Below are 57,671 nucleotides of genomic sequence, written 5' to 3' on the forward strand. Positions count from 1 at the left end.
TCCGCATGATCGTGGCCATGACCCGAATGGTCGTGCGCGCCGTGGTCATGCGTGCACGCCGCGCCGTGCCGATGCGCGTCGCCGTGATCGCCGTGATCGCCGTGATCATGGTCGTGGCCGTGCGCGCGCTCGCCGGCCGCAGGCACCGCGTCGACGACGGTCGCCGTCTGCGTGTCGCGCGAATCGGCGCAGCACGCATCGGCGCCGCCGGCATGACGGTGTCGTGGGTCGTGGGTACGCTGGGCATCGGTCATGACAACCTCCTCAATGGCTTTCAATGGCTTGACGGAGTAGAGTTAACACCCTGAAGCCACTACAAGGTCAACCCTTGCACGGGAGAAAGACATGAAGATCGGCGAACTGGCCAAGGCGGCCCGCTGCACACCCGAGACGATCCGTTTCTACGAGAAAGAGGGGCTGATGCCGGATGCGGAGCGCACCGACTCGAACTACCGCAACTACACCGACGTGCATGTCGAACGGCTGCGCTTCATCCGCAACTGCCGCGCACTCGACATGGCCCACGACGAAATCCGCGCGCTGCTGCAGCTCACCGACACGCCGGCCGATCCCTGCGATTCGATCAATGCGCTGCTCGACGAGCACATCGGCCACGTCGATGCGCGCCTCGCGGAACTCACGCATCTGCGCGACCAGCTCACCGAATTGCGCCGGCAATGCGTCGGCGAGCATTCGGTCGAGGACTGCGGCATCGTGCACGGTCTCGCGACGATGGAAACCGTCGCACCGGCCGCGAAGCGCTCGCACCTCGGCTGAAACCCTTGTCGAATATGATAGTTTCGCCGAGAATAGTTATATTCTTACTAGATATACGATAACTATTCATGTCCGCTAGTCGCCCGTCCCCGCTCGCGCTGGCCGTCCTCGCGACGCTCACCGAAACGCCGATGCATCCGTACGGGATGCTGCAGCAACTGAAGGCCCGCGGGTACGACGAAGTCGTCAACGTTCGGCAGCGCACGAGCCTCTACCAGACGATCGACCGGCTGCTGCGCGACGGCCTGATCGCCGTTCACGACACCGAGCGCGATGGCGCGTTTCCCGAGCGCACGCTGTATGCGCTGACCGAGGCCGGGCATACGGCCGGGCAGGCGTGGCTGCATGCGCTGCTCGCGGAGCCCGCGCGCGAATTCCCGGCGTTCGGCGCCGGCCTCGCATTCCTGCCGCTGCTCGACGCCGAAGATGCCCGCCACCAGCTCGAGCTTCGGATCGCCCGGCTCGACGCCGAGCGCGAGCGCCTCGAAACGCTGCGCAACGCCGCGCAGGCCGACCAGGTGCCGCGCCTGTTCCTGCTGCAGAACGAACATGCGCTCGTGCTGCTCAATGCCGAGCTCGGATGGGCGCGCAGCGTCGTCGAACACCTGAAGATCGGCGCGCTGCGCTGGGTGGACGGCTGACGAATCACGCAGGCGTGCGCCTGGCAGCGGCAGGCAACGCCGCCGTCAAAGCACCTTGCCGGGATTCAGGATGCCGCCCGGATCGAGCGCGGCCTTCAGGCGTCGCATCAGCCCGATTTCCGCGTCGCTGCGCGTGTGCGCGAGATAGGGCCGCTTGAGCACGCCGATCCCGTGCTCGGCCGACACCGAGCCGCCCATGTCCCGCACCACCGCGTACACGCAGTGATCGAGCGCATCGGCGTCCGCATCGCTCATCCCGGCCAGCGACACGCCGATATGCACGTTGCCGTCGCCGACGTGCCCGAAGAACAGGCACACGGCATCCGGCCATTGCATGCGCAGCGCCGCTTCGCAGCGTTCGGCGAACACGCCGAGTTCGCCGGTCGGCAAACTCACGTCGAAATTGACCAGATGCGGCAGCGCGTCGATCGCGAGGCCTTCGCGCAGCGTCCACAAGTCCCGCGCCTGCCGCTCCGACGTCGCGAGCACCGCATCCTCCACGAGCCCGGCCTCGATTCCCGCCGCGAGGCCGGTTTCCAGCGCCTGGTGCGCATCGCCGCCCGGTGCGCTCGTCGCGCATTCGATCAGCACCGCGAAGCCGTCGTCGCCGACAAACGGCGCCGAGACGCCCGGCGTGTGGCGCGCAACGTAATCGTAGAACGCCGGCCACATCGCCTCGAAACTGACGACCTCCGGCAGCGTGCGCACGCGATGCCACAGCGCGATGACCGCGTCGTAGTCGCGCACGCGGCAGAGCGCCGTGGCCGGCGCGGCGAGCAACGGATGCAGCCGCAGCACCGCACGCGTGACGACGCCGAGCGTCCCCTCGCTGCCGATGAACAGCTGCTTCAGGTCGTAGCCCGCGTTGTTCTTCAGCATCCGGTTCATCGACGACACGACCGTGCCGTCCGCGAGCACGGCCTCGAGCCCGAGCACCTGCTCGCGCATCATCCCGTAACGGATCGCGCGCGTGCCGCCCGCGTTGGTCGCGAGCATCCCGCCGATCTGGCACGAGCCGCGTGCGCCGAGATCGACACCGAACGTGAAACCCGCCGCTTCCGCGGCTTCCTGCACCGTCTGCAGCGGCGTCCCGGCGCGCACGGTCATCGTGCCGGCCGCCGCGTCGAGCGCGTCGACGCCCGTGAAGCGTTCCATCGACAGCACGACCTCGCCGCCGAGCGCGACCGCGCCGCGCGCGAGCCCCGTCAGGCCCCCCTGCGGCACGACCGCCTGGCCGAGCCGCGCGCACAGCGCGAGCGTGCGCGACACGTCGTCGACACAGCGCGGGCGCACCAGCGCGCGCGGCCGCGCGCCGGCCGGCTCGTTGTAGGCGGTGAAATAACGCGGATCGATGTCGGCCGCGCGCGTGACGAGCGCATCGCCCAGTTCGGCGACGAGCACGGCTTCGAGCGCGTCACCCGACAGCGGCGTGCCCGCCGGTTCGCCGCCCGCGGCGGTCGTGTTCCGGTTCTGCATCGCGCAGCCCCGCTTACTTCGCCGAAATGTCGATATCGCCGAAATACTTCAGGCCGAGCGACTTCACCGTGCCGTCCGCCTTCAGCTTGTCGATCGCCGCATCGAGTTTCGCCTTCAGCGCGCTGTCGCCCTTGCGCAGCCCGAAGGCGATGCCGCTGCCGAGGATCCGGTCGTCGTGCACGGGCTGGCCGACGAACGAAAAACCGTTGCCGTCCGGACGCGACAGGAAGCCGCGCTGGCCGGACGGCGCGAGCACGAGCGTCGCGTCGAGACGGCCCGCGACCAGATCCGCATACGCCTGGTTCTGGTCCTGGTACGCGACGACCGCGACGCCGGCCGGCTCCCAGTGCGCCTTCGCGAAGGTTTCCTGGATCGACGCCTGCAGCACGCCGACCCGCTTGCCCTTCAGCGATTCCGGCGTCGGCAGCAGGCCGCTGCCGGTGCGCGCGATCAGCTGGGTCGGCACGCGATAGATGATCGTCGTGAAGTCGATCGCCTGGCGCCGCTGCTCGGTCGCATTCATCGCCGAGTTGATCGCGTCGAACTTGCGGCCCTTCAGCGCGGGAATCAGGCCGTCGAACGACGTCTCGACCCATTTGCACGACAGCTTCGCCGTCTGGCAGACGGCGTTGCCGACGTCGATGTCGAAGCCCTGCAGGTCGCCGTTCGGCGCTTTCGATTCGAACGGCGGGTATTGCGCCTCGAGGCCGAAGCGCAGCGTCTGCGCATCGGCGAGCGCCGCGCCGGAACCGATGGCGCACGCGAGTGCGAACGCGAGTTTCAGGGTGGCCGTGTGCTTCATCGTGATCTCCTGTGTCTGGTCGATGCGACGTACCCGTCGCCGGATGCCCGTGGCCGGATGCCGTACGGGGGGTTACAGCGAACGCAGCCGCCGCGCGCCTTCGACCAGCGTCGCGTCGTCCTTCGAAAAGCTGAGCCGGATCACGCCGGCGTCGGTGCCGTCGGTGTAGAACGCCGACAGCGGAATCGTCGCGACGCGCGCGTCGCGGATCAGGCGCAGCACGAAATCGCTGTCGCTTTCGTCCGAGAAGTGCCGGAAACGCGCGAGCATGAAGAACGAGCCCTCGCTCGGCAGCAGCTCGAAACGCGAATCGGCCAGCTCGCGCGCGAGCAGGTCGCGCTTGGCCTCGTAGAACGCCGACAGGCCGAGATAGCTGTCCGGCCGCGCGAGGATCTCCGCGAACGCGAACTGCATCGGCGTATCGGCCGAGAACACCATGAACTGGTGCACCTTGCGGATCTCGTCCATCAGTTCGGCCGGCGCGAGGCAATGGCCGACCCGCCAGCCCGTTACGTGGAACGACTTGCCGAACGACGACACGATCACGCTGCGCTCGGCCAGCTCGCGGTGGCGCGCGACGCTCTGGTGCTGCGCGCCGTCGAACACGACGTGCTCGTAGACCTCGTCGGACAGCACGACGATGCCCGTGTCGCGCGTGAGCTGCGCGAGCCGCTCGAGATCGTCGGCCGAGAACACGGTCGCGGTCGGGTTGTGCGGCGTGTTGACGATGATCATCCGCGTGCGCGGCGTGATCGCGGCCGCCACTTCATCCCAGTTCACGCGGAAGTGCTCCGGCGACAGCTTGATCGCGACAGGCGTCGCGCCCTGCAGCCGCACGATCGGCGCATAGCTGTCGAACGACGGCTCGAAGTAGATCACCTCGTCGCCCGGGTGCACGAGCGCGCTGATCGCCGCGTACAGCCCCTCGCTCGCACTCGCGATCACCGTGATCTCGGTGGCCGGGTCGTAGCGCGCGCCGTACAGCGCCTCGGTCTTTTCCGCGAGCCGCTCGCGCAGCGCCATCACGCCGGCCATCGGTGCGTACTGGTTGTGCCCGTCGCGCATCGCGCGCGCGACGCCTTCGACGAGCGCCGGATCGGGCGCGAAATTCGGCGCCCCCTGCGACAGGTTCAGCGCATCGTGCCGGGCGGCCAGCTGGCCGATCACCGTGAAGATCGTCGTCCCGACGTCGGGCAGTTTCGAACGGGGCGCGGTGGCGCTTCGCATGACTCCTCCTTCTGATGTCCTTCGGGCGGCCCCGCGCGACGCGCGCGGCCTGCATCTGCCGCATGATTTAGCCCGAGCCAATATCGGCGGACAAACGAAAGTTCGTCATGGCGGCCATGCATTTTTCTCATGGCCCATGGAGAGAAGCGCACGGCGGCAAGGCTCGCCTGCCCGGCCGACATGCGAATCAGGCATTTCCCTGAAGGGATGCTACCGGCCGGCCGCCGCCAGATAGGCGAGCAGCACGGCCCGCAGTTCATCGCGCAGCGCGGCGATGTCGAACGCGGGCCCGAGCGTCAGCAGCGCCTGCGAGAGCCCGCCGTAGCAGAGCGTGTGCGCCATCCGCGCGATCCCGTCGAGCCGCGCGGCCGGCGGCGGATCGGCCGCGTGCGAGAGCGCGTCGCGCCACAGCGCGACGTACGCGTCGTAATGCCGGCGGTAGGCGGCGAGCGGCGACACCTGCCGCTCCAGCGCGAAGAGCGCGCCCCACAGCGCCGCATCGGCGCCGATCGCGTCGACCTGCAGGTCGACCAGCGCGGCGGCGAGTTCGGCCCGCGGCGCACCGCGCAGCCGCGCCACCGCGTCGCGCAGCCGGTCGGCCAGCGCCTGCACGTGCCGATGGATGCAGAGCGCCGCGAGGCTCTGCTTGTCGCCGAAATACTCGTAGAAGGTGCCGATGCTGACGCCCGCGACGGCCGCAATCTCGCGGATCGTCGCTTTCGCGTAGCCGCGTTCGAGCAAAAGCTGAACGAACGCCTGCTGCAGCGCGTCGGAACTCGCCTGCGCGCGCGACTGGCGCGGCCGGCGGCGCAACGCGGGCGCGGGTTGCGCCGCCGGCTGGCCGGGCGGCGCCGGAACCTGAACATGTCGCGGCGGCATATTTGCTACTCTGGAAATCAGCAGGGCATGCGTTTTACCGGGGGCCGGAACCGGCGCCGATGCGTCATCCGTGCGGCATGACGCCGGCCGCCCGCGAAGCATGAGACCGGAGACAACTTCGATGACCGAATCGACTCACGCCGTCACGAACCAGTTCGACGAACTGGTCGACTATAACCTCTTCACGACGGACATCGCGCTGCACGACGCGCTCACCCGCGCGGGCGCCGACTGGGCCGTGCCGCAACTCGACACATACGGCGCGTGGCTCGGCAGCGCCGACACCGCGCGGCTTGCCGACGAAGCGAACCGTCACACGCCGGAACTGAACACGTTCGACCGGCGCGGCCGGCGCATCGACCGCGTCGACTTTCACCCGGCGTGGCACGCGCTGCTCGGCCGTTACCGCCAGGAAGGATTCGTGTCGCTCGCGTTCCGCGAGTCGCGCCGCGGCCGCTGGGCCGCGACCGCGGCCGGCTTCTACCTGCATGGCCAGATCGAGGCCGGCACGCTGTGCCCGGCGACGATGACGCAGGCCGCGATCCCGGTGCTGCAGAAGGAGCCCGCGCTGTGGGCGCTGCTGCGCGACACGCTCTACAGCGACGACTACGATCCGCGCGACGTGCCGGTCGCCGACAAGCGCTCGATCTGGTTCGGCATGGGCATGACCGAGAAACAGGGCGGCTCCGACGTGCGCGCGAACACGACGCTCGCGACCGCCGTCGGCGCGGGCGGGCGCGGTGGCGAATACCGGCTGCGCGGCCACAAGTGGTTCTTCTCCGCGCCGATGTGCGACGCGCACCTCGTCGTCGCGCAGACCGAAGGCGGCGGTCCGTCGTGCTTCTACGTGCCGCGCTGGCGGCCGGACGGCACGAAGAACGCGGTCGAGATCCAGCGGCTGAAGGACAAGGTCGGCAACCGCAGCAACTCGAGCAGCGAGATCGAGCTGAACGACGCGTGGGGCATCATGCTCGGCGACGAAGGCCGCGGCATTCCGACCATCATCGAGATGGCCACCTACACGCGGCTGAACTGCGTGCTCGGCAGTGCGGCGATGCTGCGCCAGGGCGTCGTGCAGGCGATCGCGTACACGCGCCAGCGCCATGCATTCGGCCGCGCGCTCGCCGAACAGCCGCTGATGCGCACCGTGCTGGCCGATCTCGCGCTCGAAAGCGAAGCCGCGCTCGTGCTGGCGATGCGTCTGGCCGACGCGTTCGAGCGCGACGACTCGCCGCGCGAACGCGCCTGGAAGCGCATCGTCACGCCCGCCGCGAAATTCTGGGTGTGCAAGCGCGCGGTCGAGCTGACCGGCGAGGTGATGGAAGTGTTCGGCGGCAACGGCTATGTCGACGACGGCCCGATCGCGCGGCTGTTCCGCGAGGCGCCCGTCAACTCGATCTGGGAAGGTTCGGGCAACGTGATGTGCCTCGACGTGCTGCGCGCGGTGTCGCGTGAACCCGACGCGGCTGCCGCGCTGTTCACCGAACTCGCCGATCTCGGCGCGGGCGAACCGCGCATCCGCGCGGCGCTCGACGCGCTGCGCGCGATGCTCGCCGCACCGGCCGACACGCTCGAGGCGTCGGGCCGCGTGTTCGCGCAGCGCCTCGCGCTCGTCGCGCAGGCGTGCCTGCTGCGCCGCGACGCGCCGGCGGCCGTCGCCGACGCGTTCGTCGCGACACGGCTTGCCGCGCCCGACTGGGGCCGCGTCGCGGGCGGCTTCGCCCCGCACGCGATCGACGTCGCCGCGCTGCTGCAGCGCGCGTACCCGGCCTGACGCCCGTTCGCCCAGCCCGGTTTCCCCGTTCGCCTTCGTTCGCCCGCCCGGAGCCCCGATGAACCTCGTCGCCGCCCTCGACCGCGCCGCCCGCGCGACGCCCGACAAACCGTTCCTCGTCAGCGAATCCGCGACGATCACCTATGCCGCCGCGCGCGAGCGCTCGCACCGCGCGGCGGCCGTGCTGAGCGCGCTCGGCGTCGCGGCCGGCGACCGTGTCGCCGCGATGTGTTTCAACACGCCGGCCTTCGTCGACCTGATGTTCGGCGCGTGGCGGCTCGGCGCGACGTTCGTGCCGATCAACCACAAGCTGCAGGCGCCGGAAGTCGACTACGTGCTCGAACACAGCCGCAGCAAGGCGCTGCTGTTCGACGTGACGCTCGCGCCGGTGGTCGAGCGCATCGTGCATCCCGCGCGACGGCTCGTGACCGAAGGCGAGCTCGACGGCGTGCCGTGCTTCGACACGCTGTGCGCGACGATGGACGGCCTCGCGGGCATCGAGCCGGCCGACGGCGACATTGCGCAGATCCTCTATACGTCCGGCACGACCGGCCACCCGAAAGGCTGCGTGCACAGCCACCGCACCGTGACGCTCGCCGCGATGCAGGCGGCCCTTGCGACCGGCATCGGCCGCAACGAGCGCACGCTGATGGCGATGCCGATCTGGCATTCGTCGCCGCTCAACAACTGGTTCGGCGGCACGCTGTATGCGGGCGGCACCGTCGTGCTGCTGCGCGAATACCATCCGCTGCGGTTCCTGCAGACCGTCGAGCGCGAGCGCGTGACGCTGTATTTCGGCGCACCGGTGTCGTACCTGCTGCCGCTCGACACGATCGACGGTTTCGCGGCGTTCGACCTGTCGAGCGTGCGCGCATGGCTGTACGGCGGCGGCCCGATCGGCGCCGCGCAGGCCGAACGGCTCGCGCGCGCGTATCGCAGCGACGCGTTCTTCCAGGTGTACGGCATGACGGAAGCGGGCCCGGCCGGCACGACGCTGTATCCGGACGAGCAGATCGCGAAGGCCGGTTCGATCGGCCGCCACGGCGGCCCGGGCGTCGACCTGCGCGTCGTGCGGATGGACGGCATCGATGCACAGCCGGGCGAAACCGGCGAGATCTGGCTGAAAACCGACAGCATGATGCTCGGCTATCTCGACGATGCGGCCGCGACCCGCGCCGCGTTCGCGCCGCAAGGCTGGTATCGCACCGGCGACATCGCGCGGATCGATCAGGATGGCTACCTGTTCATCGTCGACCGGCTGAAGGACATGATCGTGACGGGCGGCGAGAACGTCTATTCGAAGGAAGTGGAGGACGTGCTCGGCGCGCACCCGGACATCGCCGAGGCGGCCGTCGTCGGTGTCCCGCATCCCGACTGGGGCGAGACGGTCGTCGCGCACGTCGTGCCGCGCGCGGGCACGGCGCCCGACGCGGACGCGCTGCGCGCGTTCTGCGGCGAGCGGCTCGCCGCGTACAAGATTCCGCGTGAGTTCACGTTCGTGCAGGCGCTGCCGCGCACGCCTACGGGCAAGCTGCAGAAGTTCCTGCTGCGTATGCGTCGCGAAGACTAAGTATCCACGATTGCACCAGCGCACTCACGTACTCATATTCCCCTTGCGAACCGCAAAGCGAGATACGACATCACTCCTTATACACGTCACCTGACCAACGCACTCGCGCACGTGCGGTCAATGCAAAAGGCAGAACGGAACAAGTAATAGAAATTAGCAACCCTGAATCATATTCGTCCGATTGTTCGACGTTTCCCATCTGGAATAGCGTCTCTAGGCAGCCATTCCATTTACTGAGACAGGGAAGCCGGATGAAAGACGAACTCAAAGCACCGACCTATCTTTTCGCCACTGTTGGTGCGCTCACGGAACGCGGCGGACGCGTCACCGCCGCAACCAGCGGCCTGACCCTGGCTGGACTAGAAGTCGCCTGCGTCGGCGACGTAGTGACCTATGACGACGGCAGCGAGGCCGCGATTATCGACGGCGCGGGAAACAACCACAGCGGAGGCAAGCCGTTCGCGTTGGTCGGCAGCCGATTGAGCAACGGTGACCGCATTACCGAAACGCTGCGCACCTCATGGGGCATGCACGTGCGGGATGGGCAAAGCGCTGCGGGCCTGTTCGATCCGACCTATGTGCCGCCGCCCGCGCCGCCCGCCTACAGATTAGCGGTACGTGGCGCAACAACCGCGCGCGGCGGCGCATTGCGCGAGCCGTCCGGCACATGGGAAGTAGCGCCGCACTTGGGCAGGGCTGCCACGGTGGGCGACCTGATCCACTATCCGGACGGTTAAACCGCGCGCGTGACGAGCGGTCTGGGTTTGGTCGACAGGCCCGACTTCGCACCGCTCGCATTCGTTGGCAGCGAACTCGATAACGGCGACATGATCACCGATAGTCCCGAGCGACAAGGCGTAGCTTCATCCGTTGTATTTCGCGTCGTCACCCGCTCGTCCATGCCCCGCTGAGGTAGCGTCCATGATCCGCTACTTTCTTGCCAAAGGCGACCGCGCCGGGGAAGCGGTGATTGTCGAAGGCCTCGACACCGTGACCTGCTCCAATCCGCCGCCGAGGGTTCATATCGCCACGCTGGATAATGAAGACCTACTGTTCTGCCTGCAAGCGTGAAGGGTACATCGCACCGCAAGGTCCGCGCTGGCCAGGTACCGGTCCGAACGGCAAACAGTGGGCATTGAGCGGGGATATCAATGTCTGCGGATGCAACCCACCGCCGATCTTCCACGCTGAGCGCGGCATGCGGATGATTTTTACTGCGGGAGAGACTGCAACGCTGAATGGGCGCCAACCTGATGCAGCCGAGCGGTCGTTTGCTCGATCGGCTGTCGTACACGACGAGCAATTCACCTTGCTCGATGACTCCCGCCGCCCACTCGCGAACATTCGCTACCGAATCGTTACCGACAGCGGGCAGATTTTCACGGGCACCACGGACACGGCCGGGCAAACACGTCGAATCGCCACCGACGCCTCGGCAACTCTGAAAATCTATACGACGGAACATTGAAGCAATGAAAAATTTTGATGCGAATGACGGCGGAGAATGGTTCCTCGTACACTCAGGCGCCGTCACCAATACCAATCCTGGGTCGACGGTGGAAGTAACGATCAATACCGAAAGAATATGTCACAACATGACAAACAAGGAATTCCGGGAAATGGTATTGAGCAAACGCGATCGAGCCGTTTTTCTCGTCGACAAAAGAATCAAGGATCTGCAGCGCTGGTCCAACACTGATAAGGCACGCGTATTACAGTGGTTCGGCAGAAATGATGAAGGCACTCGCATAACGCTATTAACAGGTCTGACTGCAATCGTCCGCGTACTAAAGGCACTCACCGGATACAATTTCACGCGATGGGATAGCGATCGATTCAAACATATTGGATGCGTTCCAAATCCGAACAAATCGGGAGTCGCGGCATCAGTGTGTTCGCCGGATACCGCAACTCATACGATCGCAATACATCCCGATTTTTGTACAATGCGAGACTTCTCATGGGAAAAAGATTCCGTAGTTTCCACCCTGATTCATGAGGCGAGTCATTTCGACGACACAATGGGAACCCGGGATCACAGATATTTCATGGAGGAGTGTTTGACGTTTGGAGCCAAAAACCCGAATCAAGCAATCAACAACGCCGACAGCATTGCAGGATACGTCATTTACAATGCTTAAATTTATTCTTGCCCTAAGCCTTCTTGTCTCCAATCCGGTATTCGCATGCATCGCCAGCGAGAACTTCGACATCTACTTTTCGAGAGACAGCTCGCACCTATCAAATGCAGAGATCGTCCGCATTGCAAAATGGACAGCCGACCAAAGGCTCAATTACGCAAATCACCTGACCAAAGAGACAACACTGATCAGCGGCCATGCCGAGGAAAGTGAGCCGGGAGCACTGGCCCTTGCGCAATCAAGATTGCAAGTCGCGTATGCGCTGTTGGAGCAACTCGGCTTTTTGCGCGGAACCATCAAGAAGAGCGCCCGCGTCTATTCGCATGGCGACGTGGAAAATGGGCGACGTGTGGAAATTTCCTTCCTGCCCGATTGCCCTAACAAGTGCTGCGACGGCTAGTAACGTCATGCTGCCGCCGATCACGGAGATGCGGTATCTACGTACACATGCGGCGACCCTGCCGCACCACTGCCTGCAACATCCCTATGCCCTGTCGGGTGTGTCCCACCAAAGAAAAAGCCACCCGGCCCGACGGCCAGGTGGCTTTCTCGCATGAGGAGCGGGACGACGCATTGCAACGCCGCCCGCGCGTCACATCAGGCTGCTTACTTGCCGCCGATGCTCTTCAGCGGCTTCCACTCGCCCTTCTCGACCTTGTACATCGTGATGCCGCCGTTCTTCAGGTCGCCCTTCGCGTCATACGCGACGTGCGTCGACGTCACGCCGGCCATGTCGGTCTTCGCGAGCACCGGCAGGTACTTCGCCGGATCGGTCGAATCGGCCTTCTTCATCGCGTTGAACAGCGCCATCGCGCCGTCGTATGCATACGGCGAGTAGGTCTGCACGTCTTCGCCGAAGCGCTTCTTGTACTTGTCGGCGTACGTCTTGCCGCCCGGCATTTCTTCGAGCGGCAGGCCTGCCAGCGAGGCGATCGTGCCGTCGGCCGCGCTGCCCGCGATCTTCAGGAACGTCGGCGTCTTCACCATTTCGCCGCTCATCAGCGGGGCGGTGATGCCGAGCGTCTTCATCTGCTTGACCATCGGTGCAGCCTGCGAATCCGCGCCGCCGTAGTAGACGAGATCCGGCTTCGCCGCCTTCAGCTTGGTCAGGATCGCCTTGAAGTCCACCGCCTTGTCGTTCGTGAATTCACGGTCGACGATCGTCGCGCCGCCGGCCTTCGCGGCCTTCTCGAACTGGTCGGCGAGACCCTGGCCGTAGGCCGTGCGGTCGTCGACGATCGCGATCTTCTTCATGCCGAGATCCTTCGACGCGAACGTGCCGGCCACCGAGCCCTGCTGCGTGTCGGACGTCATCATGCGGAAGGTCGTCTTGTAACCCTGCTGCGTGTATTCCGGTGCGGTCGCCATCGCGATCTGCGGAATGCCCGCGTTCGCGTAGATGCGCGAGGCCGGAATCGTCGTGCCCGAGTTGAAGTGGCCGAGCATGCCCTTGATGCCGTCGTCGACGAGCTTCTGCGCGACCGTCGTGCCGGTGCGCGGGTCAGCCTGGTCGTCCTGCGTGTCGAGTGCGAACTTCACCGGCTTGCCGCCGATCTTCGGGCTCGTCGCGTTGAAATCCTCGATCGCGAGCACGATCCCGTTCTGCATATCCTTGCCGTAGTGCGCTTGCGCGCCCGTCATCGGCCCTGCGTAACCGATCTTCACGTCATCCGCATGGGCCGTCCCCGCCAGCGACATGACCGCGACGAACGTCGCGCCTGCCACCTTTTTCATCGTGTGTTGCATAGCATCTCCTTGGTACCAGGGTAAATGGAGCGGCTTCGGGATCGCCTGGCCGCTTCCTTTGTTTGATCCGAACGGCAAGGATGATCAGCCGATCGTCATCAAATTCGCATTGCCGCCCGCCGCGGCCGTGTTCACGCTCACCGAGCGCTCCGTCAGCAGCCGTTCCAGTGCGTAATCTTCCGCATCGCCGTTCTCGAACGCACCCACCGACACGCCCTGCACCGACACGATCGGGCCCGGCCGCTGCGCGACGTCCTTCACGAGCGTCTGCAGTTCGTCGCTGTCGCCTTCGAACAGCACCGCGTCGAACGGCGTATCGGCCTGCTTGCGCACGGTCGCATGCACCTTCAGCGACGCCGGCAGCGCGGCAACCAGCGCCTCGCCGGCCGCGCCCGCGAACAGCGCGCGGTTGCCGGTCGCCAGCACCGCCGCGAACTGCGCGCGCGCGCCGCCCGGCGTCGCCGCGACACATAGCACCGTGCCGCGCGGGCCGAGTGTATACGTGTTTCGCTCGCCCGTCGGGCCGGTCAGCACGGCAGTCGCACCGGCCGGCACCTGCGCCAGGTAACCGTCGCAACGCGCGGCCAGTGCCGGCTCGCGCTGCTCGATCAGCCAGTCGCGCAGCGTCGTGAGCGCTGCCGCCGGGTTGCCGCGCGCATCGCCTTCGACCGCGCCGTCCGCGATCAGCGTCTGCGCGAGCGAACGCGGCAGGCCCGACGGACGCGTCGCGAGCAGGCGCTGCAGGTACAGCGCGCCGCCGGCCTTCGGGCCCGTGCCCGACAGCCCTTCGCCGCCGAACGGCTGCACGCCGACCACCGCGCCGATCACGTTGCGGTTCACGTAGATGTTGCCGACGTGCGCATTCGAGATCACGTGCGCGATCGTCTCGTCGATCCGCGTGTGGATGCCGAGCGTCAGGCCGTAGCCGGTCGCGCGGATCTGCTCCAGCAGCTTGTCGAGCTGGCTGCGGCGGTAGCGCACCACGTGCAGCACGGGGCCGAACACTTCGCGCTTCAGCTCGTCGATGCTGCCGATCTCGATCAGCGTCGGCGGCACGAACGTGCCGTGCGCGCAGGCTTCCGGCGCCGGCAGCTGCGTGACCGCGTGGCCCTTCTCCTTCATCGCCGCGACGTGCGTGTCGATCGTCTGCTTCGCTTCACCGTCGATCACCGGGCCGACGTCCGTCGACAGCCGGTCGGGGTTGCCGAGCGCCAGCTCGTGCATCGCGCCCTTCAGCATCGTCAGTGTGCGGTCCGCGACATCGTCCTGCAGACACAGAACGCGCAGCGCCGAACACCGTTGACCGGCCGAGTCGAACGACGACTGCATCACGTCCGCGACAACCTGCTCCGCGAGCGCCGACGAGTCGACGATCATCGCGTTCTGGCCGCCCGTTTCCGCGATCAGCGGGATCGGCTTGCCGTCCGGGTCGAGGCGCGCCGACAGCGTCTTGTTGATCAGGCGCGCGACTTCGGTCGAACCGGTGAACATCACCGCACGCGTGCGCGGATCGGCGACCAGCGCCGCACCGACGGTCTCGCCGTCGCCCGGCAGCAGCTGCACCGCGCCGGCCGGCACGCCGGCCTCGCGCAGCAGGCGCACGGCCTGGGCGGCGATCAGTGGCGTCTGTTCGGCCGGCTTCGCGAGCACCGTGTTGCCGGCCGCGAGCGCGGCGGCCACCTGGCCCATGAAGATCGCGAGCGGGAAGTTCCACGGGCTGATGCAGACCACGGGACCGAGCGGACGGTGCGTGTCGTTCGAGAATTCGTCGCGGATCTGCGCGGCGTAGTAGCGCAGGAAGTCGACCGCTTCGCGGATCTCGGCGATCGCGTTCGGCAGCGACTTGCCGGCTTCGCGCACGATCAGGCCCATCAGCGTGTGCATCTGCGCTTCGAGCAGGTCGGCCGCGCGCACCAGGCAATCGGCGCGTGCGTCGACCGGCGTCGCCTGCCAGATCGGCGCGGCGGCCACCGCATGCGCGAGTGCCGCGCTCACGTGTTCGGCCGTCGCTTCGCTGACGGTGCCGACGGTGTCGCGCTGGTCGGCCGGGTTGCGCACGTCGCGGGCCGGCGCGTCGGCGAGCGTGTCGTCGGCGAGCATCGGCGCCGCGCGCCACGGGAAGTGCGCGCTCGCGAGCAGCGCGGACGACAGCGACGCGAGGCGGTGTTCGTTCGACAGGTCGAGGCCCATCGAGTTGGGACGCTCGTCGCCGTACAGGTTGCGCGGCAGCGGGATCTTCGCGTGCGGCGCGCCGAGCGGCACGACCTTCGACGCTTCGTCGACCGGATCGGCGACCAGTTCCTTCACCGACACGGTCTTGTCCGCGATGCGGTTCACGAACGACGTGTTCGCGCCGTTTTCCAGCAGGCGACGCACCAGGTACGCGAGCAGCGTCTCGTGCGTGCCGACCGGTGCGTACACGCGGCACGGCCGGTTCAGCTTGTCGCGGCCGGTGACTTCCTCGTACAGCGGCTCGCCCATCCCGTGCAGGCACTGGAATTCATACTGGCCCGGGTAGTAGTTCTGGCCCGCGAGCTGGTAGATCGCGGCGAGCGTGTACGCGTTGTGCGTCGCGAACTGCGGATAGACGGCGTCGGGTGCGGCGAGCAGCTTCTTCGCGCACGCGAGGTACGACACGTCCGTGTAGATCTTGCGCGTATAGACCGGATAACCTTCGAGGCCGTCGACCTGCGCACGCTTGATCTCGGTGTCCCAGTACGCGCCCTTGACCAGACGGATCATCAGGCGGTGACGGCTGCGGCGCGCGAGATCGATCAGGTAGTCGATCACGAACGGGCAGCGCTTCTGGTAGCCCTGCACCACGAAGCCGATGCCGTTCCAGCCCGCGAGATCCGGATCGAAGCACAGCGCCTCGAGCAGGTCGAGCGACAGTTCGAGGCGGTCGGCTTCTTCCGCGTCGATGTTCAGGCCGATGTCGTAGCGGCGCGCGAGCAGCGCGAGCGCGCGCACGCGCGGCAGCAGCTCGCTCATCGTGCGGTCCTGCTGCGAGCGCGAGTAGCGCGCGTGCAGCGCCGACAGCTTGATCGAGATGCCCGGGCCTTCGTAGATGCCGCGGCCGCCGGCCGCCTTGCCGATCGCGTGGATCGCCTGTTCGTACGACGCGTAGTAGCGCTGCGCGTCCTCTTCGGTCGTCGCCGCTTCGCCGAGCATGTCGTACGAGTAGCGGAAGCCGCGCGCTTCGTACTTGCGGCTGTTCGCGAGCGCTTCGGAAATCGTCTCGCCGGTGACGAACTGCTCGCCCATCAGGCGCATCGCCATGTCGACGCCCTTGCGGATCAGCGGCTCGCCGCCGCGGCCGATCAGGCGCGTGAGCGCCGACGACAGCCCCGCTTCGCTGTTGGTCGTCACGAGCTTGCCGGTGATCATCAGCCCCCAGGTCGCCGCGTTCACGAACAGCGACGGCGCGTGGCCGACGTGCGAGCGCCAGTCGCCCTTGCTGATCTTGTCGCGGATCAGCGCATCGCGCGTCGCGCGATCGGGAATGCGCAGCAGCGCCTCGGCGAGGCACATCAGCGCGACGCCTTCCTGGCTCGACAGCGAGAATTCGTGGATCAGCCCTTCGACGCCGCCGCCCGAGCTCTTCTCGCGCAGCGCCTCGACGAGCTTCGTCGCGAGCGCCTGCACGTCCGCCTGCAGGTTCGCGGGCAGGCGCGCCTGGCCGAGCAGGAACGGCACGCATTCCGGCTCGGGGCGGCGGTACGCGGCCGTGATCGCCGCGCGCAGCACCGATTGCGGCTGCACGTTCTGCGCGAATTCGAGGAACGGATGCGGCGAGTTGTCGTCGTCGCCGTCCGCAGCCTGGCCGTCGGCGAGCTCGGTGACGCCGCTGTGGCCCGACAGCTCGGGCGGCAACTGGCCGTGCTCGATCCGCTCGAGATACGCGAAGATCGCCTGCTTGATCAGCCAGTGGGGAGTGCGCTCGAGACGCGCGGCTGCGTCCTTGAGGCGCGAGCGGAGAAGGTCGTCGACCTTGACGCCGAGAGTCGTGCTTGCCATGGTGGGTTCGTGCGCCGGTGCGAGCCCGGCAATGTGGTGTGAGAGGATGCGCGAAATCCTACGGCACGCAATAAAAAGGTGCAACCAAATTGCGAGATGGGTTGCACCCTTGGGTTAGTCAATATAATCAGCCACTTATGCGGTTGCAACCTAGGAGTTGCCCGTGGTCGGGGGATCGGTGTTTTCCCTGAGCAGGCCGAATTGACATGCGTGCGCAATCTTCCCCGCGCGCGGCGGCGGACGAAAACGGGTTGCACTGGGGTGGTGGCGGGTGGCGCGCCCGGGGATGACCGTGCGGCAAGAGACGGTTCGGGGCTGCCCGACGGCCCGGGTGTCGACGCAGCGGCACGTGGTGTGCGGTGTGCGGTGTGCGGTGTGCGGTGTGCGGCACTCGGGACGACGGCCGCATGGCGCGCCGCTCAGATATCCAGCGGATCGACCTCGACGCTCCACCGCAGCACGCCCTTCAGCGCGCGCAGTTCCGGCTGCCACGCGCGCAGCGCATGCTGGAGCGCCGCCCGCGACGCGCTTTCGAGCAGCAATTGCGCGCGGTGGACGTTCGCGACCTTGACGATCGTCATCGGCACCGCGTCGTACACGGTCACGCGATCGGCGCCCGGCAACCCCGGCAATGCGGCCGCGGCTTGCAGCAGGAATGCGAGCGCCGCGTCGAGCGTGCGCCCCTCGGCGCGCAGCAGCGCCTGGTAGACGAACGGCGGCAGGTGCGCGTCGCGGCGCTCGCCGAGCGTCGAATTCGCGAAGCCGACGTAGTCCTGCCGCCCGAGCGCGTGATACAGCGCGTGACGCGGGTAGCGCGTCTGCACGAGCACCTCGCCCGGCAGCCCGGCGCGCCCCGCGCGGCCGCTCACCTGCATCAGTTGCGCGAACAGCCGTTCGCTCGCGCGGAAGTCATGCGAGAACAGCGCCGTGTCGGCATTGAGCACACCGACGAGCGACACGCGCTGGAAGTCGTGCCCCTTCGCGATCATCTGCGTGCCGACGAGGATGTCGACCTCGCCCGCATGCACATCGGAGAAAAGCGCCTGCGCACTACCCTTGCGGCGCGTGCTGTCCGCGTCGATCCGCAGCACGCGCGCGCCCGGCACGGCCTCGGCGAGCGCCTCCTCGATGCGTTGCGTGCCGCGCCCGAGCGGCGCGATGTCGACGTTCCCGCACTCGGGGCACGATCGCGGAATGCGGGCTTCCCAGCCGCAGTGATGGCAGCGCAGCGCATGCTCGGGCTTGTGCAGCACGACGTACGCGCTGCAGCGCGGGCAGCCCGCGACCCAGCCGCATGCGTCGCACGCGAGCTGCGGCGCGTAACCGCGCCGGTTCAGGAACACGAGACTCTGCTCGCCGCGTTCGAGCCGCGCCTTCAGCGCCGCGACGAGCGGCCCCGACAGCCCGCCCATCGACGCGCGGCCGCGCCGCCGCTCCTCTTCGAGGTCGATCAGCCGCACGGTCGGCAGCGTCGCGTCGGCCACCGCGCGGCGCGACAGCGTGAGCCGCGTGTAGCGGCCCTGCTCCGCCTGCCACCAGCTTTCGAGCGACGGCGTGGCCGAGCCGAGCACGACCGTGATGCCGAGCTGCTTCGCGCGCCACACGGCGAGATCGCGTGCCGAATAGCGCAGCCCTTCCTGCTGCTTGTACGCGGGCTCGTGCTCCTCGTCGACGACGATCAGCGCGAGCGCCGGCATCGACGCGAGCACCGCGAGGCGTGTGCCGAGCACGATCCGCGCACGCCCCGTATGCGCGGCGAGCCAGTTGCGCGCCCGCTCGCCCTCGGCGAGCCCGCTGTGCAGCGTGACGATCGCGTCGTCGGCGAGCGCACCCGCGAAGCGCGCGCGAAACGCGGCCTCGAACTGCGGCGTCAGGTTGATTTCGGGGACGAGCACGAGCGCCTGCGCGTCCGGCCGGGCGTCGAGCAGCGACGCGAGCGCATGCAGATAGACCTCGGTCTTGCCGCTGCCCGTCACGCCGTGCAGCAGGAACGGCGCAAAGCCCTGCGCGGCGCGGATCGCGTCGAGCGCCTCGGCCTGCTGGTCCGTGAGCGCCGGCGGCACAGTTCGTCCACCGGCTGCCAACAGGTTATCCACAGCTTTGGGCACAGGCGCATCGGCCCAGCCGATCGCCTCGACGTCGACCCAGCCGCGCGCCGCCCAGTCGTCGAGCGTCGCGGCCGCCTTCGGATGCAGCGCGCGTGCATCGGGCAGCGCGAGCGAGCCGGTGTCGACCAGCGCCTGCGCGAGGCGCCGCAGCGCGGCCCCGCGTGCGGGCAACGCATCGGGCAGCGCCGCGCGGCCGGCCTCCGTCGGCCGGTAGCGCACCTCGGGCGCGAGCAGCCGCCCCCAGCGCCCCGCATCGCGCAGCGCCTGCGGCAGCGCCGGCAGCGCGACCTCGCCGCGCCCGCGCTGGTAGTAATCGGCGGCGAACGACACGAGCGCGAGCCAGTCCGGCGACAACGGCGGCAGGTCGGTGCAGATCGCGTCGACCGCGCGCAGCCGGGACGGCGGCACGTCGGTGTGAGTCGTCACTTCACAGACGAGCCCGACCGCCTGCCGCTTGCCGAACGGCACCTGCACGAGCGTGCCCGGCACGGGCGCCGGTTGCGCGTCGCAGCGATAGTCGAACAGGGTGGCGAGCGGATGGTCGAGCGCGACGCGCAGGTAGGTGCCGCTCATCGCGGCGCTCCGGCGGCGGCACGCACCGCATCGAGATGGGCGGCCGGCATCCGCGCCCGCATCGTGGCGGCGGACTTAAAGTAAAACTTCAGATTCGGCGCTAAGTTTTGGATTCGCATTAGGAATCGCCGTATACCCTGCCCAGCCTGTGGATAACTTTGTTGAGAACTCGCCGCTCACCGGCCGCAACGCACGCGGGGCCGCGCTTTCCGCTGATTTTCGCCGCTTGTTGCGGTGCCCCGCGGAGCCTTATTCCATAAGGCTGCTATTCAAATTACCGAACCATAGCGAGGCAATTTGACCGACACAGGGCTCTACCGCGCTGCAACGAGGAAAATGTGTATAAGTCAAGTCTTGACAAGCACTGAATCGGCAACCGGTGCGGGGTTGCGCCCTGTTTAGCGCCGAAAACGAAACGCTGTCACCCCGCAGTGCAGCATGACAGCGCTTGCGTTCAGGCGGCGGCTCCGCTACGGATCGCGCGGCTGTGGTTATGCACCTCGTCGACGAGTTCGGCGACGTGATCGGGCGACGTGAATTGCGAAATACCGTGTCCGAGGTTGAATACATGGCCCGGATGGTTGCCGTAGCTGTCGAGCACCGCGCGCGCCTGCTCGCGCACCGCGGCGGGCGGCGCAAACAGGATCGTCGGGTCGAGGTTGCCCTGCAGCGCGACTCGCCCCGCGACGCGCTCGCGCGCGGCGCCGAGGTTGACCGTCCAGTCGAGTCCGACCGCGTCGACGCCGGTCGCCGCGATCTCCTCGAGCCACAGCCCGCCGCCCTTCGTGAACGTGATGACCGGCACGCGCTCGCCGTCATGCTCGCGCTTGAGCTGCGCCACCACGCGGCGGATGTAGTCCAGCGAGAAGCGCTGGTACGCGCCGTCCGCCAGCGCGCCGCCCCACGTATCGAAGATCATCACGGCCTGCGCGCCCGCTTCGATCTGCGCGTTCAGGTAAGCCGCCACGGCCTGCGCGTTCACGTCGAGGATCCGGTGCATCAGGGCGGGGCGCGAATACGCCATCGACTTCACGGTGCGGAAATCGTCCGACCCGCCGCCTTCGACCATATAGCACGCGAGCGTCCACGGGCTGCCCGAAAAGCCGATCAGCGGCACGCGCTGGCGGCCCTGGCCGTCGGTGAGCGCGCGGCGGATCTCGCGCACCGCGCCGGTCACGTAGCCGAGCGTCTCTTCGATGTCCGGCACCGCGAGCCTCGCGACGTCGGCCTCGGTACGCACCGGATGCGCGAACTTCGGCCCTTCGCCGACCTGGAAGTCGAGGCCGAGGCCCATCGCGTCCGGAATCGTCAGGATGTCCGAGAACAGGATCGCGGCGTCGAGCGGAAAGCGCTCGAGCGGCTGCAGCGTCACTTCGGTTGCGTAGTCGGGATTCTTCGCGAGACCGAGGAAGCTGCCGGCGCGTGCGCGCGTCGCGTTGTATTCGGGCAGGTAGCGGCCGGCCTGGCGCATCAGCCAGATCGGCGTGTAGTCGGTCGGCTCGCGCAGAAGCGCACGCAGGAAGGTGTCGTTGAGCAGGGTATGGGCCACGGTAGGAGCGACGATGCGAAGGCAAAGCGGCATTTTACCGGACAGCCGCCGCAAGGCTGCGCATGCCGGCGCGATGGCGGCCATATGACGCGCGCGATGGCTCCGTTATGATCGGACGCTCATATCGAACGAAACGAAGGAGGAGACCGATGAAACCATTCGCCACGCTCGCCGCCGCCGCGTTGTTTTGCTGCGCCGCCGCGCACGCGCAGACCGCCGCGGGCGCAGCAGCCACCGCACCGGGCGCCGGCTCGCGGCTCGACGACGTGCTCGCGCGCGGCACGCTGCGCGTTTGCACGACGGGCGACTACAAGCCGTATTCGTACTACCGTGCGGACGGCCGCTTCGAGGGCATCGACATCGACATGGCCGAATCGCTCGCGAAGTCGCTCGGCGTGAAGACCGACTACGTGAAGACGAGCTGGCCGAACCTCACCGGTGACTTCGTCGCGAAATGCGACATCGCGGTGGGCGGCGTCTCGACGACGCTCGAGCGCCAGAAGCGCGTGTTCTTCACGCAGCCGTACGTCGTGGACGGCAAGACGCCGATCGTGCGCTGCGCGGACGCCGACAAATACCAGACCGTCGCGCAGATCGACCGGCCGGAAACGCGCGTGATCGTGAACCCGGGCGGCACCAACGAGCGTTTCGCGAAGCAGTATTTCACGCACGCGAACCTCACGGTCTATCCGGACAACGTAACGATCTTCAAGCAAATCCTCGCGGGCAAGGCGGACGTGATGGTGACGGATGCGTCCGAGACGCTGCTGCAGCAAAAGCTGAATCCGGGCCTGTGCTCGGTTCATCCGGACAAGCCGTTCCAGTTCGGCGAGAAGGCGTACATGGTGCCGCGCGGCGACGTCACGTTCCAGCAGTACGTCGACCAGTGGCTGCATCTCGCGCTGTCGACCGGCGAGTACCAGGCGATTTCGGACAAATGGCTGAAGTAAGCGGGCTCGCACGCGGCGTCCCGCAGCGACTTTAGCGGGCACCGACCCCGCGGCCGCCGGCCGCGAAAATCGCTGGGCGGCGGCGGCCGAATCGCCGCCGTTACACTTCGACGCGCCGGCAAAATCGGCCCGATACCGGCGAACTGGCCGAACGGTCGACTTTCGCGCCGGCCAATCACGTTTCAAAATCTTTCTGACGAATGAATCGTCATGCGCGGCATCTGCCGAACCGCGCATTTTCTCGCGTGCAAATCGGCAATTCGTCGAGCCTGATACGCATGAAAAACGCATCGTGCGCACGCGCTGAAAACGCTGCGGAAAATATGGGTAAAAATGACCTTTTTCGGGCCCTCAAAAACAGCAAAAAATCCCGGAAAGCCTTATCTGGCGGGCGTTACAACCTGAAACACTTTGTTACCGCGAGGGGTCATTAATTCGCCCACAATGGCCTCAACGGTTTCAACACGGATGCGGTCTCGTGTGCCAAGTGTGAGCGGACGCGAAGCGCTGCGAGCCAGTCGGTCACGTACCGAAGCCCTTCCGAGGGGCATCCCTGTTGGAGTCGTTTCCGGCCCCCCGCCGGACTCGGTTTCATCTTTGGTCTCCTCGCGCTAACCCCGTAGCGTGTGGTTTTTAGCGGGCTAATAAGCCCGCTTTTTTTCGTCCATCGAAAACGCAACGGCCCGCAGGCCGCCGCGTTCTTCCAGCGCATTTTCCCTTCTTCTTGCCGCGCTAAGCGGTCTTCTGCACGTCGAGCTTCAGCTCCTCGATCATCCGGTCGCGCATCACGAACTTCTGCACCTTGCCCGTCACCGTCATCGGCAGCTCGTCGACGAAGCGGATGTAGCGCGGGATCTTGTAGTGCGCGATCTGCCCGTTGCAGAACGCACGCACGTCGTCTTCGGTCATCTGCTCGTCCGCGCGCAGCACGATCCACGCGCACAGCTCCTCGCCGTACTTCGCATCGGGTACGCCGAATACCTGCGCGCTCTGAATCTTCGGATGCCGAAACAGGAATTCCTCGATCTCGCGCGGATAGACGTTCTCGCCGCCGCGAATCACCATGTCCTTCAGGCGGCCGACGATGTTGCAGTAACCGTCCGCGTCTAGCGTCGCGAGGTCGCCCGTATGCATCCAGCCGTCCACGAGCACCTCGCGCGTCTTCGTGTCGTCGTCCCAGTAGCCGAGCATCACCGAATAGCCCTTCGTGCACAGCTCGCCCGTCGCACCGACCGGCACGATATCGCCACTCGGATCGACGATCTTCACTTCGAGATGCGGCTGGATGCGGCCGACCGTCGTCGTGCGCTTCTCGAGCGGGTCGTCGGTCGAGCTCTGGAACGACACGGGGCTCGTCTCCGTCATCCCGTATGCGATCGTGATTTCGGACAGGTGCATCTGCGACACGACGCGCTTCATCGTCTCGATCGGGCACGGCGAACCCGCCATGATCCCGGTGCGCAGCGTCGACAGGTCGAATTGCGCGAACGCCGGATGATCGAGCTCCGCGATGAACATCGTCGGCACGCCGTGCAGCGCGGTGCAGCGCTCTTCGGCCACCGCCGCGAGCGTCGCGACCGGGTCGAACGCTTCGCCCGGGAACACCATCGCCGCCCCCTTCGACACGCACGCGAGCACCGCGAGCACCATCCCGAAGCAGTGATAGAGCGGCACCGGGATGCACAGCGTGTCCTGCTCGGTGAACCGCATCGCGGTCGCGATCGAGCGCCCGTTGTTGACGACGTTGCGATGCGTGAGCGTCGCGCCCTTCGGGCTGCCCGTCGTGCCGCTCGTGAACTGGATGTTGATCGGATCATGGGCCGAGAGCGTCGCGCCGATCGCATCGAGCAGCGCGGGATCGACGGCCTGGCGGCCGCGCGCCATCACGTCCGCGAAGCGGAACATGCCGGCCGGCGCGACGTCGCCCATCGACACGACCGTGCGCAGGCTCGGCACGCGCGCCGCATGCAGGTCGCCCGGCGTCGCGGTCGCGAGTTCCGGCGCGATGGTCTGCAGCATCTCGACGTACGCGGACGTCTTGAAGCGCTCGGCGGCGATCACGGCTTTACAGCCGACCTTGTTCAGCGCGTATTCGAGCTCCGCGAGCCGGTAGGCCGGATTGATGTTGACGAGCACCGCGCCGATCCGCGCGGTCGCGAACTGCGTGAGCAGCCATTCGCTGCGGTTCGGCGACCAGATGCCGACGCGATCGCCCTTCACGATGCCGAGCGAGGCGAGCCCGGCCGCCAGCACGTCGACCTCGTTCGCGAACTCGCGCCAGGTCCAGCGCACCTGCTGCTCGCGGAACACGACGGCCGGACGATCGGGAAAGCGGCCGGCCGTGTCGAGCAGGAACCGCCCGATCGTCGCTTCGGAGAGCGGCACGTCGGTCGTGCCGCGCACGTACGACAATCCGTTTTCGGGCGCGATCAGCGCCCCCACGCCAAGGTCTGCTGCCATGAATGTCTCCGTCCGTTTTTGTCTGACCGGCCCGACATGCGGCTCACGCGTGTCTGCACCGCCGCCGTCGCGACGGATAGCCTCTGAGCGGATGATGCCGTGCGCGGCTGACGACACTCTGACATCGAATCGCGACGGACGGGTGAAATAGCACGACCGGACGGTATGATCCGACCCGTAAAAACAGATGAAAACGACGGGCGAAAAAAAAGCAGCCCGAAGGCTGCTTTCTTTCGCGGGATACGCGGCGCGGCTCAGTGCCGGCTGCGGATCTTCGCCAGACGCTGGATCGCTTCGAGCTGCGCCATCGCGGTCGCGAGCTCGGATTGCGCCTTCGCGAGGTCGAGATCCGACTTCGCGTTCTGCAGCGTTTCCTCGGCACGCTTGCGTGCTTCCTCGGCTTTCGCCGCGTCGAGGTCCTTGCCGCGGATCGCGGTGTCGGCGAGCACCGTCACGGCACCCGGCTGCACTTCGAGAATGCCGCCCGCGACGAACACGAATTCGTCGTTGCCGCCCTCGACTTCGATGCGCACCGCACCCGGACGAATCCGCGTGATCAGCGGCGTGTGACCCGGCAGAATGCCCAGCTCACCCGTTTCGCCCGGCAGCGCGACGAATTTCGCCTCGCCCGAGAAGATCTGCTCTTCCGCGCTGACGACGTCTACTTTGATGGTTGCCATATCGACTCCTGTCGATCGGAACGAGCGCTTCAGCGCCGGTTCCGATCCCATGCACGGCGGGTTGAGCGTATTACGTGAGCGCCTGTCCGCGAACGGATACCATCAAGGTATCCGTCACGGACGTAGCGGCGCCCGCTGCGTTACGCCTGACCCTTACGAGATCTTCTTGGCCTTTTCGAAGGCTTCGTCGATCGTGCCGACCATGTAGAACGCCTGTTCCGGCAGGTGGTCGCACTCGCCGTCGACGATCATCTTGAAGCCACGGATCGTTTCCTTCAGCGGCACGTACTTGCCCGGCGAGCCCGTGAACACTTCAGCGACGTGGAACGGCTGCGACAGGAAACGCTGGATCTTACGCGCACGTGCGACCGACAGCTTGTCTTCCGGCGACAGTTCGTCCATGCCCAGAATCGCGATGATGTCGCGCAGTTCCTTGTAGCGCTGCAGCGTCTGCTGAACGCGACGGGTGATCGAGTAGTGCTCTTCACCGATCACGTTCGGGTCGATCTGGCGCGACGTCGAGTCGAGCGGGTCGACCGCCGGGTAGATACCCAGCGAAGCGATGTCACGCGACAGAACGACGGTTGCGTCCAGGTGGCCGAAGGTCGTAGCCGGCGACGGGTCGGTCAAGTCGTCCGCAGGGACGTACACGGCCTGGACCGACGTAATCGAGCCCTTCTTGGTCGACGTGATGCGCTCTTGCAGCTTGCCCATTTCTTCAGCCAGCGTCGGCTGATAGCCCACTGCCGACGGCATACGGCCGAGCAGTGCCGACACTTCGGTACCGGCCAGCGTGAAACGGTAGATGTTGTCGACGAAGAACAGCACGTCGAGGCCTTCGTCACGGAAGTGCTCGGCCATCGTCAGGCCGGTCAGCGCGACGCGCAGACGGTTGCCCGGCGGCTCGTTCATCTGGCCGTACACCAGCGCGACCTTGTCGAGAACGTTCGAGTCCTTCATTTCGTGGTAGAAGTCGTTCCCTTCACGGGTACGCTCGCCCACGCCCGCGAACACGGAGTAACCGCCGTGCTCCTTCGCGATGTTGTTGATGAGCTCCATCATGTTGACGGTCTTGCCCACGCCTGCACCGCCGAACAGGCCGACCTTGCCGCCCTTTGCGAACGGGCAGATCAGGTCGATGACCTTGATACCCGTTTCGAGCAGTTCGGTCGACGGCGACAGTTCGTCGAACGCCGGAGCCTTCTGGTGGATCGAACGCGTATGTTCGCTTTCGATCGGGCCGGCTTCGTCGATCGGACGGCCGAGGACGTCCATGATACGACCGAGGGTCGGCTTGCCGACCGGCACCGAAATCGGCTTGCTCGTGTTCTTCACGGTCAGGCCGCGGCGCAGGCCGTCGGATGCACCCAGACAAATGGTACGGACCACGCCGTCGCCCAGCTGTTGCTGGACTTCGAGCGTCAGTTCCGAGCCATCGAGAATGAGCGCGTCGTAGATCTTCGGCATGCTGTCGCGCGGGAATTCCACGTCGATAACGGCGCCGATGCACTGTACGATCTTGCCTTCTACCAAAGCAGCAGTACTCATCGCTTTTCCTTTAAATACCTGATTCTTTACTCGCGCAAAGGCGCAGTTGTCGTCCGTGGCGCGCGCTTAAACAGCGGCTGCGCCGCCGACGATCTCCGACAGTTCTTTCGTGATCGCGGCCTGGCGGCTCTTGTTGTATACGAGCTGCAGTTCGCTGATCACCGTCTTCGCGTTGTCGGACGCGGCCTTCATCGCGACCATGCGCGCCGATTGCTCGGACGCCATGTTTTCCGCGACGGCCTGGTACACCAGCGCCTCGACGTAACGCACGAGCAGTTCGTCGACGACTGCCTGCGCGTCCGGCTCGTAGATGTAGTCCCACGACGTGGCCGGCGTACCGTCATCGGCTTCGAAGTGTTCCGACGACAGCGGCAGCAACTGCTCGATCACGGCTTCCTGCTTCATCGTGTTGACGAAGCGCGTGTAAGCGATATAAACCGCCGACAGCTTGCCTTCCGAGTACAGATCGAGCTGCGTCTTCACGGCGCCGATCAGCTTGTCCAGATGCGGGGTGTCGCCGAGGTGCACGACCTGCGACATCACCTTCGCGCCGAAGCGGTTCAGGAACCCGAGGCCCTTGCTACCGATCGCGGTAGCTTCGACCTTCTGGCCCTTCTCTTCCAGCTCCTTGAACTTCTGAACCGTCGCACGCAGCACGTTGGTGTTCAGACCGCCGCACAGACCCTTGTCCGTCGTAACGAGAATGATGCCGGCCGTGTTCGCACCTTCGTTCGCCACCATGAACGGGTGACGGTACTCCGGGTTCGCACGGCTCATGTGCGCGGCGATGGCACGGACCTTGTCCGCATAAGGACGAGCGGCGCGCATGCGTTCCTGCGCGCGACGCATCTTCGATGCGGCCACCATCTCCATCGCCTTCGTGATCTTGCGCGTGTTCTGCACGCTCTTGATCTTCCCGCGAATTTCCTTCATTCCAGCCATAGCTTGCTCCTTTGCGCCCCGAGTTAGCGCTTTAGCGCTTTACTCGGGGCTCATGCATCGCTCACCGAAGCGGCGCGGGCGCATCAGCACCCGCGCGGCCTCAGTGTGTCACTCGCGGATCAATAGGCACCGGACTTCTTGAAGGATTCGATCGCCGAGCGCAGTGCGCCTTCGTCGTCCTTCGAGAGATCCTTGGTGTCTTCGATGCGCTTGATGAGGTCAGCGTGGCTGGTCTTCAGGTTTTCGCGCAGGCCCTTCTCGAACGACAGCACTTGCTTGACGTCGAGGTCGTCGAGGTAGCCGTTGTTCGCGGCGTACAGCGACACGGCCAGTTCCCAGACCTGCAGCGGCTGGTACTGCGGCTGCTTCAGCAGTTCCGTCACGCGGCGGCCGCGCTCGAGCTGCTTGCGGGTCGCTTCGTCGAGGTCCGATGCGAACTGCGCGAATGCCGCCAGTTCACGGTACTGCGCGAGGTCGGTACGGATACCGCCCGACAGCTTCTTCACGACCTTCGTCTGAGCGGCGCCACCGACTCGCGACACCGACACGCCGGCGTTGATTGCCGGGCGGATGCCTGCGTTGAACAGGTCGGTTTCCAGGAAGATCTGGCCGTCGGTAATCGAGATCACGTTCGTCGGAACGAACGCGGTCACGTCGCCAGCCTGCGTTTCGATGACCGGCAGTGCCGTCAGCGAGCCGCTCTTGCCCTTCACTTCGCCGTTCGTGAACTTCTCGACGTACTCTTCCGACACGCGAGCCGCACGCTCGAGCAGACGCGAGTGCAGATAGAACACGTCGCCCGGGTACGCTTCACGGCCCGGCGGGCGGCGCAGCAGCAGCGAGATCTGACGGTATGCCCAGGCTTGCTTGGTCAAGTCGTCATAGATGATCAGCGCGTCCTGGCCGCGATCGCGGAAGTATTCGCCCATCGTGCAGCCGGCGTACGGTGCGAGGTACTGCATCGCTGCCGAATCCGAAGCCGAAGCGGCGACGACGATCGTGTATTCCATCGCGCCCGTTTCTTCGAGCTTGCGAACCACGTTCATGATCGACGAAGCCTTCTGGCCGATCGCGACGTAGATACAGATCAGGTCCTTGCCCTTCTGGTTGATGATCGCGTCGAGCGCCACCGCGGTCTTGCCGCACTGACGGTCGCCGATGATCAGCTCACGCTGGCCACGGCCGATCGGCACCATCGCGTCGATCGACTTGATGCCCGTCTGCACCGGCTGCGACACCGACTTACGCCAGATCACGCCCGGGGCGATCTTTTCGATCGCGTCGGTCAGCTTCGCGTTGACCGGGCCCTTGCCGTCGATCGGGTTGCCGAGCGCATCGACCACGCGGCCGACGAGTTCCGGGCCAACCGGGACTTCGAGAATGCGGCCCGTCGTCTTGACGATGTCGCCTTCCGAGATGTGTTCGTATTCGCCGAGAATCACCGCGCCGACCGAGTCGCGCTCGAGGTTCAGCGCGAGGCCGAACGTGTTGCCCGGAAACTCGAGCATTTCGCCCTGCATCACGTCCGACAGGCCGTGGATACGCACGATACCGTCGGTCACGGAGATCACGGTGCCCTGGTTGCGAACGTCTGCGCTCGCTTCAAGGCCCTGGATCCGGCTCTTGATCAGCTCGCTGATCTCAGAGGGATTGAGTTGCATTATTCGCTCCTGATAGTCAATTCTGTTGCGTGCCGGCGTGGCGCTCAGGCGGTCAAGGCAGCCTGCATCGATGCGAGGCGCGCGCGAACCGAGGTGTCGAGCACTTCGTCGCCGACCGTCACGCGCACGCCGCCGATCAGCGACGAATCGACTTCGACCGTCGGTTTCAGCTTGCGCTTGAACTTGCGTTCGAGGCCCGAGACGAGACTGTCGAGATCCGCGCCGTTCAGCGGGAACGCGCTCACGATCTCGGCGTCGGCTGCACCTTCACGTTCGTTCTTGAGCGCCTCGAACTGCTCGGCAATTTCCGGCAGCAGCGCGATGCGATGATTGTCGACCAGCATCTGCACGAAGTTCTTCGCTTCGGCGCCGGCCGCGAGCGGCGACTTCGCAGCAGCAAGCAGCAACTCGGCTACTTGCGTGCGCGTCACCTTCGGGCTCGACGCGACCGACAGCACTTCCGGCAGACGCGCAACCTGGGCCAGCTCTTGCACGAGCGTGGACCAGGCGGCGATGTCACCGCCCTCGGCCACGCGGAACAGCGCTTCTGCGTAAGGGCGGGCGATGGTTGCAAGTTCGGCCATGATCAGAGCTCGGCTTTCAGTTGATTCAGCAGTTGGGCGTGGGCCGTTTGATCGACTTCGCGCTTCAGGATCTGCTCGGCGCCCTTCACGGCCAGCGTAGCGACTTCGCCACGCAGCGCTTCGCGCGCCTTCACGATTTGCTGTTCTGCTTCCGCCTTCGCCTGGGCGACGATGCGGGCGGCTTCAGCCTGGGCGTTGGCCTTGATTTCCTCGGCGACCGCCTGGGCACGCTTTTCAGCGTCGGCGATGCGCTGCTGGCCGTCATTGCGGGCCTGCGCGAGTTCCTGGTCCACGCGCTTGTGCGCTGCGTCGAGTTCTGCCTTGCCCTTCTCGGCGGCGGCGAGGCCGTCGGCGATCTTCTTCGAACGTTCGTCGAGGGCGTTGATCAACGGCGGCCACACGAACTTCATCGTGAACCACGCGAGGACCAGGAACACGACCATTTGCGCAAACAGAGTTGCGTTGAGATTCACGGTGTTTCCTTATCTGCTATTCCGGAAAAATGAAACGGTAAGGCGCTCATCGAGTTGCATTCGATCAGCGCCCCAAGTCTCCGTTCCGCCCTGCGCCGGCTCACGCCGGACGCATATTTCCGAGGAACCTTAGCCTGCGACGAGCTTCGACAGGAGCGGGTTCGCGAACGCGAACAGCATTGCAACACCCACGCCGATCAGGAATGCCGCGTCGATCAGACCAGCCAGCAGGAACATCTTCGTTTGCAGCGGGTTGATGAGTTCCGGCTGACGTGCGCAGGCTTCGATGTACTTACCACCCATCAGCGCGATACCGATACAGGCGCCGATTGCACCCAGGCCGATGATGATGCCGATACCGATGGCGGTCAGACCCTGGATGTTGGCGATGTAAGCTTGCATGATCACTCCTTTGTGAAAAGACTTGGAACTGAGATTTAAAAAACTAAAACGGAAACTCTTTTTTGCACGCCGCGCTTAGTGCTTGTCGTGCGCCTGGCCGAGATACACCAGCGTCAGCATCATGAAAATGAATGCCTGCAACAGAACAATCAGGATGTGGAAGATTGCCCAGACGCTGCCCGCGATCACGTGGCCAACGAAGCCGAGGAACGTTGCGTCGCCACCGAAGCTCCACATGCTGCCGAGCAGGGCGATCAACAGGAACAACAGCTCACCCGCGTACATGTTGCCGAACAGCCGCATACCGAGGGAGACGGTCTTGGCGAGATATTCGACGATGTTGAGCGCGAGGTTAGGGATCCACAGCAGCGGGTGGGCGCCGAACGGTGCCGACAGCAGCTCATGCACAAAGCCGCCCGCGCCCTTGATCTTGATGCTGTAGTAGATCATCAGGACGAACACGCCGAGCGCGATGCCGAGCGTGCCGTTCAGGTCGGCCGTCGGGACGATGCGATGGTGGGAAATCACGTCCGACAGACCGAGCAGGCCGATCACGCGGCCCGGCAGGTCGACCGGGAGGAAGTCGAGGGAGTTCATCAGCGCGACCCACACGAACACCGTGAGCGCGAGCGGAGCGATGAAGGTACGATTGCCGTGAACGATGGCCTTCGATTGGTCTTCGACCATCTCGACGAGCATCTCGATCGCGCACTGAAAACGGCCTGGCACGCCCGACGTCGCCTTGCGGGCAGCCAGACGCAGCAAGACGATCGTCACGATGCCGCAAACGATCGACCAGAACAGCGTGTCGAGATTCCAGACGTGGATGTCGAAAATCGACGTCTGATGCGAGGTGGAGAAATTCTGCAAGTGGTGCGCAATGTACTCGGACGGATCCGGACCGCGCGTGCCTTCGCTAGCTGCCATATCGTTAATGCCACCCAAATTGTCGAAAATCGTTTTGCCCGTTCCGCAACACGCTATTGCGGGAACGGGCCGGTGCGGTTCGTTGTCGAAACCGCACGCTGCTTGTTCCTTACCGCCAGGCCAGTGCGATCCAGTACGTCTTCAGCACGACGAGGTACGTGACGAGGAACGGCACCCAGTGCACGCCGGCCCAGCCGAACGCCACTGCAGTGAACATCCCGATCGTCAGAGCGAGCTTCAGGGCTTCGCCCATCACCCAGCTCATCACGGTGGCCGAACCACCTGCCTTCAGTCGTGCCACGAATACCGCACTTGGCACCCAGCCGATCGCTCCGCCCAGAAACGCGGATTGCGCAGCGGCGCCCGGCGACTTCGAAAACAGCCACCACGCCAGCGTTGCAACCAGGGACAGAACCACTTGCGCGAATACCACCTTATAGGGGGTCACGCGCGAGGGCTTGCTCACGTTCGGGCCGAACAGCTTTTCGGCTTCTGCCCGCGTGAGCGGAACGATGTTGTTATCTTGCTGCTCGGCGTCCCAGTCATCGTCGGATTCGCGCCGCTCGCCGGCCGCCGAAGCGGTGCGTTGCGTGCGCTGATCATCGTGCCTGTCGTCCGGCGCCTGACCCGCCATCGCAATCTTCCGCAAAATCCTGAACCCGGCCCCAAGCTTTCTGAAAGCTTTCAGGGGTGCCTAGCTAACAAATCCGGGCGATTGTAAGCGATAGTTGCAAGTGATTCAAGGCTTTAGACGCGACAAAAACCTGCGTAAAACGACGCCTCATCATGTGAAAAAACACGCGATTCGACGACGTACGATGACAGTTGTAAGGTCGCTTTTTTGCACCGGTATTTCTTGCTCGAAAAAACCCGGCGACGAGGAAATGGCAAGGAAACGAGGCCCGATGCGGGTGCCGGCGGGACGGCACGAACGCCGTCCGGAATCCGCGCCGTGACGCGGCCCCGGACTCGCGCCCGGCACGACGCACCGAGCAGGCAAAACCCTGTGACCACCTAGCAGCACCGGATGCACGAAATCCGGGCCGACATCGACGCGTCGGATCATCCAATCAGTTGTCATGCCACCACAGGCAATCGACTGTGAATTGCCGGACTTATCAACAGCCCCGCAACCAGCGCGAATACTGTGCACCCGCCCCGCCACCCGAATCGCACGGCTGTGCCGCGCGCAGCCGCGTCACTCAACCATGAACGAGCAGCCACGCGCCGACCGCCGCGCTGGCGAGTGCGAACGGAATCGAGACCAGATGGAACGGCAGCCACATGCGCGGCTCCTTCGCGAGACGCACCGCGATCAGGTTCGCAAGCGAGCCGATCGCGAAGCCGAAGCCGCCGACCGATACGCCGAACGCGAGCGCACGCCAGTCATGCGTGAATTCCGACAACAGGATCGCGGCCGGTACATTGCTGATGACCTGTGACAACAGCGCGCCGGCCGCGTAGACGCGCAGCGGCGAATCGAGCTGCGCGTTCGCAATCGTGTCGTGCACGACGGGCAGCGCAGCCGCGGTACGCAGCACGACGAACATCAGTACGAAGATCAGCAGCAGCAGCCAGTCGATCTTCAGGACTGCGTCGCGTTTGACGGCGAGCAGCACGATGGCGACACCGACGAGACCAGGCAGCGGATGATGCGCATCGGCGAGCAGCACGAACGCGGCGAACAGCACCGCCGCGATCAGCGCGTGCATGCGTTGCACGGGCAGCGCAGTGGCATCACCGGACAAGTCGAGCGGCTTTGCGCGAAACGCGCATGCGGTCAGCACGAGCAGCAGCGCCATCAGCGCGATCGCGAGCGGCCCGAGCGTGACGACGAAGCGGCCGAACGACACGCCGCTCAATTGCCACAGGAAAAGATTCTGGGGATTGCCGAGCGGCGTCGCGACAGACCCCGCGTTGACCGCCAGCGCGACGACGATCACGAGCCGCCGGAACGGCAATGGCGTCAGCGCACGCAACGAGACCATCAAAGGCACGACGACGAACAGCGCGACGTCGTTGGTGAGCCACATCGACAACAACGCGGCGAACCCCACGAGCAACAACGCGAGCCCGCGTTCGGAATGCACGTGATGCACGATGCGGTGTGCGAGCCACATCAGGCAGCCGGACAACTCGAGCGCCTTGGTCAGCATCAGCAGGCCCGCCAGCGTCGCGACCGTCTGCCAGTCGACACGACCGGCCAACACGGAAAATGGTTGCGGACGCACCCATTGCAGCACGATCAGGCCAAGGACAAGAACCGACAGCACCGGCTCCTGCGCAAGCCATCCCAGCCACCGGCGCGGAGTCGGCGCGCCCGTCTTCTCCATCGGCACCGCGTTACTCTTCGGTCGCGACGTTGCCGCGCAGCCGCACGAGAATGCCCTCGAGCGCGTCGAGGTTGCCGAAGTCGATCGTGACCTGCCCTCGCCCGCGGCGGCCGAGCTTGATCTTCACCGTCGACGCGAGCAGGTCGGACAACTCCTCCTCGAGACGTCGCGTATCGCGGCCGCCGTCGTCCTTCGCGCGCGCCTTCACGGCCGGCGCTTCCTTCGTCGTGTGCGAGACGAGTTTCTCGGTCTCCCGCACCGACATGCGCTTGTTGACGACCTGATGGGCGAGCGTGATCTGCGTGGCCGCATCGACGGCGAGCAGCGCGCGCGCGTGCCCCATGTCGAGATCACCGGCCAGCAGCATCGTCTGCACCGGCGAAGCCAGGTTCAGCAGGCGCAGCAGGTTCGACACCGCACTGCGCGAACGGCCGACCGATTCGGCCGCCTGTTCGTGCGTGAAACCGAACTCGTCGAGCAGGCGCTGGATACCGTGCGCCTCTTCAAGCGGGTTCAGATCCTCGCGCTGGATGTTCTCGATCAGCGCCATCGCCGCGGCGGCCTGGTCGGACACATCCTTCACGAGCACCGGCACTTCATCGAGGCCCGCCAGGCGCGCCGCGCGGAAACGGCGCTCGCCCGCGATGATTTCGTATTTGTCTGATGAAATGGGCCGTACCAGGATCGGCTGCATCACGCCCTGTGCGCGAATGCTCGCCGCGAGCTCCTGCAGGCTGCCTTCGTCCATCCGCGTCCGCGGCTGGTACTTGCCGGCCTGCAGCTTGCCGAGCGCGAGCGTGTTCGGTGCCCCTTCGATCTTCACCGCTTCGGTGATATCGGCACTGCCGCCGAGCAGCGCTTCGAGGCCACGTCCCAAGCCCTTCTTCTTTGGTACCGCGTTCATGTCTTTCTTCCTCGCTTCGCTCATGTCCGGATCACGACACCTCGAACGCGCGTACGCGGTCGATCATCTCGGCACCGAACTGGAGATACGCTTGCGCACCGCGCGAGCTGCGGTCGAACACGACGCCCGGCAGCCCGTAACTCGGCGCTTCCGCCAGGCGCACGTTGCGCGGAATCACCGCGTCGAACACCTTGTCGCCGAAGTGCGCTTTCAGTTGATCGGAGACTTGCTGCTGCAGCGTGATGCGCGGATCGAACATCACACGCAGCAAGCCGATGATCTTCAGGTCGCGGTTCATGTTCGCGTGAACCTGCTTGATCGTGTTGACGAGGTCCGACAACCCCTCCAGTGCGAAGTACTCGCACTGCATGGGGATCACGACGCCATGCGCCGCGCACAAGCCGTTCAGCGTCAGCAGCGACAGCGTCGGCGGGCAATCGATCAGCACGAAATCGTAGTCGTCGGCCACGTGCTCGAGCGCGGCCTTCAGCCGGCGCTCGCGGTTGTCGATGCTGATCAGTTCGATCTCGGCACCGGACAGTTCGCGGTTCGCGGGCAGCACGTCGTAGGTGACGCCGTCCGGCCGGATGCGCGCGTCGGTCACCGACACGCCGTCGACCAGCACCTCGTACACGGTCGCTTCGCAAGCAGCCTTGTCGATCCCGCTGCCCATCGTCGCGTTACCCTGCGGGTCGAGATCGATCAGCAGGACTCGTTGCTCCTGCGCTGCAAGGCTTGCGGCGAGATTGACCGATGTCGTCGTCTTGCCGACGCCCCCCTTCTGGTTCGCAACGCAGAAGATCTTTGCCATCGTTGGTGTGTTCCCTTTACCTTCAAACAAACGGCGCGCCATCGCGCGCCGGCCCTTCAATTCGCTTCGTCGACGGCCACTTCGATCAGATGCCGTTCGGCATCGAGCAGCGGCACCGCCAGCCGTATCGTCTGCTTCACGCGGCTGCCTTCCGGCAACCGCGCAATCTCGTCGTCCGGATGAACACCCTTCATTGCCCAGATCGATCCGCCCGGCGCAACCAGGTGACGAGCAAGTTTAACGAAGTCGGACAGGTCCGCGAAAGCGCGGGAGACGATCATGTCGAATTTTTCCGGCACTTCGACACCCGGCTGCAGCGATTCGACCCGCCCCGTGACCACCGACAGGTTCGCGAGCTTTAGCTCCGCACGCATCTGGGTCTGGAATGCAGACTTCTTCTGCACGATATCGTTCAGCGTGATCTGCCAATCCGGCTCGACGATCGCCAGCACGATACCGGGCAACCCGCCGCCCGAACCGACGTCGAGCACGCGGGCCGATGCACGGCCACGCAGATGCGGAACGATGGAAAGCGAATCGAGGATGTGCTGGATCAGCATCTGCTTCGGGTCGCGGATCGCGGTCAGGTTGTAGACCGCGTTCCACTTGCCGAGCAGCGCGACGTAGTCGAGCAACTGGTTGCGTTGTGCATCCGTCAGCGTGAGGTCGAGCGCCGTCGTGCCTTCGACGAGCATCTGTTCCAGTACGTCCCGATTAACCGCCGGCGCGCGACGCGCCGTCATTGTTGCGTCGGGACGGCGCCGTCCCCCTGCTCCGCTGCCGCTTCGGCCGTGCCATTACGACGGCCCAGGCCGCGACGCTTCAGGTGCACCATCAGCAGCGAGATTGCCGCCGGCGTGACACCCGAGATGCGCGACGCCTGCCCGATCGTTTCCGGCCGGAACTCGTTGAGCTTCTGGCTCACCTCGAACGACAGGCCGCGGACTTCGCGGTAATCGATACCGTCGGGCAGACGCGTGTTCTCGTTCGCATCGTTGCGTTCGATTTCCGATGCCTGCCGCTCGATGTAGCCCTGATACTTGATGCCGATCTCGACCTGCTCCTTGATCTGCTCGAGCAGCACCGGATCGTCGGCCAGCGGCTCTGCGGGGCCGCACTCGCCGCCCTTCAGTCCGCACACACCGTCGTAGCTGATACCCGGACGGCGCAGCAGTTCGGCGAGGCTGTATTCGTGGTCGATCGCCTTGCCGAGGAGCGCGGTCGCCTCTTCCGGCGGCAACGTCTTCGGCGTGACCCACGTCGACTTCAGGCGTTCGGTTTCACGTGAAACAGCGTCGCGCTTCCGGCTGAATGCATCCCAGCGCGCGTCGTCGACGAGCCCCAGTTCGCGGCCGATCTCGGTCAAGCGCATGTCGGCATTGTCTTCACGCAGGCTGAGGCGATACTCGGCGCGGCTCGTGAACATCCGGTACGGCTCGGCCACCCCGCGCGTCACGAGATCGTCGACCAGCACGCCAAGGTAGGCCTGGTCACGGCGCGGGCACCATGCGTCCTTCTCCTGCACGTAGCGGCCAGCGTTGAGACCGGCCAGCAGCCCCTGCGCGGCCGCTTCTTCATAGCCCGTCGTCCCGTTGATCTGGCCCGCAAAGAACAGCCCGTTGATCGCCTTCGTTTCGAGCGACGCCTTCAGCGCACGCGGGTCGAAGTAGTCGTACTCGATCGCGTAGCCGGGGCGCAGGATATGCGCGTTCTCGAGGCCGCGCATCGAGTGCACGAGCTCGAGCTGGACGTCGAACGGCAGGCTCGTCGAGATCCCGTTCGGGTAGAACTCGTTGGTCGTCAGCCCTTCCGGCTCCAGGAAGATCTGGTGCGATTCCTTAGAAGCGAAACGGTGAATCTTGTCCTCGATCGACGGGCAATAGCGCGGCCCGACGCCTTCGATCACGCCTGTATACATAGGCGAACGGTCGAGGCCACCACGAATGATGTCGTGCGTGCGCTCGTTCGTATGCGTGACCCAGCACGGCAGTTGCTGCGGATGCTGCTCCGCACGGCCCAGGAACGAGAAAACGGGGATCGGATCGAGATCGCCCGGCTGTTCATCCAGCTGCGAGAAGTCGATCGAACGACCATCGATACGCGGCGGCGTACCGGTCTTCAGGCGGCCCTGCGGCAGCTTCAGCTCCTTCAGGCGCGACGACAGCGACACGGCCGCCGGATCGCCCGCACGGCCGCCCGTATAGTTGTTCAGGCCGACGTGAATCTTGCCGTCGAGGAACGTACCGGCGGTCAGCACGACCGCACGCGCACGGAAGCGGATGCCGATCTGCGTGACGGCGCCCACCACGCGGTCGCCTTCGACCATCAGGTCGTCGACAGCCTGCTGGAACAGCCACAGGTTCGGCTGATTCTCGAGCCGGTGGCGAATCGCGGCCTTGTACAGGATGCGATCGGCCTGCGCACGCGTCGCGCGCACGGCCGGCCCCTTCGACGAATTGAGGATCCGGAACTGAATACCGCTTTCGTCGGTCGCGGCTGCCATTGCGCCGCCCAGCGCATCGACTTCCTTGACCAGATGGCCCTTGCCAATGCCGCCGATCGACGGATTGCAGCTCATCTGCCCAAGCGTTTCGATGTTGTGGGTCAGCAGTAATGTCTTTGCGCCCATGCGGGCGGACGCCAGCGCGGCTTCCGTGCCGGCATGACCGCCACCGACGACGATGACGTCAAATTCTGTGGGAAAAAGCATGGTGGATTCCGTACGCAGGACGGCGCACGAACCTATCTGAGAAATGTATGGGCCGAATTATAGCGGGTTCGCTTTTCACCCGAAGGCCGTCCGAATGGTAGGGTCTGTGCATTTCGGCGATTTTTCTGTGCTCAGACGCCGAATCCGTGGCGCAGAGCCCGCTCCGGCAACGTTTCCGGCCCGCCGGCAGCACATCGCTACACCTGTGCAAAAAATTCGCTTGCCGGGAAATTTCACGTGGAACACATACCCGTTCGATGCCTGTGCGCCGCACGGCAATCTGGACGGAACACCCTGTGCGACCGCGCCCACCCTCTCCCTCACAGAATTTCGGACGGTTCGCCCGACACTTATCCCCTGTGACCCGGCACAACATCCCCGGTGTGTGGAACAGGCGGCAGCCACCCGCGAACGATGCTCCGGATCGACATCCGCTTGCACAGAGCGTCCGACTGTTTCCGTGGCACTTATCCCCCGGTTACCAGCCGTCGTGTGTCGAGGTCGCATCTCACCCAAAAAACAAAAACGGCGTGTTTCACGTGAAACACGCCGCCCGTTTCCCGCCCACCACGCCACCGATCAGGCCGTTTTCTTCGCTAGCCCGAGGTACGTCTCGATCACGCGTGGATTCTGCGCGAGTTCGGCCGCCGGCCCTTCCAGCGCAAATTCGCCTGTCTCCAGTACATAACCGTAATCGGAGATCTGCAGGGCAGCCCGTGCGTTCTGCTCGATCAGCAGCGTCGCCACGCCCGTACCGCGCAACGCGCTGATGATATGAAAAATCTCCTTCACGATCAGCGGCGCCAGCCCGAGGCTGGGCTCGTCGAGCATCAGCAGATCGGGCTTGCCCATCAGCGCGCGCCCAACCGCAAGCATCTGCCGCTCGCCGCCGGAGAGCGTGCCGGCCGCCTGCTTGCGGCGCTCCTTCAGCCGCGGAAACAGGGCGAACACATGATCGAGCTGGTCGAGAAAGTTCGCTTCACCGGCCTGCTTGCGCCGATACGCGCCCAATACGAGGTTGTCTTCGACCGTCATCGTGCTGAACAGCTCACGCTTCTCCGGTACGAGGCACATCCCGCGTGCGACGCGCTGCTCGACCGGCAATGCACCGACGTCATGACCGCGGTACACGATCGCACCCGATGCATGCCCGGTCACCGGCAGCGCGCCCATGATCGCGTTCAGCAGCGTCGATTTGCCGGCGCCGTTCGGGCCGATCACGCTGACGATCTGCCCCGCGCCAACCTTGATCGCCGCGCCGTGCAGCGCCTCCACCTTCCCGTACCGGACCGCCAGCCCGCGCACTTCGAGAATCGGCATCGTCGTGTCCGTCATCACTCCACCCCGCCCAGATACGCTTCCAGCACCGCCGGATCCTGCTGCACGTCCTGCGGCAGTCCTTCCGCGATCCGCGTGCCGAACTCCATCACCACCAAACGATCGGTGAGATTCATCACGAAATCCATGTCGTGTTCCACGAGCAACACGCTCATGCCTTCCGCCTTCAGCCGCCGCAGCAGATCGGCGAGTTGCCGCTTCTCCTGGTAACGCAGCCCGGCGGCCGGCTCGTCGAGCAGCAGCAGCGTCGGATCGCAGCACAGCGCCCGCGCGATTTCGAGAATCCGCTGCTGCCCCAGCGCAAGGCTGCCCGCTTCGTCGTACATGTGCGTTTCAAGCCCGACGCGGCGGATCTGGCGTGCGGCCTCAGCCAGCAGTTGCGCTTCCTCATGGGCATTGAGCCGCGCGACGCTGCGCCACACGCCCGTACGGCCACGCAGGTGCGCACCGATCGCGACGTTCTCGAGCACCGTCATCGCCGGCAACAGCTTCACGTGCTGGAACGTCCGGCCGATGCCGCGGCGGACGATCTGGCGCGACGTGAGCCCGTCGATACGCTCGCCACGGAACGTGATCGTGCCGCCCGTCGGCTTCAGCACCCCCGTCACGAGGTTGAACGTGGTCGACTTGCCGGCGCCGTTCGGGCCGATCAGCCCGATGATCTGCCCCGCTTTCACGTCGAAGCTGACGTCGTTGACGGCCACGAGCCCGCCGAACTGCTTGCGCGCGTTGTCGACGACGAGCAGCGGCTCGCCGGCCGTCGGCTTCGCGCGCTGCGGCAACGGATCGGCGTGCTCGGGCACATGCGCGCGCGGCCCGCGCGGGAACAGCCTCGCGACGAACGGCCACACGCCCTGGCGCGCATACTGCAGCAGCAGCACCATCAGCACGCCGAACACGATGATCTCGAAGTTGCCTTCCGAGCCGAGCAGCTTCGGCAGCAGCGTCTGCAGATAGTCCTGCAGCACGGTCAGGATCGCCGCGCCGAGCACCGCGCCCCACACGTGCGACACGCCGCCGACCACGGCCATGAACAGGAACTCGATCCCGTGGTTCAGCCCGAACGGCGTCGGGTTCACCGCGCGCTGCAGGTGCGCGTACAGGAAGCCCGATACGGCCGCGAGCACGGCCGCATAAACGAAGATCACGACGCGCATCCACGCGGTGTTCACGCCCATCGCCTCGGCCATCACGCCGCCGCCGCGCAGCGCGCGGATCGCACGGCCCGGGCGGCTGTTCAGCAGGTTCTGCACCGACACGATCGCGGCCAGCACGACGGCCCAGATCAGGAAATACAGGCTGCGCCCGCTTCCAAGCTCGATGCCGAACAGGTTCAGCGCCGGAATCCCGTTGATGCCGTCGTACTTGCCGAGCAGTTCGAGGTTGCCGAACAGGTAGAACAGCGCGAGGCCCCACGCAATCGTGCCGAGCGGCAGGAAGTGGCCGGACAGCCGCATCGTGACCGCGCCGAGCACGAGCGCGACGAGCGCCGTCAGTACGACGCCGACGATCAGCGCGAGCCACGGCGACACGCCGTATCGCGTCGTCAGGAACGCGGTCGCATAGGCGCCGATGCCGACGAACGCGGCCTGCCCGAAGCTCGTCATCCCGCCGACGCCCGTCAGCAGCACGAGCCCGATCGCGACGATCGCGTAGAGGCCGATGTAGTTCAGCAGCGTGATCCAGTATTCGGGCACCTGCAGCGCACCAGGCAGCACCGGCAGCGCGAACAGCACCACGAGAAACACCCAGAAGGTCTTGTTGCGTACCATCGTCTTCATCGTGTCACTCCTCTTCCTCTTCCGCGTGCGGCGTCGCGAAACTCCGCCACAGCAGCACCGGAATGATCAGCGTGAACACGATCACCTCCTTGTACGCGCTCGCCCAGAACGACGAATACGATTCGAGCACGCCGACGAGCAGCGAGCCGGCGGCAGCAAGCGGATAACTGACGAGGCCGCCGATGATCGCGCCGACGAAACCCTTCAGGCCGATCAGGAAGCCCGAGTCGTAGTAGATCGTCGTCAGCGGGCCGACGAGGATCCCGGACAGCACGCCGAGCCCCGCCGCGAACGTGAACGCGAGCCGCCCTGCCTCGGTCGTGCCGATGCCGACGAGCCGCGCGCCGAGCCGGTTCACCGACGTCGCGCGCAGCGCCTTGCCGGCGATCGTGCGGCCGAAGTACACGTAGAGCGCGCCGATCAGCACGAGTGCCGTCACGACGACCAGGATGCTCTGCACCGACACGGTCATGCTGCCGATCGCGAGCGACGCATCCGAGAACCCGTTGGTGCGCGAACCCTCCGCGCCGAACATCACGAGCCCGAGGCCGACCATCGCGAAGTGGACGGCGACCGACACGATCAGCAGCAGCAGCGTCGTGCCTTCGGCGATCGGCTGGTACACGAGCCGGTAGACGAACGGCCCCATCGGCACGACGATCGCAAGCGTCAGCGCGATCTGCGCGAGCATCGGCAGCGGCTGCGCGGCAAAGCTGCGCGTGATCGCGAACACCGCGAGCGGCAGCAGGATGTAGCGGCTGCCGAGTGTCGCGAGTGTGCGGCCGAGCTGATGGCGCCGTTCGCGATGCCGGATCAGGCCGCCGACTTCGAGCAGGAAGCACGCGATGCCCATCACGAACAACAGCCAGCAGGTGGCGGGAAATTTCTGCGCCTGCAACGCGGCAAGCGTCAGCGCACCGTAGGCGACAAATTCGCCCTGGGGAATGAAGATCACCCGCGTGACGGAAAATACCAGCACGAGCGCCAGCGACAGCAATGCATATATGGCGCCGGTCGTGATGCCGTCTTGCGCGAGGATCGCTGCAATCGAGAGATCCATACGTTTCGTGTATCGAGAATGCTGCGGAGAAACGAAAGACGGAAACGGCCGGGGCGCACGGCCGGCAAGACCGGTGCGCAGGCACCCGGCGACGGGCCCCGGCGGTTCCAGGCGGCACGGGCGCGACCCGTCGGGCCCCGCCCCCTGCCGACGGCACGCACGGCGCCGTTCGCGCCGCGCACGCCGGTTTCACGTGATGCTTACTCGGCCTGCAGCTTCCACTTGCCGTCGACGATCTGCACCATCACGCGCGCACGCGTATCGAAGCCGTTGTGATCGGTCGGCGTCATGTTGATCACGCCGTGCGACACGGGCAGGTCCTTCACGCTTTCGAGCGACGCGCGCAGCGCTTCGCGGAACGCCTCGGTGCCCGGCTGGCCCTTCTTCAGCGCTTCCGGAATCGCACGCTGCAGCAGCAGCCCCGCATCCCACGCATGGCCGCCGAACGTCGCCAGCGAGCCCGCGCCGTAGGCCTTCTCGTACGCGGCCTTGTACCCGAGCGCCGGTTTCTTCACCGGATTCGAATCGGGCAGCTGGTCGGTCACGAGCACCGGGCCGGCCGGCAGGATCTCGCCTTCGCAGTCCTTGCCGCACACACGCAGGAAGTCGTTGTTCGCGACGCCGTGCGTCTGGTACACCTTGCCCTTGTAGCCTCGCTCCTTCAGCGTCTTCGCCGGCAGCGCCGCCGGCGTGCCCGAGCCGGCGATCAGCACCGCATCGGGATTCGAGCCCATCAGTTTCAGCACCTGCCCCATCACCGACGCGTCGGTCCGGTTGAAGCGCTCGTTCGACACGACCTTCAGGCCGTTCTTCGCGGCCGCCGCGTTGAACGTGTTGTACCAGCTGTCGCCGTACGCATCGGCGAAGCCGATGAAGCCGACCGTCTTCACGCCGTGCTTCGCCATGTAGCCGGCGATCGCGTCGGCCATCAGCTGGTCGTTCTGCGGCACCTTGAACATCCAGGCGCGCTTCGCATCCATCGGCGAGATGATCTGCGCGCTCGCCGCGAGCGAGATCGTCGGCGTCTTGCCCTGCGACACGGGATCGAGCATCGCGAGCGAGTTCGGCGTGACGGACGAACCGATGATCGCGTCGACGTGATCCTCGTCGATCAGCTTGCGCACGTTCTGCACCGCGCGGCTCGTGTCGGATGCGTCGTCGAGCACGATGTACTGCACGCTCTTGCCCGCGATTTCCTTCGGCAGCAGCGCGATCGTGTTCTTTTCCGGAATCCCGAGCGACGCGGCCGGCCCGGTGGCCGACAGCGTCACGCCGATCTTCACCTGCGCCGACGCCGTGGCGGCCGCGCACACGAGGCCCGCGGCAAGCAGAACTTCCATCCATCGATTCATCTTCATTTATGTCGTCTCCAAACGCTGCTCGAAAAAGCCTCGGGTCGCTCGGGCGGCTCCCGGTCTCCAAACAAGTTAATAATTTAACTATCTCGCCTTGCCCCGCCTACACTCGTTTTCCCGTGACACGCCGGCGCCGCCATCGAGCCCCGGCGATACCGCACATGCACGCGCCGCGGCGCGTGCCGATACGGTCGTTCGACCGCCACGATGCGCGGCGGCAATGTCGTCAGGATGAAGGGAACGGAGAAAAGCGGCGCTGCGCGAAACGCGATCGATGCGGGCGCAACGATCGCCGGAAGGTCGGCCGGCCGGGCCTGATACGGCTCCACGCGCGGGCAATGCGGGATCGGAAAAACGGCCGTTCATGCGATTGCGAACGACACATCGGATGCGAACGCAACGACCGGACACACCATCGTGCCGGCAGATTGCATCGGAACGCACATGCCGGCCGCAGGGCGGCTCGTGAAAGCCCGGGCATACCGATGCACGTCCGCCCCCGAACGAGCGGCGCCAGCCGCCCCTCCCGCCCCGATCCTTCGTCCCGCGCTTCTCATCCAACCGCACTCCCTCTTCTGCATTTTGCTTGTAGGAGAACTGCCGACCGTTTTCCCGACCGCACGGTCGGCGAAAGCTGAGTGTAACGGACGCTTTTTGCGCACGCCAACCGGGTAAGCCCGGACGGCATGCGCACGGCTGCGCGCCGGCGGCGATCGACCGGCAGGAATGGATGAAATCGGGGGACGGGATGACGCGCGAGTGACGCGAGGCAGAACACGGGCGCGCGGAACGCAGCGCGATTCGCCTGCACCGTCGATGGAAATTCGTGCACCAAATGAAAAAGCGCTGTTGGATTCCGTCCAACAGCGCTTTAGGGTCCGGGCACTTTGTGCCTCGATTGTCTCCTCGTTCTCCACCTGCAAATTCGTTTCGCGGTGCATCAGAACTGAAGTGAATCTTAAAGAGGCTTAAGCACCACGGCAACTTAGCATTTACCCCTATGGTGCATCGCCGCACGAAAATGGGGCAGCAGCCAGCCGCGCGGTGCCGCCCCGAGCGCGCTGCGACGCGCTTCACGAGCATGCCGGATGGTGCTTCGCATCAACCCGCGGCGATGTGCACGGCATGCGCTCAGGAGGCCCTGAGCGGCTTGATCCGCGCGACCATCTCGCCGACGATGCCGCGCCGGAAGGCGAGCACGCACACGATGAAGATCAGCCCCGTGACGATCGTCGCCGATTCGCCGAGCGAATGGAACCACGCGACGCCCGTCGTCGACGCGAGCCATTCGCCGATGTCGCCGAGCCGGTCTTCGAGCGCGACGATCAGCGCGGCGCCGAGCAGCGGCCCGAACAGCGTGCCCATGCCGCCGACGAGCGTCATCAGCACGACCAGGCCCGACATCGTCCAGTACGCGTCCGACAGCGTCTCGAAGCCGAGCACGAGCACCTTCAGCGAGCCGGCCAGCCCCGCGATGCCTGCCGACAGGATGAACGCGAGCAGCTTGAAACGATCGGTGTCGTAGCCGAGCGAGATCGCGCGCGCCTCGTTCTCCTTGATCGCGACGAGCACCTGGCCGAACGGCGAATGCACGACCCGCACGATGAACGCGCACGCGGCGACGACCACCGCCACCACGACGTAGTACAGCGCAACGTCGTTCGACAGGTCGAGCAGCCCGAACAGATGGCCGCGCGGCACGCCCTGCAACCCGTCTTCGCCGTGCGTGAACGGCGCCTGCAGGTAGATGAAATAGACCATCTGCGCGAACGCGAGCGTGATCATCGCGAAGTAGATGCCCTGCCGGCGGATCGCGAACAGCCCGACGACGAGCCCGAGCAGCGTCGCGGCGACGGTGCCGACGAGCACCCCGAGTTCCGGCGTGAACCCGAGCGTCTGCATCGAATAACCGGTCGCATAACCGGCGGTCGCGAGGAACATCGCATGGCCGAACGACAGCAGCCCCGTATAGCCGATCAGCAGGTTGAATGCGGCCGCGAACAGCGCGAACGTGAGCACCTTCATCACGAACACCGGGTACGCGCCGATGAACGGCGCGGCGAGCAGTGCGGCAAGCAGCACGCCGTAGAGCACTTTTCTCTGCATCATTTTTCCTTGCCGAAGAGGCCCGCCGGGCGGAACAGCAGCACGATCGCCATGATCACGAACACGACGGTGGCCGACGCTTCGGGGTAGAACACGCGCGTGAAACCCTCTATCACGCCGAGCATCAGGCCCGTGACGATCGAGCCGAGGATCGACCCCATCCCGCCGATCACGACCACCGCGAACACGGTGATGATCATCGGCTGGCCCATCAGCGGCGACACCTGGATCACCGGCGCGGCCAGCACGCCCGCGAACGCCGCGAGCGCGACGCCGAAGCCGTAGGTGAGCGTGATCATCATCGGCACGTTAACGCCGAATGCCTCGACGAGCTTCGGGTTCTCGGTGCCCGCGCGCAGGTAGGCGCCGAGGCGCGTCTTCTCGATCACGAACCAGGTCACGAGACACACCGCGAGCGACGCGACGACCACCCACGCGCGGTAGTTCGGCAGGAACATGAAGCCGAGGTTGGTGGCGCCGGACAGCTGCGACGGCACGTCGTACGGCTGGCCGGACGAGCCGTAGATCGACCGGAACACGCCCTCGACGACCAGCGTGAGCCCGAACGTGAGCAGCAGCCCGTACAGGTGATCGAGCTTGTACAGCCAGCGCAGCATCGAGCGTTCGATCAGGATCCCGAACGCACCGACGACCAGCGGCGCGATCACGAGCATCGCCCAGTACGGCAGCCCGAAGTACGACAGGCCCATCCACGCGAGCATCGCGCCCAGCATGAACAGCGCGCCGTGCGCGAAGTTGATCACGTTGAGCAGCCCGAAGATCACCGCGAGCCCAAGGCTCAGGATCGCGTAGAACGAGCCGTTGACGAGCCCGAGCAGCAACTGGCTCAGCATCGCCGGCAACGGAATGCCAAAGATTTCCATCGACTTAGCCGTCAGTATGAGTTTCGTTGCGTGCGCAACCTTCCAGGGACACGCACGCGGGCGGCGCAGCGGGGCACATCGCTGCGGCCGCCACCGTGCGGCGCGCAACTCGCGCGCCGCCAAGCCCCGCTTACTTCCACAACGCGCAGCGCGATTCCTGCTTGGTCCCGAACGCCTGTTCGCCCGGAATCGTCGCGAGCACCTTGTAGTAATCCCACGGCTCCTTCGATTCAGCAGGCTTCTTCACTTCCATCAGGTACATGTCGTGGATCATGCTGCCGTCCGTGCGGATGTAGCCCTTCGCGTAGAAGTCGTTGATCTTGATCTTCTTCAGCTCGGCCATCACCTTGTCGGAATCGGTCGTGCCGGCAGCCTGGACCGCCTTCAGGTAGGTCGTCACCGACGAGTAGTCGGCCGCCTGCAGGCTCGACGGCATCTTCTTCATCTTGCCGAAGTAGCGTTGCGCCCACTGGCGCGACGCCGCATCGCGGTTCCAGTACCAGCTGTCGGTCAGCACGAGCCCCTGCGTCGTCTCGAGGCCGAGGCTGTGCACGTCGTCGATGAACATCAGCAGCGCGGCGAGCTTCATCGTCTTCGTGATGCCGAACTCCTTCGCGGCCTTGATCGAGTTGATCGTGTCGCCGCCCGCGTTCGCGAGGCCGAGGATCTGCGCCTTCGACGCCTGCGCCTGCAGCAGGAACGACGAGAAGTCCGACGCGGACAGCGGGTGACGCACCGTGCCGAGCACCTGCCCGCCGTTCGCCTTCACGACATCCGACGTGTTCTTCTCGAGCGCCTTGCCGAACGCGTAGTCGGCGGTCAGGAAGAACCAGCTCTTGCCGCCCTGCTTCACCACCGCCGAACCGGTGCCCTTCGCGAGCGCCATCGTGTCGTATGCGTAGTGGACCGTGTACGGCGTGCACTGCTCGTTCGTCAGCGTGTCGGCGCCCGCGCCGATGTTGATGTAGACCTTCTTCTTCTCGCCCGCGACCTGGTTCATCGACAGCGCGGTGGCCGAGTTCGTGCCGCCGACCAGCAGGTCGAGCCCGCCGCGGTCCATCCATTCGCGCGCCTTCGACGCGGCGATGTCGGCCTTGTTCTGGTGGTCGGCATAGACGACCTCGATCGGCTTGCCGAGCACCTTGCCGCCGAAATCGGCGACCGCCATGCGGATCGCCTCCAGGCCGCCCTGCCCGTCGATATCCGCGTAAAGCCCCGACATGTCGGTGATGAAGCCGATCTTCACGGTATCCGCGGCCTGCGCGGCGCCGGTGGTGAACGCGGCGGCCGCGAGCGCGAGACAGGCGTGTGCGAGGGTCTTCATTTTCATTGACGTCTCCTGTTGTTCTGATGCGTTGTGGTTGTTCGAAGCCGCCACGGCTAGCGGCGAGAGAGACGGGGCGGCGTCACACCCCGAGCAGGTCGTGCAGGGTCGGCATCTTGCTTTCCAGTTCGGCCGCCTGGAAATGTTCGACGATGCTGCCGTGCTCCATCACGTAGAACCGGTCGGCGAGCGGCGCCGCGAAGCGGAAATTCTGTTCGACCATCACGATCGTGTAGCCGCGCGCCTTCAGCGCGACGATCATTCGCGCCAGCGACTGCACGATCACCGGCGCGAGGCCTTCCGAGATCTCGTCGAGCAGCAGCAGGTTCGCGCCGGTGCGCAGGATCCGCGCGACCGCGAGCATCTGCTGCTCGCCGCCGGACAGCCGCGTGCCCTGGCTCTGCCGGCGCGATGCGAGGTTCGGGAACATCGTGTAGATCTCGTCGATCGACATCGCGTGATCGCGCGGCCCGATCGGCGGCGGCAGCATCAGGTTCTCCTCGCACGACAGGCTCGAGAAGATCCCGCGCTCCTCCGGGCAGTAGCCGACACCGAAATGCGCGATGCGGTGTGTCGCGAGGCCGATCGTCTCGTTGCCCGCGACCTTGATCGACCCGCTGCGGCGGCCCGTGAGGCCCATGATCGCGCGCAGCGTCGTCGTGCGACCCGCGCCGTTGCGGCCGAGCAGCGTGACGACCTCGCCGCGATGCACCGTCAGGTCGACGCCGTGCAATATGTGGGATTCCCCGTACCAGGCCTCCAGGCCCGTGATCTCCAGCGCGGGCGTACCGCTTTCGACGCCGCTCAATTCGCGTTCCTCCCGTTCGCTGTGCTTCATGCGTGCGCCCCCGCGAGCGCCGCGTCGGCGCTGCCCATGTAGGCTTCGATGACGAGCGGATTCTTCGACACTTCCGCATACGAGCCTTCGGCCAGCACCTCGCCGCGCTGCAGGACGGTGATCGTGTCGGAGATGCCCGCGATCACGTTCATGTTGTGCTCGACCATCAGGATCGTGCGGCCGCTCGCGACCTTCTTGATCAGTGCGGTCACGCGATCGACGTCCTCGTGGCCCATCCCTTGCGTGGGCTCGTCGAGCAGCATCAGCTCGGGCTCCATCGCGAGCGTGGTCGCGATCTCCAGCGCGCGCTTGCGGCCGTATGCGAGTTCGACGGTCGGCACCTGCGCGAAATCGGTGAGGCCGACCTGCGTGAGCAGATCCATCGCACGGTCGTCGAGCCGCTTGAGCGTGCGTTCGCTGCGCCAGAAATGGAATTCGGTGCCGAGCGCGCGCTGCAGGCCGATGCGCACGTTCTGCAGTGCGGTCAGGTGCGGAAAGACGGCCGAGATCTGGAACGAACGGATGATGCCGCGCCGCGCGACCTGCGCGGGCCGCTCGTCGGTGATGTCGATCCCGTTGAAGACGATCTGGCCGGCCGTCGGCGTCAGGAATTTGGTGAGGAGGTTGAAGCAGGTCGTCTTGCCCGCGCCGTTCGGTCCGATCAACGCATGGATCGCACCGCGACGCACACGCAGGTTCACGCCGTTGACGGCCGTGAAACCCCTGAATTCCTTGGTCAGTCCGCGTGTTTCCAGAATCGTGTCGCCGAGAATCATGTTCCCTTCCGTACGAAGTCAGGCGAAGCACCGGGAAGATTCGCGCGAAGCGGCCGCGAAACACGTCAGCGGATGAGCAGGCTGCCCCGGGCGCCGTGTTACGCCTCGAGGGTGGTCTCCCGCGCCGACGCGTATGCACACTGCGCCACATTGTCTCGCCGTTGGTGCAGTGCAATCATCGGGATTTGCACTTATAGGGCTGGCCGCCATGTCGCACGCGGCTGTGCACGGTTTTTCGCCACGTTTTTTTGACACGTGCATCATCGACCGTTGCCTCTTCGCACGGCGCGGCAGGCACGCAACACGAAAGCCGTGCGACTGCACGACTTGCATGGATCTTGCCGGTGAAGCGACGCAATCGACACGATCGGCGCCGGCAGCTTGTTTCGCATATCGAATCAGCGGGCGTCATCATGACGGCCCGCTGTCGTGCGTGTCAGCGTTCCGTCACGCGGCCGTCGCCGCGGGCTCCGTTCGCACCGTCGTCGCTTCACGCGCCGCGCGGCGATCGGCACGGATCATGTCGCTCGCGCGCTCGGCGATCATCAGCGTCGGCGAATTGGTATTGCCCGATGTAATGAAGGGCATCACCGACGCATCGACGATCCGCAGCCCGGCGATCCCTCGTACGCGCAGCCGGCTGTCGACGACCGCACGCTCGTCGTCGGCCCGCCCCATCCGGCAGGTGCCGACCGGGTGGAAGATCGTCGTGCCGACGGCGCCCGCCGCGTCGATCAGCTCGGCTTCGCTGCGGTACTGCGTGCCGGGCAGGATCTCCTCGGGCCGATAACGCGCGAGCGCCGGCGCGGACGCGATCCGGCGCGTGAGGCGCAACGCGTTCGCGGCGACGTGGCGATCGTGGTCGGTCGACAGATAGTTCGGCGCGATTGCGGGTGCGACACCCGGATCGGCGCTCGCGACATGCACGCTGCCGCGCGACGTCGGCCGCAGATGGCACACGGACGCCGTAAATGCATTGAAGCTGTGCAGCGGCTCGCCGAAACGTTCGAGCGACAGCGGCTGCACGTGGTATTCGAGATCGGGGCGCGTGAGTGCCGGATCGTCGGGATCGGATTTCGCGAATGCGCCGAGCTGCGACGGCGCCATCGACATCGGCCCGCGCTGCAGCAACGCATATTCCGCGCCGATCATCAGCTTGCCCCACCAGTGCGCGGACAGCGTGTTGAGCGTGCGCACGCCTTCGACGCGAAACGCCATCCGCAATTGCAGGTGATCCTGCAGGTTTTCGCCGACGCCCGGCAGATCCTGCACGACGTCGATGCCGAGCGCCTGCAGCCGCCGGCCGTCGCCGATGCCCGACAGTTCGAGCAGCTGCGGCGAATTCACGGCGCCGGACGTCAGCAGCACCTCCGCGCGCGCCCGCGCAACGTAATCGGTGCCGCCGCCGCGATATTCGACGCCGACCGCGCGCCGCCCGTCGAAAATCACGCGCTGCGCGTGCGCGCCGGTGATCACGGTCAGGTTCGGGCGCGCCATCGCGGGGCGCAGGAACGCCTTCGACGTATTCCAGCGCACGCCGCGCTTCTGGTTCACCTCGAAATAACCGACCCCGGAATTGTCGCCGCGGTTGAAGTCGTCGGTTGCCGGGATGCCCGTCTGCTGCGCGGCCTGCGCGAACGATTCGAGGATCTCCCAGCGCAGCCGCTGCTTCTCGACACGCCAGTAACCGCCCGCGCCGTGTGCGTCGCTCGCGCCCGCATGGTGATCCTCGCTGCGCTTGAAGATCGGCAGCACGCTGTCCCACGACCAGCCGGCGTCGCCGGTTTCCTGCGCCCAGCTGTCGTAATCCTCGCGCTGGCCGCGCATGTAGATCATCCCGTTGATCGACGAGCAGCCGCCGAGCACGCGGCCGCGCGGATACGACAGTGCCCGGCCGTTGAGCGCCGCTTCGGGTTGGGTCTTGTACAGCCAGTCGGTGCGCGGGTTGCCGATGCAATACAGGTAGCCGACCGGGATGTGGATCCAGTGATAGTCGTCCTTGCCGCCTGCTTCGAGCAGCAGCACGCGGATGTCGGGATCCTCGGTCAGGCGGTTCGCGAGCACGCAGCCCGCGGTGCCCGCGCCGACGATCACGTAGTCGAATTCGCCTTCGAGCGTGCGTGGAGTACTCACGGCGTGTCCCCTTCTTCGTTGTTGTGCGCCGCGCGGCGCGGTGCCGCGCGCATTTTCAGCATAGTGCGTCGCGGCCCGCGCTGGCGGCCGCGCGACACGACCGATGAAGCGTACTCCCGCCGCCGGCTGACGATCCAATGAGTTATGCTGAACTGCGTTATAAGCCGCGCTCATATCACGACGATGGATCTCACCCTGCTCCGTGCGTTCGCGACGGTCGCACGCGAAGGCAACCTGACACGCGCCGCCGTGCAGCTGCACCTGACGCAGCCGGCCGTCAGCCTGCAGATCAAGCATCTGCAGGAAACGCTCGGCGTCACGCTGTTTACGCGCACGTCGCGCGGGCTCGCGCTCACGCGCGATGGCCAGACCCTGCTGCCGCATGCGGAACGCGCGCTCGCCGCGGCCGCCGACGTACAGCGCGCCGCTGCTGCGCTGCGGCACGAGGTGCGCGGCCGGCTAAGGATCGGCACGATCCTCGATCCGGGCTTCCTGCGGCTCGGCGGCTTCCTGCGCGCGCTCGTCGAAACCCATCCGCAGATCGAAACCGCGCTGCGGCACGGGATGTCGGGGTGGGTCATCGAACAGGTGCGCACGCAGGCGCTCGACGTCGGCTACTACATCGGCCGGCCAGGCGAGGACGATCCGCTCGACGGCGCACTGTTCCACACCGTCACGCTCACGCAGTTCGAGTACCGCGTGCTCGCGCCGGCCGGATGGAAGGAGCGCGTACAGCGCGTGAACGACTGGCGCTCGCTGGCCACGCTGCCGTGGATCTGGACGCCGCCGGCATCCGCGCACCACCGGCTGCTCTCGCGGCGCTTCGCCGACGCCGGCGCGCAGCCGCTCAAGGTTGCCGAGGTCGACCAGGAGCAGTCGATGCTCGATCTCGTCAAATCGGGCATCGGATTGACGCTCGCGCGCGACTCGACCGCGCTGGCCGAAGCGCACGCGCATGCGCTGACGATCGTCGAACGCGTGACGGTGCCGACCGAACTGACGTTCGTGACGCTCGCCGAGCGGCGCGACGAACCGGCGATCGCGGCGGCGCTGCGGCTGATCGAAGCGCAATGGGCGATATGAGCGGCGCTGATGAAAGTGCGCGTTCCGGGCATCGGGCGTCGGGCATCCCGCTGCCGGGCACGACACGCGTCATCGCGCCGCACCCCGCCCCTGCCGTCACGCCACCGTCTCCGCGTTTTTGCTAGATTGTGCGTTCGCACACCGCGAGACCCCGATTGAAGGAGACCCGCATGGCCCGCAACATCGAGATCAAAGCCCGCGCCCGCGAATTCGACCAGCTGCGCGAACAGGCGGCCAAACTCGCGACCGAAGCGCCGCTCTTCTATCGGCAGCAGGATTTCTTCTATGACGTGCCGCGCGGCCGGCTGAAGCTGCGCCGCTTCGAGGACGGCACGCCGGCCGAACTGATCTTCTACCAGCGCGACGACCGCGACGGCCCGAAGGCGTCGTACTACACGCGCAGCCCGGTGACGAACCCCGACGCGATGCACGCGCTGCTCGCCACTGCGCTGACCACGCGCGGGATCGTGACGAAGGAACGGCACGTGTACCTGGCGGGCCGCACGCGCATCCATCTCGACCGCGTCGACGGCCTCGGCGATTTCATCGAACTGGAAGTCGTGCTCGGCCCCGACGACGACGAAGCCGGCGGCGAAGCCGAAGCGCACGCCGTGTTCGCGAAGCTCGGCGTGTCGCCGGACGATCTCGTCGCGGTCGCATACGTCGACCTGCTGAACGCCGACACGCAGCCCGAAGCCGCCTGATCCGGCCCTGCGCCGGGGCGGCGCAACCCGCGCCGCCTTCGACCCTGCCGCCCCGCTGCCGCCCTGCCGCCCCGCTGCCACCGTGCCGTCCTGCCGCCGTGTCAGGCCGCGCCGGGCGCCAGGTGCGCGAGCGGCAGCGCGCCGTTGCGCTTGAAGGTCGTCAGCACGATGTTCGAGCGCACGCTGTCGACGCCCGGCACGCGCATCAGCTTTTTCATCACGAACTGCGACAGCGCGTTCAGGTCGGGCGCGACGATTCGCAGCAGGTAGTCCGCGTCGCCCACCACCGCATGGCATTCGAGCACTTCGGGCAGCACGTCGATCTGCTGCTGGAACTGCTCGATGATCGAATCGCCGTGGTGCTTGAGCTTGAGGCTCGTGAACGCGGTGACGCCGAGCCCGAGCTTTTCGGGCCGGAGCATCACGCGGTAGCCTTCGATCACGCCGGCCGCCTCGAGCCGCTGCAGCCGCCGGCCGATCTGCGACGGCGACAGCGGCACCTCCTCGCCGAGCTGCTGATGCGTCGCGCGGCCGAAGCGCTGCAGCACGTCCAGCAGCGCGAGATCGAAGTGATCGAGTTCCAGCATGAGCATTCTCCGCATTGATCCTTGAATTGATGCGCGATTATCGCATCATCGTGCGAATCGACGCCAATATTGCGCCCATTCCGCGCGCAGCCCGCTCTACACTTGCATGGTTCACAACCGCCACGTGCAGAGCCAGATCATGTCCACCGTCGTCACCGCGAAACTGCAGGAGCAGTTCGATGCGGGCCTCGAAACCCGCGCCGATTTCACCATCGACCAGCCGCTCGCGCGATACGGCCAGGTCGACCACGCGGTGTGGAAGCAGCTCTATGCACGCCAGTCGGCGCTGCTGCGCGGGCGCGCGTGCGACGCGTTCGTCGCGGGGCTCGGGAAGATCGACCTGCCGGCCGATCGCGTGCCGTCGTTCGCCGACGTGAACCGCCAGCTGAAGCCGGCAACGGGCTGGGAGATCGTCGCCGTGCCGGGTCTCGTGCCCGACCGCGTGTTCTTCGAGCATCTCGCGAACCGGCGCTTCCCGGTCACCTGGTGGATGCGCCGCCCCGACCAGCTCGACTACCTGCAGGAACCCGACTGCTTCCACGATCTCTTCGGCCACGTGCCGCTGCTGATCGACCCGGTGTTCGCCGACTACATGCAGGCGTACGGCCGCACCGCGCTCGCGGTCGCCGACGACGAAGCGGCGCTGGCGCGGCTCGCGCGACTCTACTGGTATACGGTGGAATTCGGGTTGATCCGCGATCCGCGCGGCACGAACGGCCTGTCGATCTACGGCGCCGGGATCGTGTCGAGCAAGGGCGAAAGCCTGTACAGCCTCGAAAGCGCGGCGCCGAACCGGCTCGACTTCGACCTCGAGCGCGTGATGCGCACGAAGTACCGGATCGACACGTTCCAGAAGACCTACTTCGTGATCGACGATTTCGCGCAGCTGTTCGCGCTCGCCGACGTCGACGGCCGCGCGCTGGCCGACCGGCTGGCGGCGCTGCCCGAGTTCGCGGCCGGCGCGGTGCTCGATACCGATCGCGTGCTGCATCGCGGCACCGGCGAAGGCTGGCCCGACGACGCCGACGCGTGACCCGCGAACGCGCGCCGATGGTCGCCGGATGGCCGTCCCCGGATGCCCGTCCCCGGATGCCCGTCGCCGGATGGCCGTCCCACAACTATGAAACAATGACCGGTGCCGGCTTCGTCGCGCGGCGCAGCCGCGCGCGGGCGCCGTTACCGAACGAGAGGTGCAAGATGATCCACAAGCTCACATCAGAAGAACGCAAGACCCGGCTCGAAGGCCTGCCGCTCTGGTCGGCCGTACCGGGCCGCGACGCGATCCAGCGCAGCCTGCGCTTCGCCGATTTCAACGAAGCCTTCGGCTTCATGACGCGCGTCGCGATCAAGGCGCAGGAAATGAACCACCATCCGGAATGGTTCAATGTGTACAACCGCGTCGACATCACGTTGTCGACCCACGACGCCGACGGCCTGACCGAACGCGACGTCGAACTGGCGCTTTTCATCGACCTTGCCGGCGCGCACGCGAAACCGGCCGCCTGACACTTTCCTCTACCGCCGCGCGTCCTTCGATGCGCGGCGCGTCAACTTTTCATTTCGATGAACGTTTTCTAGGATGTAGTCAGCGAAAGCCTTCAGCTTTCCAAGCCATCCTTAAGGCGCACGTAAGTCTCGTACGCATTCCGTGCCTTGGGGTCCAAACCTTCCAGTTGCAGCGCGCCTTGGCGCTGTACAATCAGCAGCGCATACGGCTTGGAAAGCGCGCTGGCCTCTTCGCAGAGTTTGAGTTCGTCGCCGCTCGACGGCGAGCGGGCGCGCCAGAAATTGATCGCGGCTTCTAGGTCGTTGATCGAAATATCGGACATGATTGGATTTAATCGTTCGCTGGCCGCCATGCTTGATGTCAGGTGTCGCGGCACCCCTGTGGAAACGGCGTCGTGCTGTCCGCGTGCCTGAACCGCCAACCCATTGTACTTGAGCGAACTTCATGCGACTCCTTCTGATCGAAGACGACCGCCCCATCGCACGCGGTATCCAGAGCAGCCTCGAGCAGGCTGGCTTCACCGTCGACATGGTGCATGACGGCATCTTTGCCGAACAGGCGCTGGCACAGAATCGCCACGAACTCGTGATCCTCGACCTCGGCCTGCCGGGCATCGACGGGATGACGCTGCTCACGCGCTTCCGCCAGACCAACCGCCACACGCCCGTCATCGTGCTGACCGCACGCGACGAGCTGAACGACCGGATCCAGGGCCTGAACTCCGGCGCCGACGACTACATGCTCAAGCCGTTCGAGCCGGCCGAGCTCGAAGCGCGCATCCGCGCGGTGATGCGCCGCAGCGGCCCGCACAGCGACATGCCGCGCCCGGAAGTGTCGCTCGGCGGCGTCCGCCTGTCGGGCGTCGATCGCCGCATCTTCAACGACGACAAGCCGCTCGAACTGTCGCCGCGTGAATTCGCGGTGCTCGAAATGCTGCTGCTGCGTCACGGCCGCGTCGTCAGCAAGGCCCAGCTGCAGGATCACCTCACGCACTTCGGCGGCGATCTCGGCGACACCGCGATCGAAGTCTACGTGCACCGCGTGCGCAAGAAACTCGAGCAGTGCCGCGTCGAAATCGTCACGGTGCGCGGCTTCGGCTACCTGCTGCAGGAAATCCGCCAGACGGCGAGCGTCTGAACGGCGGTGCGGCGCATCGGCCGGCCTCGCCCGCCGGCGCGCCCACCCTGCCCGCATCGCCGCCCGGCGTACGACCGCGCCGCTCCCCGTGAGCGGCGCTTATCCATTTGCCCGTCGAAATGTCACCTGATCCGGCTGTGACCACCAGCCTGCGCCGCTCGCTGCTTCGGCGCCTCGCCGCCCCGTTGTCGATGCTCGCACTGATGAGCGGCCTGATCGCCTACTGGCTCGCGTGGCAATACACGCAGCACGTGATCGACCGCTCGCTCGCCGATCTCGCGACCGCCATTTCCAAACAGATCCAGATCGCCGGGCCCGACGCGCCGTTCACGGTGCCGCCGCTCGCGCAGGCGATGTTCTCCGATCCCGCCGAAGCGCTGATCTACCGGATCA

52 protein-coding genes (2 of these 52 running past the window's edge) are annotated in these 57,671 nt (G+C 65.9%); 16 read left to right on the plus strand and 36 right to left on the minus strand.

All coding sequences use genetic code 11. The features are described from left to right. Positions 1-254, minus strand: partial view of a heavy metal translocating P-type ATPase gene (locus FOZ70_RS26165; RefSeq protein WP_219707176.1) — the beginning only. The gene continues 2,311 nt to the left of window position 1, outside the view; only the first 254 of its 2,565 coding nucleotides appear in the window; it begins with the start codon at positions 252-254; its stop codon lies off the left edge, out of view. 91 nt (positions 255-345) lie between these two features. Between FOZ70_RS26165 and cadR the strand changes: the two genes are divergently transcribed. After that, positions 346-777 carry a Cd(II)/Pb(II)-responsive transcriptional regulator gene (cadR, locus tag FOZ70_RS26170; RefSeq protein WP_014895515.1) on the plus strand — a complete coding sequence of 144 codons (432 nt, stop codon included), beginning with the start codon at positions 346-348 and terminating at the stop codon, positions 775-777. A 68-nt stretch (positions 778-845) separates the two neighbouring features. After that, positions 846-1,418 carry a PadR family transcriptional regulator gene (locus tag FOZ70_RS26175; protein ID WP_021164267.1) on the plus strand — a complete coding sequence of 191 codons (573 nt, stop codon included), beginning with the start codon at positions 846-848 and terminating at the stop codon, positions 1,416-1,418. Positions 1,419-1,463: 45 nt separating this feature from the next. On the opposite strand, the gene FOZ70_RS26180 is transcribed toward FOZ70_RS26175, so the two are convergent. The 4 genes from FOZ70_RS26180 to FOZ70_RS26195 all read right to left on the minus strand — a co-directional run bounded on the left by FOZ70_RS26180 (position 1,464) and on the right by FOZ70_RS26195 (position 5,802). After that, positions 1,464-2,894 (minus strand): FAD-binding oxidoreductase, encoded by a 1,431-nt coding sequence (locus FOZ70_RS26180; RefSeq protein ID WP_219707177.1) that lies wholly within the window; start codon positions 2,892-2,894, stop codon positions 1,464-1,466. Positions 2,895-2,907: 13 nt separating this feature from the next. Next, complete coding sequence (locus FOZ70_RS26185; protein WP_048026164.1) at positions 2,908-3,696, minus strand: ABC transporter substrate-binding protein; 789 nt, start codon at positions 3,694-3,696, stop codon at positions 2,908-2,910. A 72-nt stretch (positions 3,697-3,768) separates the two neighbouring features. Next, entirely contained in the window at positions 3,769-4,923 is a 1,155-nt protein-coding gene (locus FOZ70_RS26190; protein WP_021164078.1) for a pyridoxal phosphate-dependent aminotransferase, read from the minus strand. 210 nt (positions 4,924-5,133) lie between these two features. Continuing rightward, positions 5,134-5,802 (minus strand): TetR/AcrR family transcriptional regulator, encoded by a 669-nt coding sequence (locus FOZ70_RS26195; protein WP_059493873.1) that lies wholly within the window; start codon positions 5,800-5,802, stop codon positions 5,134-5,136. Positions 5,803-5,923: 121 nt separating this feature from the next. Here FOZ70_RS26195 and FOZ70_RS26200 point away from each other — a divergent pair, with 121 nt between their 5' ends. From FOZ70_RS26200 to FOZ70_RS26225, 7 genes are all read left to right on the plus strand, one after another. Continuing rightward, complete coding sequence (locus tag FOZ70_RS26200) at positions 5,924-7,576, plus strand: acyl-CoA dehydrogenase family protein (protein ID WP_219707178.1); 1,653 nt, start codon at positions 5,924-5,926, stop codon at positions 7,574-7,576. A 58-nt stretch (positions 7,577-7,634) separates the two neighbouring features. Next, a complete protein-coding gene (locus FOZ70_RS26205; RefSeq protein WP_219707179.1) occupies positions 7,635-9,146 on the plus strand; it encodes an AMP-binding protein in 1,512 nt (503 codons plus the stop codon). Between the two features lie 251 nt (positions 9,147-9,397). Then, entirely contained in the window at positions 9,398-9,883 is a 486-nt protein-coding gene (locus FOZ70_RS26210) for a PAAR domain-containing protein (RefSeq protein WP_258025727.1), read from the plus strand. 184 nt (positions 9,884-10,067) lie between these two features. Beyond that, positions 10,068-10,217, plus strand: a complete 150-nt coding sequence (locus tag FOZ70_RS38215; protein WP_258025728.1) for a hypothetical protein — start codon at positions 10,068-10,070, stop codon at positions 10,215-10,217. Further along, positions 10,186-10,614, plus strand: a complete 429-nt coding sequence (locus tag FOZ70_RS26215; protein WP_258025729.1) for a hypothetical protein — start codon at positions 10,186-10,188, stop codon at positions 10,612-10,614. The genes FOZ70_RS38215 and FOZ70_RS26215 overlap by 32 nt, the downstream gene beginning before the upstream one ends. 4 nt (positions 10,615-10,618) lie before the next feature. Continuing rightward, a complete protein-coding gene (locus FOZ70_RS26220; protein WP_219707180.1) occupies positions 10,619-11,287 on the plus strand; it encodes a M35 family metallo-endopeptidase in 669 nt (222 codons plus the stop codon). Continuing rightward, entirely contained in the window at positions 11,280-11,687 is a 408-nt protein-coding gene (locus tag FOZ70_RS26225; RefSeq protein ID WP_048028327.1) for a hypothetical protein, read from the plus strand. The genes FOZ70_RS26220 and FOZ70_RS26225 overlap by 8 nt, the downstream gene beginning before the upstream one ends. 206 nt (positions 11,688-11,893) lie before the next feature. On the opposite strand, the gene FOZ70_RS26230 is transcribed toward FOZ70_RS26225, so the two are convergent. The 4 genes from FOZ70_RS26230 to hemE form a co-directional block, all read right to left on the minus strand. Further along, positions 11,894-13,033, minus strand: a complete 1,140-nt coding sequence (locus tag FOZ70_RS26230) for a branched-chain amino acid ABC transporter substrate-binding protein (protein WP_219707181.1) — start codon at positions 13,031-13,033, stop codon at positions 11,894-11,896. 84 nt (positions 13,034-13,117) lie between these two features. After that, positions 13,118-17,050 (minus strand): trifunctional transcriptional regulator/proline dehydrogenase/L-glutamate gamma-semialdehyde dehydrogenase, encoded by a 3,933-nt coding sequence (gene putA, locus FOZ70_RS26235; protein WP_219707182.1) that lies wholly within the window; start codon positions 17,048-17,050, stop codon positions 13,118-13,120. A gap of 419 nt (positions 17,051-17,469) precedes the next feature. After that, a complete protein-coding gene (locus tag FOZ70_RS26240) occupies positions 17,470-19,731 on the minus strand; it encodes a primosomal protein N' (RefSeq protein WP_219707183.1) in 2,262 nt (753 codons plus the stop codon). A gap of 454 nt (positions 19,732-20,185) precedes the next feature. Then, positions 20,186-21,280 (minus strand): uroporphyrinogen decarboxylase, encoded by a 1,095-nt coding sequence (gene hemE / locus FOZ70_RS26245; protein WP_346656413.1) that lies wholly within the window; start codon positions 21,278-21,280, stop codon positions 20,186-20,188. A gap of 149 nt (positions 21,281-21,429) precedes the next feature. Between hemE and FOZ70_RS26250 the strand changes: the two genes are divergently transcribed. After that, complete coding sequence (locus FOZ70_RS26250; protein WP_219707185.1) at positions 21,430-22,230, plus strand: transporter substrate-binding domain-containing protein; 801 nt, start codon at positions 21,430-21,432, stop codon at positions 22,228-22,230. Between the two features lie 732 nt (positions 22,231-22,962). On the opposite strand, the gene FOZ70_RS26255 is transcribed toward FOZ70_RS26250, so the two are convergent. The 25 genes from FOZ70_RS26255 to FOZ70_RS26375 all read right to left on the minus strand — a co-directional run bounded on the left by FOZ70_RS26255 (position 22,963) and on the right by FOZ70_RS26375 (position 52,260). Then, positions 22,963-24,690: an AMP-binding protein gene (locus FOZ70_RS26255; RefSeq protein WP_219707186.1), complete on the minus strand. Its 1,728-nt coding sequence runs from the start codon at positions 24,688-24,690 to the stop codon at positions 22,963-22,965. Between the two features lie 254 nt (positions 24,691-24,944). Then, positions 24,945-25,370: a F0F1 ATP synthase subunit epsilon gene (locus FOZ70_RS26260; protein ID WP_006477288.1), complete on the minus strand. Its 426-nt coding sequence runs from the start codon at positions 25,368-25,370 to the stop codon at positions 24,945-24,947. Positions 25,371-25,523: 153 nt separating this feature from the next. Then, a complete protein-coding gene (gene atpD / locus FOZ70_RS26265) occupies positions 25,524-26,918 on the minus strand; it encodes a F0F1 ATP synthase subunit beta (RefSeq protein ID WP_021160446.1) in 1,395 nt (464 codons plus the stop codon). 66 nt (positions 26,919-26,984) lie between these two features. Continuing rightward, a complete protein-coding gene (gene atpG / locus FOZ70_RS26270; protein ID WP_021160445.1) occupies positions 26,985-27,860 on the minus strand; it encodes a F0F1 ATP synthase subunit gamma in 876 nt (291 codons plus the stop codon). Positions 27,861-27,979: 119 nt separating this feature from the next. Then, positions 27,980-29,521 (minus strand): F0F1 ATP synthase subunit alpha, encoded by a 1,542-nt coding sequence (atpA, locus tag FOZ70_RS26275; RefSeq protein WP_021160444.1) that lies wholly within the window; start codon positions 29,519-29,521, stop codon positions 27,980-27,982. 44 nt (positions 29,522-29,565) lie between these two features. Further along, positions 29,566-30,105, minus strand: coding sequence for a F0F1 ATP synthase subunit delta (locus FOZ70_RS26280; protein WP_006482713.1), 540 nt, complete (start codon positions 30,103-30,105; stop codon positions 29,566-29,568). 2 nt (positions 30,106-30,107) lie between these two features. Continuing rightward, a complete protein-coding gene (locus tag FOZ70_RS26285) occupies positions 30,108-30,578 on the minus strand; it encodes a F0F1 ATP synthase subunit B (protein WP_021160443.1) in 471 nt (156 codons plus the stop codon). Positions 30,579-30,707: 129 nt separating this feature from the next. Beyond that, the gene (gene atpE / locus FOZ70_RS26290) at positions 30,708-30,980 is read right to left on the minus strand and encodes a F0F1 ATP synthase subunit C (RefSeq protein WP_021160442.1); all 273 of its coding nucleotides are present in this window, start codon (positions 30,978-30,980) and stop codon (positions 30,708-30,710) included. Between the two features lie 75 nt (positions 30,981-31,055). Next, the gene (atpB, locus tag FOZ70_RS26295; protein WP_012492242.1) at positions 31,056-31,907 is read right to left on the minus strand and encodes a F0F1 ATP synthase subunit A; all 852 of its coding nucleotides are present in this window, start codon (positions 31,905-31,907) and stop codon (positions 31,056-31,058) included. A gap of 109 nt (positions 31,908-32,016) precedes the next feature. Then, a complete protein-coding gene (locus tag FOZ70_RS26300; RefSeq protein ID WP_021160441.1) occupies positions 32,017-32,541 on the minus strand; it encodes an ATP synthase subunit I in 525 nt (174 codons plus the stop codon). Positions 32,542-33,109: 568 nt separating this feature from the next. Next, entirely contained in the window at positions 33,110-34,240 is a 1,131-nt protein-coding gene (locus FOZ70_RS26305; RefSeq protein ID WP_042975633.1) for an SLC13 family permease, read from the minus strand. Positions 34,241-34,250: 10 nt separating this feature from the next. After that, the gene (locus FOZ70_RS26310) at positions 34,251-35,144 is read right to left on the minus strand and encodes a ParB/RepB/Spo0J family partition protein (RefSeq protein WP_021160439.1); all 894 of its coding nucleotides are present in this window, start codon (positions 35,142-35,144) and stop codon (positions 34,251-34,253) included. A 31-nt stretch (positions 35,145-35,175) separates the two neighbouring features. Next, positions 35,176-35,955, minus strand: a complete 780-nt coding sequence (locus FOZ70_RS26315; protein ID WP_027788714.1) for a ParA family protein — start codon at positions 35,953-35,955, stop codon at positions 35,176-35,178. A gap of 56 nt (positions 35,956-36,011) precedes the next feature. Continuing rightward, a complete protein-coding gene (gene rsmG, locus FOZ70_RS26320; protein WP_048023976.1) occupies positions 36,012-36,698 on the minus strand; it encodes a 16S rRNA (guanine(527)-N(7))-methyltransferase RsmG in 687 nt (228 codons plus the stop codon). Continuing rightward, positions 36,695-38,665, minus strand: coding sequence for a tRNA uridine-5-carboxymethylaminomethyl(34) synthesis enzyme MnmG (gene mnmG / locus FOZ70_RS26325; protein ID WP_059553961.1), 1,971 nt, complete (start codon positions 38,663-38,665; stop codon positions 36,695-36,697). Before mnmG ends, rsmG begins: the two co-directional genes overlap by 4 nt. Before the next feature lie 579 nt (positions 38,666-39,244). Next, complete coding sequence (locus FOZ70_RS26330) at positions 39,245-40,000, minus strand: ABC transporter ATP-binding protein (RefSeq protein WP_059490317.1); 756 nt, start codon at positions 39,998-40,000, stop codon at positions 39,245-39,247. Beyond that, positions 40,000-41,784: a branched-chain amino acid ABC transporter ATP-binding protein/permease gene (locus FOZ70_RS26335; RefSeq protein ID WP_219707187.1), complete on the minus strand. Its 1,785-nt coding sequence runs from the start codon at positions 41,782-41,784 to the stop codon at positions 40,000-40,002. The genes FOZ70_RS26330 and FOZ70_RS26335 overlap by 1 nt, the downstream gene beginning before the upstream one ends. A gap of 4 nt (positions 41,785-41,788) precedes the next feature. Then, a complete protein-coding gene (locus tag FOZ70_RS26340) occupies positions 41,789-42,844 on the minus strand; it encodes a branched-chain amino acid ABC transporter permease (protein ID WP_021160433.1) in 1,056 nt (351 codons plus the stop codon). A 200-nt stretch (positions 42,845-43,044) separates the two neighbouring features. Continuing rightward, positions 43,045-44,202, minus strand: a complete 1,158-nt coding sequence (locus FOZ70_RS26345; RefSeq protein WP_021160432.1) for an ABC transporter substrate-binding protein — start codon at positions 44,200-44,202, stop codon at positions 43,045-43,047. Between the two features lie 1,128 nt (positions 44,203-45,330). Then, positions 45,331-46,305 (minus strand): branched-chain amino acid ABC transporter permease, encoded by a 975-nt coding sequence (locus tag FOZ70_RS26350; protein WP_021160430.1) that lies wholly within the window; start codon positions 46,303-46,305, stop codon positions 45,331-45,333. Further along, positions 46,305-47,189, minus strand: a complete 885-nt coding sequence (locus FOZ70_RS26355; RefSeq protein ID WP_021160429.1) for a branched-chain amino acid ABC transporter permease — start codon at positions 47,187-47,189, stop codon at positions 46,305-46,307. The genes FOZ70_RS26350 and FOZ70_RS26355 overlap by 1 nt, the downstream gene beginning before the upstream one ends. 130 nt (positions 47,190-47,319) lie before the next feature. After that, positions 47,320-48,519, minus strand: coding sequence for an ABC transporter substrate-binding protein (locus tag FOZ70_RS26360; protein ID WP_048023983.1), 1,200 nt, complete (start codon positions 48,517-48,519; stop codon positions 47,320-47,322). A 76-nt stretch (positions 48,520-48,595) separates the two neighbouring features. Next, positions 48,596-49,351 (minus strand): ABC transporter ATP-binding protein, encoded by a 756-nt coding sequence (locus tag FOZ70_RS26365; RefSeq protein ID WP_021160427.1) that lies wholly within the window; start codon positions 49,349-49,351, stop codon positions 48,596-48,598. Further along, the gene (locus tag FOZ70_RS26370) at positions 49,348-50,127 is read right to left on the minus strand and encodes an ABC transporter ATP-binding protein (RefSeq protein WP_021160426.1); all 780 of its coding nucleotides are present in this window, start codon (positions 50,125-50,127) and stop codon (positions 49,348-49,350) included. Before FOZ70_RS26370 ends, FOZ70_RS26365 begins: the two co-directional genes overlap by 4 nt. Positions 50,128-50,574: 447 nt before the next feature. Next, positions 50,575-52,260 (minus strand): GMC family oxidoreductase N-terminal domain-containing protein, encoded by a 1,686-nt coding sequence (locus tag FOZ70_RS26375; RefSeq protein ID WP_059591567.1) that lies wholly within the window; start codon positions 52,258-52,260, stop codon positions 50,575-50,577. Positions 52,261-52,443: 183 nt separating this feature from the next. Between FOZ70_RS26375 and FOZ70_RS26380 the strand changes: the two genes are divergently transcribed. Beyond that, the gene (locus FOZ70_RS26380) at positions 52,444-53,343 is read left to right on the plus strand and encodes a LysR family transcriptional regulator (RefSeq protein ID WP_042975630.1); all 900 of its coding nucleotides are present in this window, start codon (positions 52,444-52,446) and stop codon (positions 53,341-53,343) included. Between the two features lie 170 nt (positions 53,344-53,513). Beyond that, positions 53,514-54,047 carry a class IV adenylate cyclase gene (locus FOZ70_RS26385; RefSeq protein WP_048023987.1) on the plus strand — a complete coding sequence of 178 codons (534 nt, stop codon included), beginning with the start codon at positions 53,514-53,516 and terminating at the stop codon, positions 54,045-54,047. 101 nt (positions 54,048-54,148) lie between these two features. On the opposite strand, the gene FOZ70_RS26390 is transcribed toward FOZ70_RS26385, so the two are convergent. After that, positions 54,149-54,634, minus strand: a complete 486-nt coding sequence (locus tag FOZ70_RS26390; RefSeq protein WP_006408082.1) for an Lrp/AsnC family transcriptional regulator — start codon at positions 54,632-54,634, stop codon at positions 54,149-54,151. A gap of 139 nt (positions 54,635-54,773) precedes the next feature. On the opposite strand from FOZ70_RS26390, the gene phhA reads away from it, so the two are divergent. Further along, entirely contained in the window at positions 54,774-55,667 is an 894-nt protein-coding gene (phhA, locus tag FOZ70_RS26395; protein WP_219707188.1) for a phenylalanine 4-monooxygenase, read from the plus strand. 95 nt (positions 55,668-55,762) lie between these two features. After that, positions 55,763-56,140, plus strand: a complete 378-nt coding sequence (locus tag FOZ70_RS26400; RefSeq protein WP_021160420.1) for a 4a-hydroxytetrahydrobiopterin dehydratase — start codon at positions 55,763-55,765, stop codon at positions 56,138-56,140. Positions 56,141-56,232: 92 nt separating this feature from the next. Here the strand turns inward: FOZ70_RS26400 and FOZ70_RS26405 are convergent, their stop codons facing one another. Then, complete coding sequence (locus FOZ70_RS26405) at positions 56,233-56,463, minus strand: DUF3717 domain-containing protein (protein WP_021160419.1); 231 nt, start codon at positions 56,461-56,463, stop codon at positions 56,233-56,235. A gap of 122 nt (positions 56,464-56,585) precedes the next feature. Between FOZ70_RS26405 and FOZ70_RS26410 the strand changes: the two genes are divergently transcribed. Both FOZ70_RS26410 and FOZ70_RS26415 read left to right on the plus strand, forming a co-directional pair. Further along, positions 56,586-57,278 (plus strand): response regulator transcription factor, encoded by a 693-nt coding sequence (locus FOZ70_RS26410; protein WP_006401494.1) that lies wholly within the window; start codon positions 56,586-56,588, stop codon positions 57,276-57,278. A 119-nt stretch (positions 57,279-57,397) separates the two neighbouring features. Continuing rightward, positions 57,398-57,671 carry the start of a sensor histidine kinase gene (locus FOZ70_RS26415; protein WP_048023988.1) on the plus strand. The gene runs 1,211 nt beyond the window's last position, so 274 of the gene's 1,485 nt are visible here — the first part of the coding sequence; it begins with the start codon at positions 57,398-57,400; its stop codon lies off the right edge, out of view.

It is taken from the genome of Burkholderia sp. COPS (assembly GCF_019425585.1).
Taxonomy (GTDB): Bacteria; Pseudomonadota; Gammaproteobacteria; order Burkholderiales; family Burkholderiaceae; genus Burkholderia; species Burkholderia cepacia.

Coding starts and splice junctions, on each gene's coding strand:
- rsmG (WP_048023976.1), bottom strand. CDS start 36,698: ATGACGGCGCGTCGCGCGCCGGCGGTTAATCGGGACGTACTGGAACAG.
- FOZ70_RS26315 (WP_027788714.1), bottom strand. CDS start 35,955: ATGGCAAAGATCTTCTGCGTTGCGAACCAGAAGGGGGGCGTCGGCAAG.
- FOZ70_RS26210 (WP_258025727.1), top strand. CDS start 9,398: ATGAAAGACGAACTCAAAGCACCGACCTATCTTTTCGCCACTGTTGGT.
- FOZ70_RS26380 (WP_042975630.1), top strand. CDS start 52,444: ATGGATCTCACCCTGCTCCGTGCGTTCGCGACGGTCGCACGCGAAGGC.
- FOZ70_RS26365 (WP_021160427.1), bottom strand. CDS start 49,351: ATGAAGCACAGCGAACGGGAGGAACGCGAATTGAGCGGCGTCGAAAGC.
- FOZ70_RS26190 (WP_021164078.1), bottom strand. CDS start 4,923: ATGCGAAGCGCCACCGCGCCCCGTTCGAAACTGCCCGACGTCGGGACG.
- FOZ70_RS26400 (WP_021160420.1), top strand. CDS start 55,763: ATGACCGGTGCCGGCTTCGTCGCGCGGCGCAGCCGCGCGCGGGCGCCG.
- FOZ70_RS26180 (WP_219707177.1), bottom strand. CDS start 2,894: ATGCAGAACCGGAACACGACCGCCGCGGGCGGCGAACCGGCGGGCACG.
- FOZ70_RS26345 (WP_021160432.1), bottom strand. CDS start 44,202: ATGAAGATGAATCGATGGATGGAAGTTCTGCTTGCCGCGGGCCTCGTG.
- FOZ70_RS26340 (WP_021160433.1), bottom strand. CDS start 42,844: ATGGATCTCTCGATTGCAGCGATCCTCGCGCAAGACGGCATCACGACC.
- FOZ70_RS26280 (WP_006482713.1), bottom strand. CDS start 30,105: ATGGCCGAACTTGCAACCATCGCCCGCCCTTACGCAGAAGCGCTGTTC.
- FOZ70_RS26405 (WP_021160419.1), bottom strand. CDS start 56,463: ATGTCCGATATTTCGATCAACGACCTAGAAGCCGCGATCAATTTCTGG.
- FOZ70_RS26175 (WP_021164267.1), top strand. CDS start 846: ATGTCCGCTAGTCGCCCGTCCCCGCTCGCGCTGGCCGTCCTCGCGACG.
- FOZ70_RS26410 (WP_006401494.1), top strand. CDS start 56,586: ATGCGACTCCTTCTGATCGAAGACGACCGCCCCATCGCACGCGGTATC.
- FOZ70_RS26260 (WP_006477288.1), bottom strand. CDS start 25,370: ATGGCAACCATCAAAGTAGACGTCGTCAGCGCGGAAGAGCAGATCTTC.
- FOZ70_RS26195 (WP_059493873.1), bottom strand. CDS start 5,802: ATGCCGCCGCGACATGTTCAGGTTCCGGCGCCGCCCGGCCAGCCGGCG.
- FOZ70_RS26385 (WP_048023987.1), top strand. CDS start 53,514: ATGGCCCGCAACATCGAGATCAAAGCCCGCGCCCGCGAATTCGACCAG.
- FOZ70_RS26330 (WP_059490317.1), bottom strand. CDS start 40,000: ATGACGGACACGACGATGCCGATTCTCGAAGTGCGCGGGCTGGCGGTC.
- FOZ70_RS26360 (WP_048023983.1), bottom strand. CDS start 48,519: ATGAAAATGAAGACCCTCGCACACGCCTGTCTCGCGCTCGCGGCCGCC.
- FOZ70_RS26310 (WP_021160439.1), bottom strand. CDS start 35,144: ATGAACGCGGTACCAAAGAAGAAGGGCTTGGGACGTGGCCTCGAAGCG.
- FOZ70_RS26305 (WP_042975633.1), bottom strand. CDS start 34,240: ATGGAGAAGACGGGCGCGCCGACTCCGCGCCGGTGGCTGGGATGGCTT.
- FOZ70_RS26240 (WP_219707183.1), bottom strand. CDS start 19,731: ATGAGCGGCACCTACCTGCGCGTCGCGCTCGACCATCCGCTCGCCACC.
- FOZ70_RS26390 (WP_006408082.1), bottom strand. CDS start 54,634: ATGCTGGAACTCGATCACTTCGATCTCGCGCTGCTGGACGTGCTGCAG.
- FOZ70_RS26350 (WP_021160430.1), bottom strand. CDS start 46,305: ATGCAGAGAAAAGTGCTCTACGGCGTGCTGCTTGCCGCACTGCTCGCC.
- FOZ70_RS26185 (WP_048026164.1), bottom strand. CDS start 3,696: ATGAAGCACACGGCCACCCTGAAACTCGCGTTCGCACTCGCGTGCGCC.
- FOZ70_RS26255 (WP_219707186.1), bottom strand. CDS start 24,690: ATGGCAGCAGACCTTGGCGTGGGGGCGCTGATCGCGCCCGAAAACGGA.
- cadR (WP_014895515.1), top strand. CDS start 346: ATGAAGATCGGCGAACTGGCCAAGGCGGCCCGCTGCACACCCGAGACG.
- FOZ70_RS38215 (WP_258025728.1), top strand. CDS start 10,068: ATGATCCGCTACTTTCTTGCCAAAGGCGACCGCGCCGGGGAAGCGGTG.
- FOZ70_RS26225 (WP_048028327.1), top strand. CDS start 11,280: ATGCTTAAATTTATTCTTGCCCTAAGCCTTCTTGTCTCCAATCCGGTA.
- FOZ70_RS26230 (WP_219707181.1), bottom strand. CDS start 13,033: ATGCAACACACGATGAAAAAGGTGGCAGGCGCGACGTTCGTCGCGGTC.
- FOZ70_RS26335 (WP_219707187.1), bottom strand. CDS start 41,784: ATGAAGACGATGGTACGCAACAAGACCTTCTGGGTGTTTCTCGTGGTG.
- atpD (WP_021160446.1), bottom strand. CDS start 26,918: ATGAGTACTGCTGCTTTGGTAGAAGGCAAGATCGTACAGTGCATCGGC.
- putA (WP_219707182.1), bottom strand. CDS start 17,050: ATGGCAAGCACGACTCTCGGCGTCAAGGTCGACGACCTTCTCCGCTCG.
- atpE (WP_021160442.1), bottom strand. CDS start 30,980: ATGCAAGCTTACATCGCCAACATCCAGGGTCTGACCGCCATCGGTATC.
- FOZ70_RS26250 (WP_219707185.1), top strand. CDS start 21,430: ATGAAACCATTCGCCACGCTCGCCGCCGCCGCGTTGTTTTGCTGCGCC.
- mnmG (WP_059553961.1), bottom strand. CDS start 38,665: ATGCTTTTTCCCACAGAATTTGACGTCATCGTCGTCGGTGGCGGTCAT.
- FOZ70_RS26205 (WP_219707179.1), top strand. CDS start 7,635: ATGAACCTCGTCGCCGCCCTCGACCGCGCCGCCCGCGCGACGCCCGAC.
- phhA (WP_219707188.1), top strand. CDS start 54,774: ATGTCCACCGTCGTCACCGCGAAACTGCAGGAGCAGTTCGATGCGGGC.
- FOZ70_RS26215 (WP_258025729.1), top strand. CDS start 10,186: ATGAAGACCTACTGTTCTGCCTGCAAGCGTGAAGGGTACATCGCACCG.
- FOZ70_RS26300 (WP_021160441.1), bottom strand. CDS start 32,541: ATGGCGGGTCAGGCGCCGGACGACAGGCACGATGATCAGCGCACGCAA.
- FOZ70_RS26200 (WP_219707178.1), top strand. CDS start 5,924: ATGACCGAATCGACTCACGCCGTCACGAACCAGTTCGACGAACTGGTC.
- atpG (WP_021160445.1), bottom strand. CDS start 27,860: ATGGCTGGAATGAAGGAAATTCGCGGGAAGATCAAGAGCGTGCAGAAC.
- FOZ70_RS26370 (WP_021160426.1), bottom strand. CDS start 50,127: ATGATTCTCGGCGACACGATTCTGGAAACACGCGGACTGACCAAGGAA.
- atpB (WP_012492242.1), bottom strand. CDS start 31,907: ATGGCAGCTAGCGAAGGCACGCGCGGTCCGGATCCGTCCGAGTACATT.
- FOZ70_RS26220 (WP_219707180.1), top strand. CDS start 10,619: ATGAAAAATTTTGATGCGAATGACGGCGGAGAATGGTTCCTCGTACAC.
- FOZ70_RS26355 (WP_021160429.1), bottom strand. CDS start 47,189: ATGGAAATCTTTGGCATTCCGTTGCCGGCGATGCTGAGCCAGTTGCTG.
- atpA (WP_021160444.1), bottom strand. CDS start 29,521: ATGCAACTCAATCCCTCTGAGATCAGCGAGCTGATCAAGAGCCGGATC.